The 56078-nt window shown below is 73.6% G+C and carries 51 protein-coding genes, 3 pseudogenes and 2 CRISPR repeat arrays (2 of these 56 only partly in view); of the genes and pseudogenes, 34 read left to right on the top strand and 20 right to left on the bottom strand.

Annotation, left to right across the window (positions count from 1 at the left end; translation table 11 throughout):
* Window positions 1–649, bottom strand: partial view of an amidohydrolase family protein gene (locus tag OU787_RS00545; protein ID WP_268658129.1) — the 5' portion only. The gene continues 251 nt to the left of window position 1, outside the view; only the first 649 of its 900 coding nucleotides appear in the window; its start codon is at window positions 647–649; its stop codon lies off the left edge, out of view.
* Window positions 650–807: 158 nt separating this feature from the next.
* Here OU787_RS00545 and OU787_RS00540 point away from each other — a divergent pair, with 158 nt between their 5' ends.
* The gene (locus OU787_RS00540) at window positions 808–1329 is read left to right on the top strand and encodes a hypothetical protein (protein ID WP_030461049.1); all 522 of its coding nucleotides are present in this window, start codon (window positions 808–810) and stop codon (window positions 1327–1329) included.
* A 21-nt stretch (window positions 1330–1350) separates the two neighbouring features.
* Here OU787_RS00540 and OU787_RS34715 read toward each other — a convergent pair.
* The 3 genes and pseudogenes from OU787_RS34715 to cas3 form a co-directional block, all read right to left on the bottom strand.
* Window positions 1351–1647 (bottom strand): annotated as a pseudogene (locus tag OU787_RS34715) (IS3 family transposase); the annotation flags it as partial.
* Window positions 1648–1825: 178 nt separating this feature from the next.
* Window positions 1826–2020 carry a hypothetical protein gene (locus OU787_RS00535; RefSeq protein WP_268658128.1) on the bottom strand — a complete coding sequence of 65 codons (195 nt, stop codon included), beginning with the start codon at window positions 2018–2020 and terminating at the stop codon, window positions 1826–1828.
* 55 nt (window positions 2021–2075) lie between these two features.
* Window positions 2076–4322, bottom strand: coding sequence for a CRISPR-associated helicase Cas3' (gene cas3, locus OU787_RS00530; protein WP_268661771.1), 2247 nt, complete (start codon window positions 4320–4322; stop codon window positions 2076–2078).
* A 188-nt stretch (window positions 4323–4510) separates the two neighbouring features.
* A CRISPR array of direct repeats spans window positions 4511–5696; the repeat unit is 37 nt; unit sequence GTGGCGGTCGCCCTCCGGGGCGGCCGAGGATCGAAAC.
* Window positions 5697–6088: 392 nt separating this feature from the next.
* On the opposite strand from cas3, the gene OU787_RS00525 reads away from it, so the two are divergent.
* Genes OU787_RS00525 through cas2 form a run of 7 tightly spaced genes read left to right on the top strand, consistent with a single transcriptional unit; the run spans window position 6089 to window position 11815 of the window.
* A complete protein-coding gene (locus tag OU787_RS00525) occupies window positions 6089–6292 on the top strand; it encodes a hypothetical protein (protein WP_268658127.1) in 204 nt (67 codons plus the stop codon).
* 31 nt (window positions 6293–6323) lie between these two features.
* Window positions 6324–7058, top strand: a complete 735-nt coding sequence (cas5c, locus tag OU787_RS00520; protein ID WP_268661770.1) for a type I-C CRISPR-associated protein Cas5c — start codon at window positions 6324–6326, stop codon at window positions 7056–7058.
* A gap of 4 nt (window positions 7059–7062) precedes the next feature.
* On the top strand, window positions 7063–8844 hold the full coding sequence (gene cas8c / locus OU787_RS00515; protein ID WP_268658126.1) for a type I-C CRISPR-associated protein Cas8c/Csd1: 1782 nt from the start codon (window positions 7063–7065) through the stop codon (window positions 8842–8844).
* Between the two features lie 52 nt (window positions 8845–8896).
* A complete protein-coding gene (cas7c, locus tag OU787_RS00510; protein ID WP_268658125.1) occupies window positions 8897–9823 on the top strand; it encodes a type I-C CRISPR-associated protein Cas7/Csd2 in 927 nt (308 codons plus the stop codon).
* Window positions 9820–10494: a CRISPR-associated protein Cas4 gene (cas4, locus tag OU787_RS00505; RefSeq protein WP_268658124.1), complete on the top strand. Its 675-nt coding sequence runs from the start codon at window positions 9820–9822 to the stop codon at window positions 10492–10494. Before cas7c ends, cas4 begins: the two co-directional genes overlap by 4 nt.
* A complete protein-coding gene (gene cas1c / locus OU787_RS00500) occupies window positions 10491–11525 on the top strand; it encodes a type I-C CRISPR-associated endonuclease Cas1c (protein ID WP_268658123.1) in 1035 nt (344 codons plus the stop codon). The genes cas4 and cas1c overlap by 4 nt, the downstream gene beginning before the upstream one ends.
* Entirely contained in the window at window positions 11525–11815 is a 291-nt protein-coding gene (gene cas2 / locus OU787_RS00495; RefSeq protein ID WP_268658122.1) for a CRISPR-associated endonuclease Cas2, read from the top strand. The genes cas1c and cas2 overlap by 1 nt, the downstream gene beginning before the upstream one ends.
* A 139-nt stretch (window positions 11816–11954) precedes the next feature.
* Window positions 11955–13763: direct repeats of the CRISPR family, unit length 37 nt; unit sequence GTGGCGGTCGTCCTTCGGGACGGCCGAGGATCGCAAC.
* A gap of 218 nt (window positions 13764–13981) precedes the next feature.
* On the opposite strand, the gene OU787_RS34710 is transcribed toward cas2, so the two are convergent.
* Complete coding sequence (locus OU787_RS34710) at window positions 13982–14305, bottom strand: hypothetical protein (RefSeq protein ID WP_442788392.1); 324 nt, start codon at window positions 14303–14305, stop codon at window positions 13982–13984.
* Window positions 14306–14507: 202 nt separating this feature from the next.
* Between OU787_RS34710 and OU787_RS00485 the strand changes: the two genes are divergently transcribed.
* The 6 genes from OU787_RS00485 to OU787_RS00460 all read left to right on the top strand — a co-directional run bounded on the left by OU787_RS00485 (window position 14508) and on the right by OU787_RS00460 (window position 23171).
* The gene (locus OU787_RS00485; protein WP_268658121.1) at window positions 14508–14810 is read left to right on the top strand and encodes a hypothetical protein; all 303 of its coding nucleotides are present in this window, start codon (window positions 14508–14510) and stop codon (window positions 14808–14810) included.
* Between the two features lie 241 nt (window positions 14811–15051).
* A complete protein-coding gene (locus OU787_RS00480; RefSeq protein WP_268661769.1) occupies window positions 15052–16659 on the top strand; it encodes an AMP-binding protein in 1608 nt (535 codons plus the stop codon).
* Window positions 16660–16896: 237 nt separating this feature from the next.
* Window positions 16897–18735 carry a hypothetical protein gene (locus tag OU787_RS00475; protein ID WP_268658120.1) on the top strand — a complete coding sequence of 613 codons (1839 nt, stop codon included), beginning with the start codon at window positions 16897–16899 and terminating at the stop codon, window positions 18733–18735.
* Between the two features lie 160 nt (window positions 18736–18895).
* On the top strand, window positions 18896–20782 hold the full coding sequence (locus OU787_RS00470; RefSeq protein ID WP_268658119.1) for a discoidin domain-containing protein: 1887 nt from the start codon (window positions 18896–18898) through the stop codon (window positions 20780–20782).
* 149 nt (window positions 20783–20931) lie between these two features.
* A complete protein-coding gene (locus tag OU787_RS00465) occupies window positions 20932–22164 on the top strand; it encodes a hypothetical protein (RefSeq protein ID WP_268658118.1) in 1233 nt (410 codons plus the stop codon).
* A 152-nt stretch (window positions 22165–22316) separates the two neighbouring features.
* The gene (locus OU787_RS00460) at window positions 22317–23171 is read left to right on the top strand and encodes a DMT family transporter (RefSeq protein WP_268658117.1); all 855 of its coding nucleotides are present in this window, start codon (window positions 22317–22319) and stop codon (window positions 23169–23171) included.
* 108 nt (window positions 23172–23279) lie between these two features.
* Here the strand turns inward: OU787_RS00460 and OU787_RS00455 are convergent, their stop codons facing one another.
* Window positions 23280–23930: a DedA family protein gene (locus tag OU787_RS00455; RefSeq protein ID WP_268658116.1), complete on the bottom strand. Its 651-nt coding sequence runs from the start codon at window positions 23928–23930 to the stop codon at window positions 23280–23282.
* 87 nt (window positions 23931–24017) lie between these two features.
* Here OU787_RS00455 and OU787_RS00450 point away from each other — a divergent pair, with 87 nt between their 5' ends.
* Window positions 24018–25358 (top strand): vWA domain-containing protein, encoded by a 1341-nt coding sequence (locus OU787_RS00450; RefSeq protein WP_268658115.1) that lies wholly within the window; start codon window positions 24018–24020, stop codon window positions 25356–25358.
* 165 nt (window positions 25359–25523) lie between these two features.
* Window positions 25524–27119 (top strand): M4 family metallopeptidase, encoded by a 1596-nt coding sequence (locus tag OU787_RS00445; RefSeq protein WP_268658114.1) that lies wholly within the window; start codon window positions 25524–25526, stop codon window positions 27117–27119.
* A 14-nt stretch (window positions 27120–27133) separates the two neighbouring features.
* Here the strand turns inward: OU787_RS00445 and OU787_RS00440 are convergent, their stop codons facing one another.
* A complete protein-coding gene (locus OU787_RS00440; protein WP_268658113.1) occupies window positions 27134–28153 on the bottom strand; it encodes a phosphotransferase family protein in 1020 nt (339 codons plus the stop codon).
* The gene (locus OU787_RS00435) at window positions 28150–28530 is read right to left on the bottom strand and encodes a MerR family transcriptional regulator (RefSeq protein ID WP_030461069.1); all 381 of its coding nucleotides are present in this window, start codon (window positions 28528–28530) and stop codon (window positions 28150–28152) included. The genes OU787_RS00440 and OU787_RS00435 overlap by 4 nt, the downstream gene beginning before the upstream one ends.
* Before the next feature lie 60 nt (window positions 28531–28590).
* Between OU787_RS00435 and OU787_RS00430 the strand changes: the two genes are divergently transcribed.
* Window positions 28591–29559, top strand: coding sequence for an imine reductase family protein (locus tag OU787_RS00430; RefSeq protein WP_268658112.1), 969 nt, complete (start codon window positions 28591–28593; stop codon window positions 29557–29559).
* On the opposite strand, the gene OU787_RS00425 is transcribed toward OU787_RS00430, so the two are convergent.
* Window positions 29549–30133: a TMEM165/GDT1 family protein gene (locus OU787_RS00425; RefSeq protein WP_030461071.1), complete on the bottom strand. Its 585-nt coding sequence runs from the start codon at window positions 30131–30133 to the stop codon at window positions 29549–29551. The genes OU787_RS00430 and OU787_RS00425 overlap by 11 nt on opposite strands.
* Window positions 30134–30702: 569 nt before the next feature.
* Here OU787_RS00425 and OU787_RS00420 point away from each other — a divergent pair.
* Genes OU787_RS00420 through OU787_RS00410 form a run of 3 tightly spaced genes read left to right on the top strand, consistent with a single transcriptional unit; the run spans window position 30703 to window position 32807 of the window.
* The gene (locus OU787_RS00420) at window positions 30703–31893 is read left to right on the top strand and encodes a cytochrome P450 (protein ID WP_030461072.1); all 1191 of its coding nucleotides are present in this window, start codon (window positions 30703–30705) and stop codon (window positions 31891–31893) included.
* Between the two features lie 26 nt (window positions 31894–31919).
* Window positions 31920–32126 carry a ferredoxin gene (locus OU787_RS00415; RefSeq protein ID WP_030461073.1) on the top strand — a complete coding sequence of 69 codons (207 nt, stop codon included), beginning with the start codon at window positions 31920–31922 and terminating at the stop codon, window positions 32124–32126.
* Between the two features lie 42 nt (window positions 32127–32168).
* Window positions 32169–32807: an AAA family ATPase gene (locus tag OU787_RS00410; RefSeq protein WP_051817102.1), complete on the top strand. Its 639-nt coding sequence runs from the start codon at window positions 32169–32171 to the stop codon at window positions 32805–32807.
* A gap of 7 nt (window positions 32808–32814) precedes the next feature.
* On the opposite strand, the gene OU787_RS00405 is transcribed toward OU787_RS00410, so the two are convergent.
* Both OU787_RS00405 and OU787_RS00400 read right to left on the bottom strand, forming a co-directional pair.
* Complete coding sequence (locus OU787_RS00405; protein ID WP_030461075.1) at window positions 32815–33444, bottom strand: MBL fold metallo-hydrolase; 630 nt, start codon at window positions 33442–33444, stop codon at window positions 32815–32817.
* On the bottom strand, window positions 33444–34529 hold the full coding sequence (locus OU787_RS00400) for an S-(hydroxymethyl)mycothiol dehydrogenase (protein WP_268658111.1): 1086 nt from the start codon (window positions 34527–34529) through the stop codon (window positions 33444–33446). Before OU787_RS00400 ends, OU787_RS00405 begins: the two co-directional genes overlap by 1 nt.
* Before the next feature lie 314 nt (window positions 34530–34843).
* Here OU787_RS00400 and OU787_RS00395 point away from each other — a divergent pair, with 314 nt between their 5' ends.
* Entirely contained in the window at window positions 34844–35248 is a 405-nt protein-coding gene (locus OU787_RS00395) for an SsgA family sporulation/cell division regulator (protein ID WP_051817103.1), read from the top strand.
* Window positions 35249–35290: 42 nt separating this feature from the next.
* Here the strand turns inward: OU787_RS00395 and OU787_RS00390 are convergent, their stop codons facing one another.
* Window positions 35291–35947, bottom strand: coding sequence for a fasciclin domain-containing protein (locus OU787_RS00390; RefSeq protein ID WP_268658110.1), 657 nt, complete (start codon window positions 35945–35947; stop codon window positions 35291–35293).
* Between the two features lie 414 nt (window positions 35948–36361).
* On the opposite strand from OU787_RS00390, the gene sigK reads away from it, so the two are divergent.
* The 3 genes and pseudogenes from sigK (at window position 36362) to OU787_RS00375 (ending at window position 38329) form a co-directional block, all read left to right on the top strand.
* Window positions 36362–36949, top strand: a complete 588-nt coding sequence (gene sigK / locus OU787_RS00385; RefSeq protein WP_051818208.1) for an ECF RNA polymerase sigma factor SigK — start codon at window positions 36362–36364, stop codon at window positions 36947–36949.
* Window positions 36946–37730, top strand: a pseudogene (locus OU787_RS00380) (anti-sigma factor domain-containing protein). The gene sigK and the pseudogene OU787_RS00380 overlap by 4 nt, the downstream one beginning before the upstream one ends.
* A gap of 143 nt (window positions 37731–37873) precedes the next feature.
* Window positions 37874–38329, top strand: a complete 456-nt coding sequence (locus tag OU787_RS00375) for a hypothetical protein (protein ID WP_030464463.1) — start codon at window positions 37874–37876, stop codon at window positions 38327–38329.
* A 472-nt stretch (window positions 38330–38801) separates the two neighbouring features.
* On the opposite strand, the gene OU787_RS00370 is transcribed toward OU787_RS00375, so the two are convergent.
* The 5 genes and pseudogenes from OU787_RS00370 to OU787_RS00350 all read right to left on the bottom strand — a co-directional run bounded on the left by OU787_RS00370 (window position 38802) and on the right by OU787_RS00350 (window position 43750).
* Window positions 38802–39551, bottom strand: a complete 750-nt coding sequence (locus OU787_RS00370) for a DUF1295 domain-containing protein (protein ID WP_268661768.1) — start codon at window positions 39549–39551, stop codon at window positions 38802–38804.
* 56 nt (window positions 39552–39607) lie between these two features.
* Window positions 39608–40908, bottom strand: a pseudogene (locus OU787_RS00365) (class I SAM-dependent methyltransferase).
* Window positions 40905–41660 carry a DUF1365 domain-containing protein gene (locus tag OU787_RS00360; RefSeq protein WP_268661767.1) on the bottom strand — a complete coding sequence of 252 codons (756 nt, stop codon included), beginning with the start codon at window positions 41658–41660 and terminating at the stop codon, window positions 40905–40907. Before OU787_RS00360 ends, OU787_RS00365 begins: the two are co-directional and overlap by 4 nt.
* A 101-nt stretch (window positions 41661–41761) precedes the next feature.
* A complete protein-coding gene (locus OU787_RS00355) occupies window positions 41762–43084 on the bottom strand; it encodes an NAD(P)/FAD-dependent oxidoreductase (protein WP_268658109.1) in 1323 nt (440 codons plus the stop codon).
* A 228-nt stretch (window positions 43085–43312) separates the two neighbouring features.
* The gene (locus tag OU787_RS00350; protein WP_268658108.1) at window positions 43313–43750 is read right to left on the bottom strand and encodes an SRPBCC family protein; all 438 of its coding nucleotides are present in this window, start codon (window positions 43748–43750) and stop codon (window positions 43313–43315) included.
* A 218-nt stretch (window positions 43751–43968) separates the two neighbouring features.
* Here OU787_RS00350 and OU787_RS00345 point away from each other — a divergent pair, with 218 nt between their 5' ends.
* The 4 genes from OU787_RS00345 (at window position 43969) to OU787_RS00330 (ending at window position 45681) form a co-directional block, all read left to right on the top strand.
* Window positions 43969–44514 carry a DUF4383 domain-containing protein gene (locus OU787_RS00345; RefSeq protein ID WP_268658107.1) on the top strand — a complete coding sequence of 182 codons (546 nt, stop codon included), beginning with the start codon at window positions 43969–43971 and terminating at the stop codon, window positions 44512–44514.
* A gap of 43 nt (window positions 44515–44557) precedes the next feature.
* Window positions 44558–44860: a DUF3040 domain-containing protein gene (locus tag OU787_RS00340; protein WP_268658106.1), complete on the top strand. Its 303-nt coding sequence runs from the start codon at window positions 44558–44560 to the stop codon at window positions 44858–44860.
* Between the two features lie 252 nt (window positions 44861–45112).
* Complete coding sequence (locus tag OU787_RS00335) at window positions 45113–45301, top strand: hypothetical protein (protein ID WP_268658105.1); 189 nt, start codon at window positions 45113–45115, stop codon at window positions 45299–45301.
* 98 nt (window positions 45302–45399) lie between these two features.
* Complete coding sequence (locus tag OU787_RS00330; protein WP_030464147.1) at window positions 45400–45681, top strand: hypothetical protein; 282 nt, start codon at window positions 45400–45402, stop codon at window positions 45679–45681.
* Window positions 45682–45708: 27 nt separating this feature from the next.
* Here OU787_RS00330 and OU787_RS00325 read toward each other — a convergent pair whose 3' ends face one another.
* Entirely contained in the window at window positions 45709–46806 is a 1098-nt protein-coding gene (locus OU787_RS00325) for a hypothetical protein (protein ID WP_268658104.1), read from the bottom strand.
* 271 nt (window positions 46807–47077) lie between these two features.
* On the opposite strand from OU787_RS00325, the gene OU787_RS00320 reads away from it, so the two are divergent.
* From OU787_RS00320 to pip, 3 genes are all read left to right on the top strand, one after another.
* Window positions 47078–47398, top strand: coding sequence for a hypothetical protein (locus tag OU787_RS00320; RefSeq protein WP_030464148.1), 321 nt, complete (start codon window positions 47078–47080; stop codon window positions 47396–47398).
* 139 nt (window positions 47399–47537) lie between these two features.
* On the top strand, window positions 47538–48215 hold the full coding sequence (locus tag OU787_RS00315) for a glyoxalase (RefSeq protein WP_268658103.1): 678 nt from the start codon (window positions 47538–47540) through the stop codon (window positions 48213–48215).
* Window positions 48216–48317: 102 nt separating this feature from the next.
* Window positions 48318–49289, top strand: coding sequence for a prolyl aminopeptidase (pip, locus tag OU787_RS00310; protein WP_268661766.1), 972 nt, complete (start codon window positions 48318–48320; stop codon window positions 49287–49289).
* A gap of 57 nt (window positions 49290–49346) precedes the next feature.
* On the opposite strand, the gene OU787_RS00305 is transcribed toward pip, so the two are convergent.
* Entirely contained in the window at window positions 49347–51098 is a 1752-nt protein-coding gene (locus OU787_RS00305; protein ID WP_268658102.1) for an ABC transporter family substrate-binding protein, read from the bottom strand.
* Between the two features lie 363 nt (window positions 51099–51461).
* Between OU787_RS00305 and OU787_RS00300 the strand changes: the two genes are divergently transcribed.
* Genes OU787_RS00300 through OU787_RS00290 form a run of 3 tightly spaced genes read left to right on the top strand, consistent with a single transcriptional unit; the run spans window position 51462 to window position 55526 of the window.
* On the top strand, window positions 51462–52433 hold the full coding sequence (locus OU787_RS00300; RefSeq protein WP_268658101.1) for an ABC transporter permease: 972 nt from the start codon (window positions 51462–51464) through the stop codon (window positions 52431–52433).
* A gap of 7 nt (window positions 52434–52440) precedes the next feature.
* Window positions 52441–53397: an ABC transporter permease gene (locus OU787_RS00295; RefSeq protein ID WP_268658100.1), complete on the top strand. Its 957-nt coding sequence runs from the start codon at window positions 52441–52443 to the stop codon at window positions 53395–53397.
* On the top strand, window positions 53394–55526 hold the full coding sequence (locus OU787_RS00290) for a dipeptide ABC transporter ATP-binding protein (RefSeq protein ID WP_268658099.1): 2133 nt from the start codon (window positions 53394–53396) through the stop codon (window positions 55524–55526). The genes OU787_RS00295 and OU787_RS00290 overlap by 4 nt, the downstream gene beginning before the upstream one ends.
* Window positions 55527–55577: 51 nt before the next feature.
* On the opposite strand, the gene OU787_RS00285 is transcribed toward OU787_RS00290, so the two are convergent.
* On the bottom strand, window positions 55578–56078 hold the final stretch of the coding sequence (locus OU787_RS00285) for a penicillin acylase family protein (protein WP_268658098.1). 2688 nt of this gene lie beyond the right edge of the window; only the last 501 of its 3189 coding nucleotides appear in the window; the start codon falls outside the window, past its right edge — the gene reads right to left on this strand; it ends in the stop codon at window positions 55578–55580.

The raw sequence follows: 56078 nt of genomic DNA, 5'->3' as shown, positions 1-56078 counted from the left end.
CGGCCAGGTCGAGGAACTCGCGGTACTCGGGCATGCCCAAGTGGGCGATCACCAGCGGCAGTTGCGGGTGCCGGGCCAGGGCGCGGGCGATCGGCTCCGGCCCGGTGTGCTTGCCGGGGGCGGGACCGGAGCCGCAGTGGATCACCACGGGCGTCCCGGCTTCCGCCAGCAGCCCCCACACCTCGTCCAACCGGTCGTCCGCCGGGTCGTAGCCGCCGACCTGCACGTGCGCCTTGAACACCCGCGCCCCGGCGTCCAGCGCCTCCCGGACGTATGCCCCGGCCCCGTCCTCCGGGAACAGCGTCGCGGTGTGCAGGCAGTCGGGCGTGCGGGCCGCGAACTCCGCCGCCCAGCCGTTCAGCCAGCGCGCCATGCCCGGCTTGTGCGGGTACAGCATTGCGGTGAACGCCCGCACTCCGAACTCCCGCAGCAGCGCGGTCCGTTCGGCCTCGCCGTGCCGGTAGGTGATCGGCCAGCCGCGCTCGCCGATCAGCGGCCCGTTGGCGTCGAAGTACTCCCAGACCTTCCGCAGCACCCGCTCCGGCATGAAGTGCGTATGAATGTCCACCAGCCCCGGCACCCCCAACCCGCCCCAGAACCGGCGCACCTCCGCCGCCTCCGCCGACCCTGCCTCCCGCACGGACTCCATCCCGACTCCTCCCGCGGCCGAACCCGCCAACGGGACGATCATGCCGCACCCCCGCAACCCGCCCGCACCCCCGTACGCCGCCCGCGCACCTCCGTCGAACGGGCCCGGGGAAGGTAATCCGCTCGCCGCCACCGCCTCCGGCTGGCAGGGTCGGAGCCATGGGAGACATGGGGATCAAGGGGTTCGACCGGGCACCGCTGGCCGGGCTCGACGCGGTGCGGGACGCGCACGGGGCACTGCTGGCGGGGCTGGCGGGCCGCCGGCTGACCGGGTCGGCGGTGGTGCGCTTCGCCGAGGACGGGGAGTGGTTCGCGGACTGCCCGGTGGTGCTGGAGTTCGACGGACGGCAGGTCGAACTGTGCCACTGGAAGCTGGACGAGCTCTCGATCGGCTGGGACACGATCGACACCACGGCGCCCATCGAGGGCTGGGAGTGGAACGACCACACCCCCCGCTGGTCGCGCCACGACGAACTACTCGACGACCTGACCGGCCGCGAACTGCACGAGACCGCCCTGCTGGAGTGGCGGCCCGCCGACCGCGCGGACCTGGCGGCCGGCACGGTGGCGGTCGAGTTCCTCTTCACCGGCGGCACCCGGCTGCGGATCGTCAACGCACTCGACGAGAACCGGATCGAACGCGGCCCGGCCCACCCCTACTACCGCCGCCACCGCCTCTGACTACCCGATTCGGTAGAGATCTCAGGTTGCGGTGGTGACCTGCGGTTTTGTTGCCGTGAGTTGGCAGGCGTTCTCGTATTCGACGGGCGGGACGCGGCCTGTCCCACCGGGGAGTCGGCGGTGGTTGTACCGGCCGACCTGATCGGGTGCCCGTTCGGGGGACGGGTCGGGGACGGTGGTGACGACGCGCTTGCCGCGGACGGCTCCGGTAGTGCCGAACTCGCGCGTCAGCCGCTCGACGGTGCACCGGGCCGCCACGTGGCCCAGGCGGTTCGGCTCGCGCCAGATCTTGCGGGCGCCGCAGACCCGGAAGTTGTCCTCGTAGACCTTGTGTCGATCAGTTCTCTCGGTTCTGCGTCACGGCGCCAACGGGCAGACTCGGCACGGTTGTTGAAAGCGTAGTAGGCGGAGGGGGCAACGCTGCAGCCGTGCTCGGTCAGCACGCGGCAGATCGGCTCAACGCCGCCGAAGCGGCCCCGGTGCCCGTCGACGAACGCTACGGGCGCAGGCGCGGCCGGTCGGGCTCGGCCGCGAGGAAACCCGCCGCAGCCTTGAGGATCTCGTTCGCCTGCTTCAGCTCGGCGGTCTCCTTCTTCAGCGCCTCGATCTGCGCGGACTCCTCCGTCGTCGTCCCCGGGCGCTGCCCGGGGTCGACCTGCTCGCGTCGGACTCGGGGCGGTTCACCAGGCATCACGAACGCTCGTGGTCTCGTAATGCGCAGGTCTACCGCCTCGATCTGTCGCTTCCTAGAGGATGAACGCGGTTGGGTCTTCCGGCTGTTCGGGGTCGAGGCCGCGGTGGGGGTGGTAGGCCCCGTTCCAGAGGAGGAGGTTGCCGATGAGGGGTTCGGCGAGGCCTGCGGTGAGGGCTGCGGTGGCTTCGTGGCGGGGGAGTTGGGCGATGTGGGGTTGGAGGCGGCGCAGGGGTTCGGGGCCGCAGGGGTAGGGGGATTTGAGGGCGGCGATGTCGGCTTCGACGGCGGGGCGGTCGGCTTCGTCGCGGATGACGACGACGGGCTGATGGTGGGTGTCGTCGATCATGCGGAAGGCGTCGTGGACGGCGGGGAAATCGAGTCGGGTGCGCAGGGTGTCGATGTGGGCGCCCATGGCGGCGGGGCCGCTGCCCTGGAGGGTGTAGCGCAGCGGGTAGTACCGGTTGAGGGCGTCCAGGTCGTCGGGGTCGGCAAGGTCGGGGCCGAAGTGGGCGGCGGTGGCTTCGAGGGCGGCTTTGTAGACGTTGTCGCGGGGCTGCCCGGCGTCGTCGATGTGGAAAACAACGACGGTGCCTCTGTCCTGGTGGCCTTCGCGGTTACAGCGTCCGGCTGCCTGCTGGAGGGATTCGGCCGGCGCCCAGGCGCGGAAGACCTGGGGGAAGTCGAGGTCGACGCCCGCCTCGATCAGCTGGGTGGACACGACGTGGACCCCTTCGTCGTTCTCCAACAGCGCGCGGACGCGCCCGATGGTGGCGGCGCGGTGCTCGGCGGTCATCCTCGTGGACAGGTGCAGCACCGGGCCTTCGCCGACCCGTTCCTCCAGGAGGCGGTGCAGGTGGGCGGCGTCCTTCGTGGTGTTCACCACCGTCAGGGTCTGCCCTCCGCTGCGCCGGCCGATCTCGTCGGCCATCGACTCCCAGGTGACGCCCGCCTCGGTGCGCCAGTCGTAGCTGACGCGTCGCAACTCCTCGAACAACCCGGCCGCTTCGTGGACGAGTTGGCGGCGCGGAAGGCCGCCGAGCTGGGCGAGATGCCAGAAGTCCGGCTGGGTGGCGGAGGCGAGGACGACGGTGGTGCCGAAGTGCTCGACCAGGTGGCGCAGGCCGCTGAGGATCGGCACCAGGAGCCGGTCGGGCAGCGCCTGCACCTCGTCCAGGACCACCACCGCACCCGCCAGCCGGTGGACCTTGCGCATCGCGGCGGGCCGGTTCGAGAACAGCGACTCGAAGAGCTGGACGGTGGTGGTGACCACGAACGGCGCGTCCCAGTTCTCCGCGGCGGTCCGCGCCCAGGCCGCGTCGGCGCCGTCGAGGTCGACGGAGCTGTGGTGCTCCAGGACGGTCCGCGGCAGACCCGGGTCCTCGGGGTCGAGCATCTCGCGGTAGGTGCGGGCGTTCTGCTGGGTGATGCTCGTGTAGGGGACGGCCACCACCACCCGCCGGTGCCCGTGCGCGGCGGCGTGGTGCAGGGCGAAGCCGGCGGAGCTGAACGTCTTCCCGGCGCCGGTGGGCGCGGGCAGCACGTACATGCCGGGCGCGCTGGTCGCCGCGCCCACCACCTCCTCGTACACCCGTTCGCGGATGCCGTCGATCTTCGAGGGACGGCGCCGGGAGAGGGCCTTGCACCTACGCTCCTCGAACACCGCGGCCAACTGCGCCATGTCGGCGTCCGCCCGTACCTGCACGGGCGTGTCGGTGAAGTGGGCGCCGGTGTCGAGGAAGTCGGCGTCCACCACACAGCTGAACAGCATCCGCACCAGCAGGTCACGAGCGAGAGCCCCGTCCGGGCCCTTCAACGCGGACACCCAGGCAGGCAGGGGGACGCGCCCAGACGGAACGATCTCGGGGACGTCGGCCGCAGTGCGGGTGATCGCCTCCTCGATCAGCTTCTGGTCCGGATGAGTACCGGACTTGACGGCCTGGACGAGGTCCTTCACCTTCTGGTGGGTAGGCAGTCCGCCATGGTGCCCCTGCACGACGGCGCCGAACGGAACCCCGGCGTGCGAGGCGGCCAGCCACGCACCGGCCTCCTTGTGGGGGACACCGACCCCGCGCTTGTGCCGCTCCGCCCCGTCCAGACCGTGCTGCCAGGCGCAGGAGCCCTTCCCGACGTCGTGGACCAGCGCCAGGTACTCGGCCAACTCGCCTGCCCCGAACACCGATCCGAACCGGCGGGCCAGAGCAGCGGATCCCCGGAGATGATCCTCCAGAGTGTGGCGGGCACCTGATACGTTTCGGCTGTGGGCCCAGAGCGGCACCACCGCGCTGCTTGAACCCTCCATAGCGACTGCTGTGTTCACAGCCGGACCGTAGCGCCGCGGGCTGACATCTGGGGCCGGCGGTTCGGAACCCCAAGCATGCAGCCGACATGCGGATCGCACCGAAGCAGAATGCCCGAACTCTGCGGATTTATCCGCCCGCATGTCGTACAGGAACGCAGTCCATCAGCGGAAACCGCTGGTTGGCTGGTGTGGCGGTCGCCCTCCGGGGCGGCCGAGGATCGAAACTTGAACAAGGCTTCTCCCGTTGGTGGTTGGCGATCCGGGTGGCGGTCGCCCTCCGGGGCGGCCGATGGTGGTTGGCGATCCGGGTGGCGGTCGCCCTCCGGGGCGGCCGAGGATCGAAACCCTCGCGGTCAACGTCTTGGAATGCAAGCATCATCAGGTGGCGGTCGCCCTCCGGGGCGGCCGAGGATCGAAACGGGATCATGTGTTGCGGCACCGAATCACCGGCGCTCTGGTGGCGGTCGCCCTCCGGGGCGGCCGAGGATCGAAACTTCGCGGAGAGCGCGCGCATGGTGCTCCGGGCCTAGTGGCGGTCGCCCTCCGGGGCGGCCGAGGATCGAAACCCGCTCCGCCGGGAGGACTACCGATGAACACGCACCCGGTGGCGGTCGCCCTCCGGGGCGGCCGAGGATCGAAACTCCAGGGTCCTCGCGCGGCGCGCGTAGTCGCCGGCCACGTGGCGGTCGCCCTCCGGGGCGGCCGAGGATCGAAACTCGACACCTAGAAGTCACCTTGTCCGAAACCACCACGTGGCGGTCGCCCTCCGGGGCGGCCGAGGATCGAAACTTCGCCAGCGCGGTGCCGTTGCGGTCGGTGCGGACGTGGCGGTCGCCCTCCGGGGCGGCCGAGGATCGAAACAGCAGGAGCAGCAGCGGGAGCAGGCCGACCTCGCCCTGGTGGCGGTCGCCCTCCGGGGCGGCCGAGGATCGAAACTCATCGCCCAGGTCGGTGAGGTGCAGGCTCTGCACGGTGGCGGTCGCCCTCCGGGGCGGCCGAGGATCGAAACCTCTACGCCGGGGGGCTGTGGGCCATCCCCGGCACCTGTGGCGGTCGCCCTCCGAGGCGGCCGAGGATCGAAACTTCTTCGGCGTCATCATTTTTCCTCGTGCTGGCAGAAGTGGCGGTCGCCCTCCGGGGCGGCCGAGGATCGAAACCCGTTGAACGAGGTGGAGCCGGACCAGTTGGCGCCGGTGGCGGTCGCCCTCCGGGGCGGCCGAGGATCGAAACCTCGGTGAGCGTGCCGGCCTGGCCCTGTGTTTGGTGGCGGTCGCCCTCCGGGGCGGCCGAGGATCGAAACGGGTTGTCCTGCAGCACCTGGCGCAGCTGCGCCACGCGTGGCGGTCGCCCTCCGGGGCGGCCGAGGATCGAAACTGCTGGGCCGTCGTGGTCTCCTCGAACGGGATGCCGAGTGGCGGTCGCTCTCCGGGGGTGGCCGAGGATCGAAACGCCGACACCGCGATCAGCGCCTGCGGCTCGTCCAGGTGGCGGTCGCCCTCCGGAGCGGCCGAGGATCGAAACATCTCGACCGGCGACTCCGATCAGCGCATCGCCGTCGTGGCGGTCACTCTCCGATGCGACCGAGGATCGCAACGACAAGAAGGTATCGGGGGCGTGGCTGGTGGATCTCTCGTGGCGGTCGCCCCTCGGGGTGGCCGAGAGTCCTAGCTCCGATGCCGAGGTTCAGGCACCGCAGGAGGCCCGATGGTGAGCAGTCAGATGATCTCCGTCGATAAATAAACTATCCGATCAATATCGATCAAGAAATGACTGAAGTGAGTCGGATTATTGTTTTGATCTGTCTCGTTCCTTCTTTTCTTGTTCTTCCTTCGTTGCTGTTGCTTGCAATTGATCGAAACCTTTCGGCGGTCGAGCTGCCAGGTGATTCTGCAGCTTGTCCTGGTGTCGGTGGCCGGGTTTATGGTCTCTGCGATGTATGCAGCCGGGTCGGCTTCATGTCCATTGCGTGAAAGGGTAGTTGTGGTGACTGGAAGGGTTGAGATGGCGGGGGAGCGGGATGCTCTGGCCCGCCGCCGGGGGAACGGGGGGTGGGTGTTCCCGGATCTGGTGGCGGAGGTGTGGGGGCCTCTTGCGTGTTTCACCAGGCCGGAGTTGAAGGCGGAGCGGGTGAGTTATCCGGTGATGACACCCTCGGCCGCGGTGGGGGTGCTGGAGGCGATCTATTGGAAGCCGGAGTTCCGTTACGTGGTGCGGGCGATCGAGGTGCTGCGGCCTATTCGGTGGATGCAGGTGCGCCGCAACGAGGTGAAGTCGGTCGTCACGGCGAAGAAGGTGCAGGAGCTCCAGTCGACCCCGGGGGCCCGGTACGACGTGGAGGAGGACCGGGATCAGCGGAACACGATGGCGCTGGCGGACGTGGCCTACCGGATCCGGGCACAGATCGTTCTGGCCCGGCACGCGAACGCGCCGGAGGAGAAGTACCGGGAGCAGTTGCGGCGCCGGGTCGATCGGGGGGCGTGCTTCTCGCAGCCGTTCCTGGGGTGCCGGGAGTTCAGCGCGTCGTTCGGGCCCGCGACGGACGCGCCCGCGTTGGCGGGGCGGACGGAGGAGTTGGGGGTGATGCTGCACTCGATCGTCTACACCCCCAAGGGCGAGCGCTACCGGTGGTTCCGGGCACGGCTGGTGGACGGGGTGATGGAGGTGCCCGAGGAGCCGTTGTCCGCGGACGCGGTGGCGATGCCGTCGGCGCCGTGGCGTGCTGGCAGCGAGGGGTGAGGGGGTGCTGCTGCAGCGGTTGACCGAGCAGGCCGGACGGCTGGAGGGCCTGCCGCCGGAGTTCTACAGGTACCGGCAGATCGACTGGGTGTTGATGGTCACGACGGGCGGCGCGGCCCCGGAGCTGGTGGACCGCAGGCCACCGGCGAAGTCCAGGGCCGAGGCGGTCGTCGAGGCGGTGCCCTACGTGCAGCGCTCGGGGACGAAGGTGCCGCCGTTCCTGGTGGTGGACACGGCGGAGTTCGTCCTGGGGCGTGCGCGCGGCGCCACCGACGAGGAGGGGCCGGCGGAGAAGGACGTCGCGGAGGCGGCCCGCCGGCGGGGCGAGTACCTGGCGCTGTTGCGCCGCTGGGTGGCCGAGGCGTCCGACGAACCGTCGGCCGCCCTGGTGCTCGACGTGCTGACCCAGGGCGTCCCGGCGGACAAGAGGTGGGAGGAACTGGAGGCCCGACACACCGTCGCGGTGCTCGTGGACGGCCGGTGGCTGCACGAACGCGCTTCGGTGCGGGAGTTGTGGGCCCGTGTGGTGCGCGAGCGCAAAGGCGCCGGCGGCGGGCAGCAGGAGCTGTGCCTGGTCTGCGGGGAGCCGGGCGACCTGCTGTCGACGATCCCCGAGCCGATCAAGAAGGGCGCGATCCCTTCGGTCGGCGGTAGCAACGAGGCCCAGCTGATCAGCGTCAACTCGCCCGCGCAGGGGCGCGGCGCAGCCACCAAGCTGGTCAACACCCCGGTGTGCGACCGCTGCGGAGGCCGCGCGATGGCCGCCCTCAACAACATGCTCGCCTCCGACAGCCACCGCCGCTCCCTGGGCGACGGCGTCCTGCTGTGGTGGACCCGCGAACCACTGGGCGAGGCGCTCTTCGAACTCGTCGACGACAACGACCCGGACCCGCAGGCCATTGCCCACCTCATCGACAGCCTCCACCACAGACCCGACCCGGCCACCGCAGACCGCATCGAACCCAACGACTTCTACGCCCTCACCCTGGGCCTGAACAACGCCCGCACCGTGGTGCGCGAATGGCTCGACATCCCCGTCCAGACGGTCAAGGCCAACCTCGGCGCCTGGTTCGAGGACCACGGCGTCTTCGACGGCTGGCGCGGCACCACCCGCTACCTTCCCCTGTGGCTGCTCGCCCTCGCCACCGGCCGCCACAACGGCACCCAGTACGCCAAAGGCACCGCACCGCGCGGCATCGAACGCGAACTCCTGCGCACCGCACTGCACCGCACCCCGCCCCCGGCGCACCTGCTGCCGCACCTGCTCCAGCGCATCCGCGCCGACCACCGCATCGACGCCCCGCGCACCGCCCTGTTGCGCCTCGCCCTCAACCGCTCCCACGATCGAACGGACCGCCCGATGCCCAGGCTCGACCCCGACAGCACCGATCCCGCCTACCTGTGCGGGCGGGCGTTCGCCGTCCTCGAGGCGATCCAGACGGCTGCGCTGCCGGACGTGAAGGCCACCATCGGCGACAAGTACTTCGGCACCGCGATGACCGCCCCGGCCGCCGTCCTGGCCAACCTCCGCCACGGAGCCAACGCCCACCTCAAGCGCCTGCGCCGCGACAAGAAGGGTGCCCACTACGTCCTGAACGAGCGGCTGGCCCAGGTCTTCGGAGCTTTCACCGACGACCTCCCCACCCACCTGTCGCCCCGCGAGCAGGCCCGCTTCGTCATCGGCTACGAGCAGCAGCGCGCCGCCGACTTCGTCGCCAGGGCCGCGGCGAAAGCCGAGAAGGCCGCCAAGTCCGCCGCGAACAGCCCCGACGAGCCTGCCTCCTGACTCTGCGCCACCACCGTCCGCACCGCACCCCCTATTGGAGAACGAGACCCTCATGACCGTCGAAGCCCACCTCGACCCCACCCGCAAGCAGGACTTCGTGTTCTTCGTCGAGGCCGTCGACAGCAACCCCAACGGTGACCCTGACGCGGGCGGAAGCCCCCGCACCGACCCGGTCTCCGGGCAGGGCCTGATCACCGACGTCGCCATCAAGCGCAAGATCCGCAACACCGTCGCCATGCTCAACCAGCACCAGCCCAAGCCCGGTTACGACATCTACGTCGAAGCGGGCGTCGCCCTCAACAGCCAGCACGAACGCGCCTACACCGCCCTCGGTCCCAAGACCCAGCAGGCCGACGCCCGCACCTGGATGTGCCAGACCTTCTACGACATCCGCATGTTCGGTGCCGTCATGAGCACCGGTAAGAAGCCCGCCGGACGCGTCCAAGGCCCGATGCAGCTCACCTTCTCCCGCTCCATCGACCCGATCACCCCCCTGGAGATCGGTATCACCCGCGTCACCCCCACCAAGCAGGAAGACGTCGACGCCTTCAACAACCCCACCGAGGACAAGAAGGGCAAGGAGACCGAGATGGGCACCAAGCACATCGTCCCCTACGCCCTCTACCGCGGCAGCGGCCACTTCAGCGCCCCCCTCGCCGCCCGCACCGGCGTCACCAGCGACGACCTCGCCATGTTCTGGCGCGCCTTCCAGCTCATGTTCGAACACGACCGCGCCGCCGCCCGCGGCAGCCTCGCCCTGCGCGGCCTCTACGTCTTCACCCACGACGATGCCTTCGGCCGCCTGCCCGCCCACACCCTCTTCGACCGCATCCGCATCAAGCAGCTCCACGACGCCACCGCCCGCAACATCACCGACTACGGCCCCGTCGACATCGACGACACCGGACTCGCCGAAGCCGGCGTCACCTTGAAGTGCCTCGTCGACCCCAACGAAGCCTTCCCCCGCCCCCTCGGATGAGCACCCCCGCACGCCCGCCAGGGGAGAGCGGCCAACCCCAACTCCAGGTCGCCCTCTCCTGGCTGGAGCACTACACCTACTGCCCCCGCCAATGCGCTCTCATCGTCCTCGAAGACGCCTTCACCGACGACGCCGCCACCACCCGCGGGACCCTCCTCCACCAACGCGTCGACACGCCGGGCAACAAGGGTCGCGGCACCGTCCGCACCCTGCACGCCCTCCCCGTCTGGCACGACGACCTGGGCCTCACCGGTACCTGCGACACCGTCGAACTCCACGACAACGGCACCATCCTGCCCGTCGAACACAAATCAGGCCGCTATCACCCGCACGGCCCCGCCGACGTCCAAGCCGCCGCCCAAGCCATCTGCCTGCAACAGATGTTCCAACGCCCCGTCCCCCAAGCCGCCGTCTACTCCGCCGCCGACCGACGCCGCCACACCGTCACCATCATCCCCGAACTCCACCAACGCGTCCTCACCACCACCCGAGCGGTCCGCGAACTCCTCACCACCCGTCAACTCCCGCCGCCCCCACCCGACAACCGGCCCTGCCGACGCTGCTCCATGGCCGGCACCTGCATTCCCAGCGTCCTCACCCGCACCCGCCACTACCAGCACGCCCTCAACGACCTCTACACCCTCCCCGACGAAGAACCCACACGCCCATGACCCTCGAGCTCCTCAACACCCTCTACGTCCAAACCCAAGGCACCGACCTCCGCCTCGACCAGGACACCCTTCGCATCCACCTCCCCGACACCCCCGGTCGCAAAACCCTCCCCCTGCGCCGCCTCGACGCCATCGTCGTCTACGGCCACATCAACCCCTCCACCGAACTCCTCACCCGCTGCGCCCAGGACGCCCGTCCCGTCACCTGGATGACCCGGGGCGGCCGCTTCCAAGCCCGCCTCGAAGGCCCCGTCCGCGGCAACGTCCTCCTGCGCCACGAACAGCACCGAGCCCACACCGACCCCGCGCAACGACTCGGCATCGCCCGCAGCACCGTCGCGGGCAAGATTCGCAACAGCCGCTGGGTCCTGCTCCGAGCCGCCCGCGACAGCAAAACCGATGCTCAGACCCGCATCCGCGAAGCGGCCGCCAAACTCGCCGAAGGACTCGCCGACACCCAGAACGCGGACTCACTGGACACCCTGATGGGCATCGAAGGCAACGCCGCCCGCCACTACTTCGCCGGACTCCGCGACATCCACCGCCCCACCGACGAGATTCCCGCCTTCACCCACCGCAACCGGCGCCCGCCCACCGACCCCGTCAACGCCACCCTCTCCTTCACCTACGGACTCCTGCGCAACCTCGTCCACGGCGCCATAGAACAAGTCGGCCTCGACCCCTACATCGGCTTCCTCCACGGCCTGCGCCCCGCCAAACCGGCCCTCGCCCTCGACCTGATGGAAGAGTTCCGCCCCGTCCTGGCCGACCGCTTCGCCCTCACCCTCCTCAACCGCCGCGAACTGAGGGCCCACCACTTCGAAACCCTCGCCGGAGGAGCCGTCAACCTCACCGAAGACGGCCGCAAAACCCTCCTCGCCGCATGGCAGGAATGGAAGACCCAGCCCTGGGAACACCCGACCGCCGGCCGCACGATCCCCGCCGCACTCCTGCCCGTCATGCAGTGCCGCATCCTCGCCCGCCACATTCGAGGAGACCTCCCCGGCTACCTCCCCTGGATGGCCAGCTGATGGACCTCCTGCTCACCTACGACGTCGATACCACCACCCCTGAAGGCCGCCGCCGACTCCGGAAAGTCGCCAAACTCTGCGAAGGCCACGGCCTACGAGTCCAGAAGTCCGTTTTCGAGATCGTCGCCACCGACATCGACCTCCTCCACCTCCTGGACGACATCGGCAAGACGATCGACACGGACACCGACAGCATCCGGATCTACCGGCTCCCCCACAACGGCTTCAACGACGTACGGACACTGGGCACCGCCCGGATCCAACCCCACCGCGAGGACTTGGTCCTGTGACAGCCATGGGTTCGGAACCCCAAGCACACACGCAACACGCAGATCGCACCGAATCGTAATGCCTGAATTGAGCGGAATCGACCAGTGAACAAGACCTGGATTGCCCTCGCCCACGAAGGGTTCCCCCTGGTCGTCCGCCGTGGCGGTCGTCCTTCGGGACGGCCGAGGATCGCAACTGCGTTGTCGTCACGAACGGCCCAACGAGCACGGCGTGGTGGCGGTCGTCCTTCGGGACGGCCGAGGATCGCAACCGCCTGTACGACTTGGCGGAGTCGCTGCCCACCGCCGTGGCGGTCGTCCTTCGGGACGGCCGAGGATCGCAACTTTCATGCCCGAACTTACCGCAGAACAGCGGAAATTCGTGGCGGTCGTCCTTCGGGACGGCCGAGGATCGCAACCACCACGGGTCGTCCTTGGGCGGTTCGCCCTTGGCGGCGTGGCGGTCGTCCTTCGGGACGGCCGAGGATCGCAACGACATCCCCCTCGCCACCGCCACCGCCGGCCTCACCGTGGCGGTCGTCCTTCGGGACGGCCGAGGATCGCAACCCGTAGCCCCAGACGCCATGGAACGAGCTGGGCTCGCTGGTGGCGGTCGTCCTTCGGGACGGCCGAGGATCGCAACAGCGCGAGGTCGCAGGCGTGTTCGGCGCGGATGGAGGTGGCGGTCGTCCTTCGGGACGGCCGAGGATCGCAACCAGAGCATCTCCGTCGTCGACACGATCACCGCCGCCGGTGGCGGTCGTCCTTCGGGACGGCCGAGGATCGCAACTCATCGAGGAGCAGCGCTTCGAACCGGGCGGGCAGGGGTGGCGGTCGTCCTTCGGGACGGCCGAGGATCGAAACACCAGACCGTCGCTGAGGGCGTCGCCCATGGTCAGGTGGCGGTCGTCCTTCGGGACGGCCGAGGATCGCAACTCCAGGAGGCGGGTCAGCACGGTCAGCGCGTCGGAGCGTGGCGGTCGTCCTTCGGGACGGCCGAGGATCGCAACACCCTCATCCGCGGCGTCGCCCCCGACACCGCCCGCGTGGCGGTCGTCCTTCGGGACGGCCGAGGATCGCAACCGGCACACCCACGCCTTGGCCCGCGCCGCCGCCCGCCGTGGCGGTCGTCCTTCGGGACGGCCGAGGATCGCAACGAGTTGACCGTCACAGGGCTGCTCCAGGAGGACGGCGGTGGCGGTCGTCCTTCGGGACGGCCGAGGATCGCAACAACGCCACTCGGCCGGCGGCGGCAACGGCGAGCAGCAGTGGCGGTCGTCCTTCGGGACGGCCGAGGATCGCAACTCCTGCCCCTCGATCTGGACGTCCCCGGCCGTCGGGGCGTGGCGGTCGTCCTTCGGGACGGCCGAGGATCGCAACCCAGCCGGTGCGGGTGAGCAGGGTGTCGATGTCGATGTGGCGGTCGTCCTTCGGGACGGCCGAGGATCGCAACCTGAACAAGCGTCAGCCGTAGACTGACGGCACGACGGGTGGCGGTCGTCCTTCGGGACGGCCGAGGATCGCAACGCCGTCGGCCTCGCCCACCTGGCGCAGCCCGGCCCGTGTGGCGGTCGTCCTTCGGGACGGCCGAGGATCGCAACCTGTTGATGACGAGCGGCTGGCCGTTGCCGTCCGTGGTGGCGGTCGTCCTTCGGGACGGCCGAGGATCGCAACCGCAAGTCCAGCCACAGCAACGGGGACGGAAACTGCGTGGCGGTCGTCCTTCGGGACGGCCGAGGATCGCAACGCGTCGATCTCCGACCAGTTGTCCAGCAGTTCCTGCGGTGGCGGTCGTCCTTCGGGACGGTCGAGGATCGCAACTACGACACGCTCGTCGGCCGGACGATCACCGACGAGGTGGCGGTCGTCCTTCGAGACGGCCGAGGATCGCAACACCATGAACTCCCGCGTGGACATGCGGGAGATCTGGGTGTGGCGGTTGTCCTTCGGGACGGCCGAGGGCTGCAACCGGGGACGGGCTGTCGGCCTGGTTTTATTGCGCGAGTCGAAGCTGACGTCCCGTTGTATCAGGTCAGCATGAGTTTGAGTGCGGCCTGCTCCACACACCCGTACCTGGGAATCCAAGTCTCTTGAGCCACAGCAGCGCTAGCCGCGCAACGAGGTCGGTTGACCCACGCGGGCGGTCGAACCGATCTTTCGGAGAATATGACCTGGACAGCTCTTTGTTCAGGTCATGGTGGTGGACGGTAGTCGGTGGCGTGGCCAGGGGTGTCTGGGCGCGAGGTCTGCCGCCCTGGATCCCTTCACTCGTCCTATGTGTTCAGGTACGCTCTCGTCACCGGATGGGCGGACGTAGAAGCCGAGGTTCTCCGGCAGCTCCACCGCGTCCACCCAGTCGGGCAGCGGCGGCAGCGCCGTCCCCTGCCCCAGCAGCACCGTCCGCACCCCGTGCTGCGCCCCGTCCTGGGCGGCCACCGAGGCGAGCAGCGCGGCGAGTTCGGCGGGCCGGTCGCCCATGGTCAGTACCACCACGCCGAGTGTCGGTTCCATGCGGTCGTGTCCCTTCGCGCGCCTGCCGGTCCGGCCCACCGTAGCGGTTGCCCAGCGCACAGGGGCGGTCACCCGTCGAGGGGCCGCTGCCGGTGCGCGGTCCCGGGACCGGTGGCCGCCCCGCATTGCGGCCCGTCCGGCCCGCGGAGACGCTGGACGCAGCGGGCGGCACGCCCGTCCGCGTGAGCCGAGGAGGCCACCGGTGAAGTTCATCCAGATCATCGAGTACCGGACCGGGCGGATCGACGCGTTCAACGAGCTGCTGGACGAATGGGTCGCCAAGAACGAGGGCCACCGCCTCGCGGTGCGCGCCCTGCAGACCAGGGACCGCGACGGCACCGACACCTACCTGAACATCGTGGAGTTCCCCTCGTACGAGGTGGCGATGGAGAACTCGCAGCGCCCCGATACCGCCGAGTTCGCGGCCCGCGCCGCCGAGTTGTGCGACGGCCCGCCCACCTTCCGCAACCTGGACGTGATCGGCGACCGCACCCTGCTCGACTGAGCCCGCCGAACTCCCGAACCCCCGCTCGACGCTCGACCGGATCCCGCGAGCAGGGCTGGCCAACCGGGCCCCCGGCCGCACAGCATGGGTACCCGTCGGTACCGTCCGGTCCCAGGAGGCCACCTTGTCGCACGAGCCGCACGCCCCGCACGCCCCGCACGCGCCGCAGCCGCACGCCCCGCACGAGTCCGCCGCCCCCCTCCCGCCGCTCAGCTACTCCTCCGGCCCGGCCGCCGCCCCGCTGCTCGGCGACACCATCGGCGCGAACCTCGACCGCGCGGTGCGGGCCTTCCCGGAGCGGGAGGTGCTGGTCGAGTGCGCCACCGGCCGGCGCTGGACGTACGCCGAGTTCGCGGCCGACGTGGACGCGGTGGCGCTCGGGCTGCGCGCGCGGGGCGTCGGCACGGGCGACCGGGTGGGCATCTGGGCGCCCAACCGGGCCGAGTGGACGCTCACCCAGTACGCCACCGCCCGGCTCGGCGCGATCCTGGTGACGATCAACCCGGCGTACCGCGCGCACGAGTTGGCGTACGTGCTGGACCAGGCGGGCGTGCGGCTGCTGGTGGCGGCCGAGCGGTTCAGGACCTCCGACTACGCGGCGATGATCGCCGAGGTGCGTCCACGCTGCCCGGAGCTGGCGGACGTGGTGCTGCTGGACGGCCCGGACTGGCCGGAGCTGCTGGCCGCCGGGCGGGCCCGCGAGCGGGACGGCGGCCGGGAGGAACTCGCGGCGATCGAGCGGGAGTTGAGCGCGGACGACCCGATCAACATCCAGTACACCTCGGGCACCACCGGCTTCCCGAAGGGCGCGACGCTCTCGCACCACAACATCCTGAACAACGGCTACTTCGTCGGCGAGCTGTGCAACTACACCGAGCAGGACCGGATCTGCCTCCCGGTGCCGTTCTACCACTGCTTCGGGATGGTGATGGGCAACCTCGCCGCCACCTCGCACGGCGCCTGCACGGTGATCCCGGCCCCGGCCTTCGACGCGGCCACCACGCTGGCCGCGGTGGCCGCCGAGCGGTGCACCTCGCTGTACGGGGTGCCGACCATGTTCATCGCCGAGCTCGCCGACCCGGGCTTCGACGGGTACGACCTGTCCAGCCTGCGCACCGGCATCATGGCGGGCGCCCCGTGCCCGGCCGAGGTGATGAAGGGCGTGCGGGAGCGGATGGGCATGGCGGAGGTGTCGATCTGCTACGGCATGACGGAGACCTCCCCGGTCTCCACCCAGACCCGGGCCGACGACCCGGTCGAGCGCCGGGTCTCCACCGTCGGCCGGGTCGGGCCGCACCTGGAGGTCAAGGTGGTCGACCCGGAGACCGGCCGCACCCTCCCGCGCGGCGAGCCCGGCGAACTGTGCACCCGCGGCTACTCGGTGATGCTCGGCTACTGGGCGGAGCCGGCCAGGACCGCCGAGGTGGTCGACGCCGCCCGCTGGATGCACACCGGCGACCTGGCGGTGATGGACGAGGAGGGGTACCTGTCGATCACCGGCCGGATCAAGGACATGGTGATCCGCGGCGGCGAGAACGTGTACCCGCGCGAGATCGAGGAGTTCCTGTACACCCACCCGGACGTGCTCGACGTCCAGGTGATCGGGGTGCCCGACACCAGGTACGGCGAGGAGCTGATGGCCTGGGTGCGGATGCGCGAGGGCGCGCCGCCGCTCACGGCCGAGGCGGTGCGCGCATTCTGCACCGGACGGCTGGCCCACTTCAAGATCCCGCGCTACGTGCACGTGGTCGAGGAGTTCCCGATGACGGTCACCGGCAAGGTCCGCAAGGTCGAGATGCGCGAGCTGGCGGTGGCCGTCCTGGCGGGGGAGGGCGCCGCCGCCCGCTGACGCGCGTCGACCCGCGCCGACCAGCGGGTTCCCGGAGGCCGGATCCCGCCAGGGGTCCGGCCTCCGCGCGCGCCGTCCGGCACGGAAGCTGTCGCAGGTCTTGACGCCCACTTTTCTCATACGTTAAATCTCGGCGTGAAGTAAGCGGACGTGGTCTGTGGCTGACGCCGAGTCAGTGCGCCGCCCGGGCCCGCCGCCGTCCCCCTCCCGGATCCCACCAGACGGGTGTGCACCCCCATGAACCGAGCTCCCCGGTCCCGCAGATACGGCCTCGCGGCAGCCGCCGCGACCGCCCTCGTCGCGGCCCTCGTCGCCCCCACCACCCAGGCCGCCGCGGCCCCCGTGCCGCCCGGCGGCGGCAGCCTCGGCGAGAACGTGATCGTCCTCGACCCGAGCATGCCCAAGGCTCAGGTCCAGGACCGCCTGAACGCCCTCGCCCGGGCCCAGGCCGGCAACGAGTTCGGCCCCCAGCGCTACGCGATCCTGTTCAAGCCCGGCACCTACGGCACCACCGCCGACCCGCTGGTCTTCCCGGTCGGCTTCTACGAGAGCGTGGCCGGCCTCGGCCGCAACCCCGGCGACGTGGTGATCAACGGCTCCGTCAACGTGTACAACCAGTGCGTCGGCGGCGACCAGGCGCAGTGCTACGCCACCACCAACTTCTGGCGCTCGCTCAGCAACCTGACCGTCAACGTCGCGGGCCAGAGCGGCTGTTACGGCAACACCGACTTCTGGGCGGTCTCCCAGGCCGCGCCGCTGCGCCGGGTCCAGCTGAACGGCAACGTGACGCTGATGGACTACTGCACCGGCTCGCCCGCCTGGGCCAGCGGCGGCTTCATCGCCGACTCCAAGTTCACCGGCGCCACCGTGGTCAACGGCTCCCAGCAGCAGTTCTTCACCCGCAACAGCAACCTGGACGGCTGGAGCAACGGCGTCTGGAACCAGGTGTTCTGCGGCACCGAGGGTGCCCCCGCCCAGTCCTTCTCCACCGAGCAGGGCGCCTCTCCCTACACCACCCTCGACACCTGCCCGGTCACCCGCGAAGCCTCCTACCCGTACCTGGACGAGGCCGGAAAGTACCGGGTGTTCGTGCCCGCCGCCCAGCGCGACTCCCGCGGCACCACCTGGGAGAACGGCGGAACCCCGGGCCGCTCGCTCTCCCTGGACGACTTCTTCGTGGTCCGCCCCGGCGCCGACGTCAAGCAGATCAACGCCGCCCTCAAGGCCGGCCGCAACCTGCTGCTCACCCCCGGCGTGTACGAGCTGCCCGAGGCGATCAAGGTCACCCGCCCCGGCACCCAGGTGATCGGCCTCGGCTTCGCCACCCTCGTCCCGACCGACGGCAACGCCGCGATCAAGGTCGACGACGTGGACGGCGTCAACGTCTCCGGCCTGATCGTCGACGCCGGGGAGAAGAAGTCGAAGGTGCTGGTGCAGGTCGGCAACCGGGGGAGCAACGACTCGCACCGCAGCGACCCGATCGCGCTGTCCGACGTGTTCTTCCGGGTCGGCGGCGCGCTGAACGGCGCGGCCGACACCGCGCTGGAGGTCAACAGCGACGACACCCTGATCGACGACGCCTGGATCTGGCGCGCCGACCACGGTACCGGCGGCGGCAGCTGGACCAGCGCCCGCAGCGACACCGGACTGGTCGTCAACGGCGACCGGGTCACCGCCACCGGCCTCGCCGTCGAGCACTTCCAGAAGATCGAGGTGCAGTGGAACGGCGAGCACGGCCAGGTGGTGTTCTTCCAGAACGAGAACCCCTACGACGTGCCCAACCAGGCCGCGTGGATGGCGAACAAGCAGCAGAAGGGCTACCCGGCGTTCGCCGTCGGCCCGAAGGTGAAGACCTTCGAGGGCTGGGGCATGGGCAGCTACTCCTACTTCAACCAGGGCGTCGACATCCGCAACGCGATGGCCTTCCAGGCCCCCGTCACCCCCGGCGTCAAGTTCCACGACCTGCTGACCGTCTTCCTCAACGGCTCCGGCGGCATCGACTCGGTGATCAACGGCACCGGCCGCACCGTCGACCCCTCCTTCGGCGGCCCCAGCAACGTCGTCTCCTACCCGTGACGACCGCCCGCTGACCGACCGAACCCCCCGACCCGGCCCGCCGCGCACTCCGGCCCGAGCGCGCGGCGGGCCGCACCGCGTACCGGCCCCCGAGCCGAACTCCGGGGCCCGTAACGGCAGTTCACTCCCCCCACATCCCCCACCCGTAGCGGAGTCCCCCATGACCGAGCTCAGCCGCCGCAACGCCCTGCTCCTGGCCGCCCTCACGGCCGGCGCCACCGGCCTCACCCTGGCCGGCCCCGCCACCGCCGCCCGGGCCGCCGCCCCCACAGGCCTCGCCTGGGACGCCGACTGGGCGGCCGCCGCGTACGCCGCCGACCCGGCCGCCGCCACCGCCTCCGGCACCGAGGGCGGCCCGTTCGGCCCCGGCGCGGCCTTCGACAACGACGCCGGCACCCGGTTCTCCAGCAACTTCGCCGACGACGCCTGGATCCGGATCGACCTCGGCAGCGTCATCCGGATCACCCAGGTCGTCCTGGTCTGGGAGGCCGCCTACGGCCTCCAGTACGTCGTCGAGGTCTCCCGCGACGGCGCCGCCTGGCAGTCGCTCTACACCGAGAACGCCGGCACCGGCGGCACCACCACCATCCACACCCACCCGCAGCCCGCCCTCGGCCGCCACGTCCGCATGCGCGGCCTGCGGCGCGCCACCCCGTACGGGTACTCGCTGTACGCCTTCCAGGTCTACGGCGGCGCCCCCGCCCCCGCGTCCACCGGCACCGCGAACCTGGCGCTCAACCACCCCGGCTACAGCAACTACTACCAGGACGCCGGCCACACCCCGCTGCACGCCTTCGACGGCGGCGTCCCCGCCGGACTGAGTGGCGACACCACGCGCTGGGCCAGCGACTGGAACGACCACCGCTGGATCTCCGTCGACCTCGGCGCGACCGCCCGGATCACCGCCGTCGACCTGCACTGGGAGTCCGCCTACGCGGTCGACTACCAGCTCCAGGTCTCCGACGACAACCAGAACTGGCGCACCGTCCACCAGCCCACCGCCGCCGAGGTCGCCGCCCGCGACGCGGACATCGGCACCCCCGGCAGCTCGGCCGGCCTGCACGACGCCGTCACCCTGGCCGCCCCCGCCACCGGCCGCTACGTCCGGATGCTCGGCCTGCGCCGCCGCCGGTTCTACAGCCCCGCCCCCTACACCGCCCAATTCGGCTACTCGCTCTACGAGTTCCAGGTCTGGGGCACCGGCGGCAGCGCCGCCGCCGAGTACCCGGCGGCGCCCGTCGAGAGCACCGGCGCCTACCGCACCGTCTTCTTCGACGACTTCGCGGGCACCGGCCTCGACCGCGGCAAGTGGCGGGTGGTGGTCACCGGCTCCACCATGGGCTCGGTCAACGGCGAGTCGCAGGCGTACGTCGACGACGCCAGCACGTTGAAGGTCTCCGACAGCCAACTGCTCATCACCCCGCGCTACCTGCCCGGCGGTTACACCGCCCCCGGCGGCGGCAGCTACAAGTTCACCTCCGCCCGGATCGACACCAGCACCGCCGTCAGGTTCACCTACGGCCGGGTCAGCGCCCGGATCAAGATGCCCGCCGGGCTCGGCCTGTGGCCCGCGTTCTGGCTGCTCGGCGCCGACGTCGACGACCCCGACGTGTCCTGGCCCGACTGCGGCGAGACCGACATCATGGAGAACATCGGCTACCCGGACTGGACCAGCAGCGCCCTGCACGGCCCCGGCTACTCCGCGGACGGCAACATCGGCGCGCTCCAGCACTTCCCGGCCGGGCAGGACGTCACCGGCTGGCACGTGTACGCCGTCGAGTGGACGCCCACCGCGATGCGCTTCAGCGTCGACGGCACCCAGACCCTGGAGGTCCTCCGGCAGAAGACCCTGGCCACCCGCGGCGCCTGGGCGTTCGACCACGACCAGTACGTGATCCTCAACTTCGCCCTCGGCGGCGCCTACCCGGCCGGCTGGAACAAGGTCACCACCCCGTTCTGGGGCCTGCCGCAGTCCACCGTCGACCAGATCGCCCCCGGCGCGGCCACCCTCGCGGTGGACTGGGTCCGGGTCGAACAGCGGGCCTGACGGGCCGTCCGACCGAATGACGGCATTCTCAGGAAACATTCAGGAATGCCGTCATTCGGCCCAATAACCGGATCGACGGTCTGACGGATGGTCATCTGGGAGCGCCTTCGCAGGAAGGCGACCCGAACCCCGTCAGAGGAGCACCAGTCTTGTCCCGTCCCGCTCGTCCCACCCGGCGCACCCTGGCCGTCAGCGCCGCGTTCGTCGCCGCCAGCGCCCTCGCGGTCCCCGCCGCGTACTCCACCGACAGCCGGCCCGCCACCCACACCCGGGCCACCGCGGCCCACACCATCAACGAGAACCGGCTGCCCTTCACCACCCGCTTCCAGGGCGACTTCCACGGCGGCATCACCCACATCAGCAACACCCTGATGACCTGTGACGAGACCAAGCCCCCGGTCGACTCGGCCCAGCCTCCCTGCGAGCAGGCCCGCAACGGCGACGGGTCGCGCCCGATCAACAACAACTACCAGATGAAGTACATCAACATCGACGGCCCCGGCCACACCGGCCCGCTCGGCGACACCATCTACTCCTCCAGCTCCGCCGACCTGCAGCTCCCCGAGGGCGCCACCGTCAAGTACGCCCGCCTCTACTGGGGCGGCACCCGCGGCATCGGCGACACCGTCCTGCCCGAGAGCCAGATCGACGAGATCTACCTGAAGTTCCCCGGCGACGGCCAGTACACCAACGTCGCCAACCAGCAGCCCTCCATCGGCTACATCACCACCGACGACGAGAGCAGCTACCAGGCGTCCGCCGACATCACCGAGCAGGTCCGCAACCACGGCTCCGGCACCTACGAGGCCGCCGACATGGACTCCGTCGTCAAGCCGCACAGCTGGGGCGGCTGGACCATCGTGGTCGCCTACGAGCGCGACTGCGAACCCCTGCGCCACCTGCACATCTGGGACGGCTTCCAGCCCGAACTGCCCAACAGCCCCGCCCTCACCGGCGTCCTGAGCGGCATCCGGACCCCCGCCAGCGGCCCCGTCACCGGCCACCTCGGCTGGGTCGTCTACGACGGCGACCACAAGTGGACCGGCGACACCATGGACATGAAGTCCACCAACGGCCCGCTCACCCGCTTCAGCGACGCCCTGCACCCGGCGAACGACGCCTTCACCTCCAACCTCGACAACGCCGACCCGGCCCAGCGCTTCCCCCGCAACCCGGCCTACCCGAACTCCTTCGGCTACGACGCCAACCGCTGGGACGTCTCCCCGTACCTGCGCAACGGTGACACCGACATCTCCGTCACCGTCAACACCGAGGGCGACGGCTACAACCTCGGCGTCTTCTACGCGGACGTCGACATCGACCCCGCCACCCTCCGCAGCATGAAGACCCAGCCCCGCTCCTCCTGGACCGGACAGCAGTAACGATCCGCCCAGTCCGCCCGGGCCCGCCGCAGCCACCTCCCCGGCCGCGGCGCGCCCGCGGCCGTCCGGCACCGGCCGCGGGTCCGCAACCCCGGTTCGGCCGTCCGGGGGAAGCGGGGGTTCGCGGCCCGGGGCGGGGGAACCGATGGCGGGTGGACGTGCTCGCGGTGGTGTGCGCGGTGCTCGGAGCTGCCTCCAACGCGGCCGGGACCGCCTTTCAACGGAAAGCCGCCTCGCAGGTGGCGCGGGGCGGGGGACTGCGGTTCCTGGCCGTACTGGCCCGGGACCCGGCCTGGCTGGCGGGCATCCTGGGCGTGATGGGCGCCGCGCTGTTCCAGGCCCTGGCCCTGGTACTCGGACCGCTCGCCCTGGTGCAGCCCGTGTTCGTGCTGGAACTGCCGTTCGCCCTGCTGATCGCCGCACCCCTGCTGCACCGCCGGATCCCCGCCGCCGGCTGGGCGGGCGTCGCGGCGGTGGTCGGCGGCCTCGCCCTGTTCCTCGCCTGCGCCGCCCCCACCGGGGCCGACGACCAGGCCCCGATGAGCCGCTGGACCCCCGTCCTGGCCGGCTGCCTCGGCACGATGGCGCTGTGCGTCGCCGCCGCCCGCGGCCGCGGACCGGTGTTCCGCGCCGGAGCCCTGGGCACCGCCGCCGCGATCGGCAACGCCCTGACCGCCGCCCTGCTCAAGTCCGCCACCGGCACCTTCTCCGACCACGGCCCGGCCGCCTTCCTCACCACCTGGCAGACCTACGGCTTCGCCCTCACCGGCATCGCCGCCGTCCTCCTGCTGGAGAACGCCCTCCAGGCCGGCCCGCTGGTCGCCTCCCAACCCGCTCTGACCATCGGCGACGCCGCCGTCAGCCTGCTGCTCGGCATCGTCCTGTTCGACGAGACGATCCGCACCGGCCCCCTGCTCGTCCCCGAACTCCTCGCCGTCGCCCTGGTCGCCACCGGCGTGATCACCCTGGTCCGCGCCGTCCCGAACATCCGCGAGACCCCGCACTGACACCCGGCACTGACGGCCCGTCGGAACCGGCCGGCCGGTGCGTCCGTCCGTCCCCCACGACGGGTGACGGGCGGTCAGGAGAGCGCGCGGGGGTCCCCTCCGGCGGGGTCAGTCGTCCCCGTGCCCTTGCTCGTCCTCCTGCTCGTGCTCCTGGGCGTGCTCCCGGCGGTGGCTGCGGACGTAGTGCACCAGCACCGCCACCACGGCGAGGCCCGCCACGACCAGGGCGGCGGTGCGGCCGACGGTGCCCTCCACCCGGCTGTAGGCCGCGCCCGCGAAGTAGCCGAGCAGAACAAAGCCGACGCCCCACAGCAGGCCGCCGATGGCGTTGAAGAGCAGGAACCGGCGGTAGGGCATCCGGGACACCCCCGCCAGGGCGGGCATCAGGGCGCGGAAGAAGGCCACGAACCGGCCCAGCAGCACGGCCGCCGGGCCCCGGCGGCGGATCAGCTCCCGGGCCCGGCCGATCCGGTCCGCGTGGCGGCGCAGCGACTTGGTCTCCAGCACCCGCGGGCCCAGCCGTCGCCCCACCTCGTAGCCGACCGAGTCGCCGAGCACCGCCGCGGCCACCACCGTCACCAGCATCCAGCCCAGCGAGACGCTGCCCTGGTGGGCCAGCACGCCGCCGAGCACCGCCGCGGTCTCGCCGGGCAGCACGAAACCGAAGAACAGCGCGTCCTCGGCGAACACCAGCGCCGCCACCACCGCGTACACCACCGGCCCGGACAGGCCGCCCAGCCAGTCGGTCACCGACTTCATCAGGACCACCTCGCTCCCGTCCCACCGTAACGTGCGGACACCGGCCGGGGTGGGGACCCGCGCCGCCGCAGCGGGCAGACTGGGGAGGTGACCGAGACTCCGCTCGCCAAGGGCGCCAACCTGCCGATCGACGCCGCCGCCGTCCGGGCCGCACTCTCCTGGCGGGCCGGGCCGGGCGTCCCGGCGGTGGGCACCGCCGCGCTGCTGCTCGGCCCGGACGACGGGCCCCGGCTGGTCCGCACGCACGCCCCCGGCGTCCTGGTGCGGCCGGACGGGATCGACGTCGACCTGGCCGCGCTGGCCCCAGCCGTCCAGCGGGTGCTGCTGCTGGCCGTCACCGACGAGGCCGGCCTCGGCGCCGTCCCCGGCCTGTCGCTGCTGCTCGGCGACGCCCGCACCGGGGCCGGCCTGGCCCGCTTCGACCCCGAGCCGGGCGCGGAGCGCGCCCTGGTCTGCGGCGAGCTGTACCGGCGCGACGGCCGCTGGAAGTTCCGCGCCGTCGGCCAGGGCTGGACGGACGGCCTGGCGGGCCTCGCCGTCGCGCACGGGTTCACCCTCCCCGAGCCCGAGCCGGAGCCGGAGCCGGAGCCCGAGACGCCTCCGGTGCAGGCGCATGTGCCGGTGCCGTTGCCCCTGCCCGGGCCGGAGCTGACGGTCGGTCAAGGGGAGGAGGAGGAACGCGCGCTGCCCGTCGACATGCGCAAGCGGCTGAGCCTGCGCAAGCAGCAGGTCGCGGTCAGCCTGCGCAAGCACGGCGCGCAGGGCCTCGTCGCGCGGGTGGTGCTGGTGCTGGACGCCTCCGGTTCGATGGCCGGGCTCTACCACCGGGGCGTGGTGGCGGACGTGGTGGAGCGGATGGCCGCCGTCGCCGCGCAGCTGGACGAGGACCGGACCATGCAGGCGTGGACCTTCGCGACCTGGCCGGCCCGGCTGCCCGACCTGCGGCTGTCCGAGCTGCCGGAGTGGCTGGGCCGGCACGTCCGGGTCGGCGAGATCTCGCTGTTCGGCCGCCGCAAGGTCCGCCCGCCGCTGCCCGACGGGCGGGTCGACATGAAGGCGGTCGGCGTCAACAACGACGAGCAGAAGGTCATCGCGGAGGTCCGCGCCCACGTGCGGGAGAACCCGACGGCGGAGCCGACCCTGGTGCTGTTCTTCTCCGACGGCGGGGTCTACCGCAACAGCGAGATCGAGCAGCAGTTGCGCGCGGCCGTCGAGGAGCCGGTGTTCTGGCAGTTCGTCGGGCTGGGCCACGGCGACTACGGGGTCCTGGAGCGGTTCGACACGCTGCCCGGCCGCCGGGTCGACAACGTCGGGTTCTTCGCGGTCGACGACATCAGCACCCTCCCGGACCCGGAGCTCTACGACCGGCTGCTGTCCGAGTTCCCGCAGTGGGTGGCGGCGGCCCGCCGGGCGGGCATCCTGCGCTGACGCCCGGTCACGGAGCGGCTCCGGGACGGCTCCTGGAACGGGTCCTGGAACGGCCCCGGGACGCTACGAAAGGGTCACGGTCCGTTCTGTTTACTAGAAGTGTTTGTCTGTTCACCATCAGGCTCTCGGTCGGCCATCCTCCAGCTACCCCGACCGGAGTCCCGCGTGAGCCCCTCCTCCGCGCACCGCCACGTCCTCGGCACGGCCGCCCTCGCGGCCACCGCCGCCCTCCTCCTCACCGCCGTCACCACCGGCACCGCCGACGCCGCCCCCGGCGGCCGGGACGCGGCCGTCGCCCGCGCCCGGGCCAACGTCACCCAGCACGCCGCCCTGTTCGGCTACGGGCCCGGCCAGGACCTCGTCCTCAAGGACGTGGTGCTCGACCCGGACGGCACCCAGCACGTCCGCTTCGACCGCAGCTTCCAAGGGCTGCCCGTGGTCGGCGGCGACCTGGTGGTGCACCAGGACGTGCGCGGGCGGCTCACCGACTCCTCCCGGGCCAAGGGCCACGATCCGAAGGTGCCCACCACCCGCCCGGCCGTGCCCGCCCAGCGCAGCGCCGCCGAGGCGCTCCAGCAGGCCCCCGGCATCGCGGCGGCCACCTCCGCGCCCGAACTCGTGGTCTGGGCCGCCGACGGCACCGCCCGCCTCGCCTGGCGCACCACCGTCACCGGCACCGGCAAGCAGGGCCAGCCCACCGGCCGGGTGGTGGTCACCGACGCCACCACCGGCGCCGCCATCGACAGCTACGACGCCGAGCACTCCGCGACCGGCACCGGCCACTCCGAGTACACCGGCGACGTCACGCTCTCCACCACCCAGCAGGCGGACGGCAGTTACGCGCTGATCGACCCCGTCCGCGGCCACACCACCAAGGACGCCCACAACCTCTCCGCGAGCAGCGTCAAGGCCACCTCCGGGACGCTCTACACCGACGCCGACGACGTGTGGGGCGACGGCCGGAAGTTCTCCACCGACCGGGCCACCGCCGCCGTCGACGCCCACGCCAACACCGCCTGGACGTACGACTACTACAAGAACACCTTCGGCCGCAACGGCATCAAGAACGACGGCAAGGGCGCCACCGTCTTCGTCCACGTCGGCACGAACTGGGACAACGCCCAGTGGTCCGACGCCTGCTTCTGCATGATGACCGGCGACGGCAACGGCAGCACCGACCCCGAGCAGGTCGACCTCGACACCATGGGCCACGAGATGACCCACGGCGTCACCAGCGCCACCGCCAACCTCCGCTACAGCGGCGAGTCCGGCGGCCTCAACGAGTCCACCAGCGACATCTTCGGCACCATGGTCGAGTGGTACGCCAACAACGCGGTCGACAAGGGCGACTACCTGTTCAGCGACCAGTCCACCCCGCCCTGGCTGCGCCGCTTCGACCAGCCCTCGCTGGACGGCTCCTCGGCGGACTGCTGGAGCAAGAAGGTCGCCCGCCTCGACGTCCACTACTCCTCGGGCGTCGGCAACCACTGGTTCTACCTGGCCAGCGAGGGCAGCGGCGCCAAGACCGTCAACGGCGTCGCCTACAACTCGCCGACCTGCGACGGCTCGACCGTCACCGGCATCGGCAACCAGAAGGTCGCCGCGATCTGGTACCGCGCGCTGACCGTCTACATGACCTCCACCACCGACTACAAGGGCGCCCGCGCCGCCTCCCTCAGCGCCGCCCGCGACCTGTACGGCGCGAACTCCGCCGAGTACGCGGCGGTGGGCGCCGCCTGGAGCGCGGTCTCCGTCGCCTGACGCACCGCCAGGCGTCAGGCCCGGTACGCGAGGGCCTGGCGCAGGTGGTGGTCGGCGACGTCCAGCATCCACTGGCGGTCGGGGAAGTCGCCGGCGGCGATCCGCAGCGGGCCGCCGACCAGGTCCAGGTGCATGGCGTACCGGTAGAAGGCGAGGCGGCGCGGGTCGAGGCCGGGGTCGCGCAGCGCCTCGTAGTGCCCGCGGTGCGCGTCGAAGCGCATCCGCAGCCAGCAGTGCTCCACCTCGGGGTCCGCGTACAGCAGGCCCTCGACGTCGATCAGCACGGGCTCGCCGTCCGGCCCGACCAGGACGTGCTCGGGGCCCAGTTCGCCGTGCACCACGCCGAGTCCGGCGCGCGGCTCGACCCCGGCGTACAGGGCGTGCAGCCGGTCGGTCAGGGCGGACTCGGCCGCGGCGGCCCGCGGGTCGTGCGCGACCGCGGTCGAGAGGTTGACCAACGCCCGTTCCAGGTAGCCCCGTTCGCAGCTGTCGCCGGTCGGCGCGCCGCCGCCGTCGAGCCACGCCACCCGCCCGAACGCGGGCGCGCGGTGGGCGTGCATCAGCCGCAGGGCCCCGGCGAGCCGCCCGAGGGTGCGCCGCCCGGCGGCCGGGTCGCGCTCCAGCAGGTCCTGCAGCGTTCCGCCGCGGACGTCCTCGGCGACGGCGACGTCCGCCGGGTACAGCCCGCGGCCGCGGTCGGTGAACAGCAGGCGCGGCGCGCGGGCGCCGACGGCCGCCAGCCGCCGGGTGGCGCCTTCGAGCAGGTCGAGCCCGGAGGCGTGCGAGAACGGGTTCGCCGGGTCGTCGTGGCCGTCCGGGAGCAGGCCGTCCCAGTAGTCCTCGTCGGCGCTCCACAGGTAGACGACCGCGCTGGTGGCGTCGTCCAGCACGACCCGGTAGACGCCCTTCTTGCTGCCGCCGCGCAGCCGTTCGACGGCGGCGATCCGGCGGGCGGCGCCGAAGACCTCCCGCACGACGGGGGCCAGCGAGCGGGCGTCGGCGAACGCGCGGCCCCGGGCCGGTCCGGCGCTCACGCGGCCGACCGGCCTTCCCCGGCGGGCGCGAGGGGGAGGCCGACCAGGGAGTCGAGGACGGTGCGGGCGGCGAGCAGGTCGTCGATCGCCGCGGTGAGGCGGCGGCGTTCGGCGGCCAGGCCGGACAGCAGCTCCGGGCAGGAGCCGGTGAGGACCACGGTGTCGTCGGCCAGGCAGGGCAGGATCTCGGCGACGAGGGCGCTGTTCAGGCCGGCGGAGAGCAGCACCCGGATGCGGCGCACGGTGGGCACCGAGCGCTCCCCGTAGTCCCGGTAGCCGTTGGGGAGCCGCTCCGGCACCAGCAGGCCCTGTTCCTCGTAGTAGCGCAGCGCGCGGCGGCTGGCGCCGGTGCGCTCGGACAGTTCCCCGATTCGCATGCGGCGTAGTCCAGCAGCGACTTGACCTTCACGTCAACGTGAGGGCCTAGCGTCCCGGCCATGACGCGGAACACGAGGGACGACGGGAAGGGCGGTACGGCGGTGGCCGTGCTGGGGCTGGGGCCGATGGGGCGGGCGCTGGCCGCCGCGTTCGGGGCGGCCGGGCACCGGGTGACGGTGTGGAACCGCACGCCCGGCAAGGCCGCGGGGCTGCCGGTGGAGGTGGCGGGCAGCGTCGCCGGGGCGGTGGCGGCGGGGACGGTGGTGGTCGCCTGCCTGGCGCACCGGGAGGCGCTGGAGCAGGTGCTGGCGCAGGCGCCGGACGGCTGGGAGGGCCGGACGCTGGTGAACCTGACCAGCGGCCCGCCGGACGGGGCCCGCCGGCTGGCCGGGTGGGCGGCCCGGCGCGGGGCGGCGTACCTGGACGGGGCGGTCCTCACCCCGACCCGGACGATCGGGACGCCCGGTGCGACGGTGCTGGTCAGCGGCCCGGCGGAGGTGTTCGGGGCGGTGCGCGGCACGCTGGCCGCGACCGGCGGCGCGGTGCTCCACCTCGGGGCGGAGGTCGGGCTGGCGGGTGCTCACGAGACGGCGCTGCTGGACCTGTTCGCCACCTCGGTGCACGGGCTGGCGCACGCCTTCGCGCTGGCCGCCGCCGAGGGCATCGACCCGGGCCGGTTCGCGCCGCTGGCCGCCGGGATCGGCGACCTGCTGGCCGTCCTGGCCGCCGACTTCGCCGAGCAGCTGGCCGCCGGGAGCTTCCCCGGCACCCGCTCCACCCTCGCCGCCGCCCGCTCCGGCCTCACCCACGCCCTGGACGCCTCCGCCCGGCACGGCCTGGACACCGGCGTGCTGGCCGCGGCCCGCTCCGGCCTGGACCGGGCACTGGCGGCCGGCCACGGCGCGGAGGGCCTGGCCCGGCTGGCCGCGGTGCTGGCCGAGCCCGTCGCCCGGCCGGCGGACGAGGGGCCCGGGGCCGAGCGGGACGCGGCCGGCCGGGCGCAGGGGACGGGTGCGGTCAGCCGGTGAGGGCCTCGACCAGGGTCCAGGTGGCCAGGACGGCCATGCACAGGCCGCCGACGCGCTGCACGGTGCGCAGCGGAACCCGCTTGGCGATGAAGCGGCCGACCAGCAGGGCGAGGGCGGAGACGGACATCAGGGCGGCGGCGGAGCCGATCGCGGTGGGCAGCCAGCCGTTGGTGGCGGCGAGGTTGGCGGTGGTGATCTGGGTCAGGTCGCCCCACTCGCCGATGAAGACGGTGGTGAACGCCGTGGCCCAGACCGGCCAGAAACCGGTGACGGTCCGCGCGCCGCCCTCCTCGCCGTCCTCGTCGCCGCCCGAGCGCAGCAGCACGAACGCGCCGAAGCCGAACAGCGCGGCGGAGACCAGCTTGACGGCCAGGCCGGGCAGCAGGCCCAGCAGGCTGCCCGCGCCGACGGCGATCGCCACGTGCACGACGAACGCGGCCGAGGTGCCGAACCAGACGTACAGCGGGCGCATGCGGGTGCCCATGGCCAGGGAGGCGAACATCGTCTTGTCGGGGAGTTCGGCCAGGAAGATCAGCCCGAAGGCGGTGAGCATCGCCAGGGGGTCGAAGGACATCGCGGTGCTTTCTGCAGGGGCCGGGCCGCGGGCTCGAACGGCACCGGGCGGGCGACGGGCGAACCTCTCGGCCCGGCACGACGAGACCTGCCGCACGGTGGTGCGGCAGGGGCGTGCACGGGGCCGAAGGTCTCGTCCGTCGCGGCAGTGGCCTGCTGCGACCCACGGGCCGGGACGGGCGTGCCGTCCAGTGTGTCGACCGGTGGTGTTTCGGGACTACTCCCCTTCGCGGTGCCGAGTGTAAGGGATCGGCAAAGCCGAGGTAAAGCCCGGTCGGGGGCGGGGAGGTGGCCCGTTCTCGACCGCCCGGGCGGGCCGGCCGCCGCCCCGCCGGGCACGGACCCGCCTGGTGGGTGCCGGGCCCGGCCGCCCGCGGTGGCGGTCGGGGCACGCCGGAATCCGGACAGAATCCGCTCCGGCGGCCGGGCGTCCTTTCCGTGGACACGGAACGCGAGTTAGCGTGACCGTGAGTTAGTTGCCCGAGGCACTCAATTGTCGGGCCGCCCTGCCGCACCCCGCCCCCGCCCGGGCCCGGACGGCAGCGCCCGGCCCCGGGAAGGGACCCCAGCATGGCCACTGCCGCCACCACCTCCCACCCCGCACCGCGCGGCGCCTGCCCGTTCGCGCCGCCGCCCGCCTACCAGCAGGCCCAGCAGGACGAGCCCGTCACCCGGGTCGCCCTCTGGGACGACAGCCCCTGCTGGCTGATCACCCGCTACCAGGACGCCCGCGCCGTCCTCGCCGACCCCCGCTTCAGCGCCGACGCCACCCGCCCCGGCTTCCCCTTCCTCACCGCCGCCGCCCGCCAACTCAGCGTCGGCAAGACCTCGTTCATCCGGATGGACGACCCCGAGCACGCCCACCTGCGCCGGATGCTCACCGGCGACTTCACCCTCCGCAAGACCGCCGCGCTGCGCCCCGCCGTCCAGCAGGCCGCCGACGAGCTGTTCGACCGGATGACCACCGGCCGCACCGCCGCCGACCTGGTCGCCGAGTTCGCCCTCCCGCTGCCCTCCCTGGTGATCTGCCTGCTGCTCGGCGTCCCCTACCAGGACCACGAGTTCTTCCAGCGCTGCAGCCGCACCCTGCTGCACCGCGCCAGCACCGTGGCGGAGGTGGCCGCCGCCCAGGACAGCCTGACCACCTACCTCGACACCCTCACCGAGAGCAAGCGCACCGACCCCGACGACGGCATCCTCAGCCGCCTGGTCGCCCGCGGCGAACTCCCCACCGAGGAGATCGGCGCCATGGGCCGCCTGCTGCTCATCGCCGGCCACGAGACCACCGCCAACATGACCGCCCTCTCCGTCCTCGCCCTGCTGCGCCACCCCGACCAGCTCGCCCACCTGCGCGCCCACCCCGACTCCACGCCCGCCGCCGTCGAGGAACTGCTGCGCTGGCTCAGCATCGTGCAGACCGGCGTCGTCCGGGTCGCCGTCGAGGACGCCGAGGTCGGCGGCGTGCTGATCCGGGCCGGCGAGGGCGTCATCTGCCAGATCAACACCGCCAACCGCGACGACGAGCGCTACCCCGACGGCGACGCCCTCGACCTCACCCGCGACACCCGCCGCCACCTCGCCTTCGGCTTCGGCGTCCACCAGTGCCTCGGCCAGCCGCTGGCCCGGCTCGAACTCGAGATCGCCCTCGACACCCTGCTGCGCCGCCTGCCCGACCTGCACCTGGCCGTGCCCTTCGAGGAGATCCGCTTCCGCCACGAGATGACCGTCTACGGCGTCGAGTCCCTCCCGGTCGCCTGGTGACCGCCCACCCCCCGAAAGGAACCGCCATGCTCGTCCACGTCGAGCCGGACCGGTGCTGCGGCTCCGGGCAGTGCGTCCTCGCCGCCCCCGAGGTGTTCGACCAGAACGACGAGGACGGCACCGTCGTCCTGCTCCAGGCCAGCCCGCCCGCCGACCTGGTCCGCGAGGTCGCCGACGCCGTCGCCGCCTGCCCCGGAGGGGCGATCCGGCTGGAGGAGGGAGTGCCCCGGTAGGCTGCCGGGCGGACGAGCGGGAACGACCGGGGGAGCGGGCACGTGCAGGTCACCGGGTACGCCCCGGACGCGGTCGCCGACCTGCGCGGCCGCCCCGGCGGGCCGCTGGAGCTCCGCTACGGGCCGGACGCGGTCGTGGTGGTCGGCGGCGTCCCCGGCAGCGGCAAGTCCACCCTGCTGCGCCGCTGGGACGCCCCCGCCGCCCTGATCGACCCGCGCACCACCCGGCTCGCCTGCCAGGCCCGGATGCCCGCCGCCCTGCCCTACCCGCTCTACCGCCCCGCCGTCCGCCTGCTGCACCTGCTGCGCACCCGCGCCGCGTTCCGCCGCCCCGGGCCGCTGCTGGTGCACGACTGCGGCAGCCGCTGGTGGATGCGCCGGGCCCTGGCGCACTGGGCCCGGCGGGCCGGACGCGAACTGCACGTGGTGCTGCTCGCCGTCCGCCCCGCCGAGGCCCTGGCCGGGCAGCACGCCCGGGCCCGCACCGCCGCCCCGCGCACCTTCCGGCTGCACGTGCGGCGCACCGCCCGGCTGCTGGCCGCGCTCGAACGGGACGGGCGGGCGGCGTTCCCCGGCGCCCGGTCGGTGCTGCTGGCCGACGCGGCCTCCCGCGAACGGCTGGCCGGCATCCGGTTCGGCGCCGCGGAACCGGCCGGGGCCGGGGCCGAGGACGCGGGCTGACGGCCGGTCAGTGGCCGCGGGCGATCCACTCCGCCAGGTGCGGGGCCTCCGCGCCGACGGTCGTCGAGTCGCCGTGGCCGGTGCGCACCACCGTCTCCGGCGGCAGGGTCAGCAGCCGCTCGCGGATCGAGGCGACGATGGTCGGGAAGTCCGAGAACGACCGGCCGGTGGCGCCCGGGCCGCCCGCGAACAGGGTGTCGCCGGTGAAGACGGTGCCCAGCCCGGGGGCGTACAGGCTGACCGCGCCCGGGCTGTGGCCCGGGGTGTGCAGCACCGTCAGCACCGTGCCCGCGACCGCGATCTCCTGACCGTCCGCCAACGGGCCGTCCGGCGCCCGGTCCGGGTGGGTCTGCCGCCACAGCACCTCGTCCGCCGGGTGCAGCAGCACCGGCGCGCCGGTCAGGTCCGACAGCTCGGGCGCCGCGTCCACGTGGTCGTTGTGGGCGTGGGTGGAGACCACCGCCAGCAGCCGCCGGCCGCCCAGCGCCTCCTTGATCGCCGCCGCGTCGTGCGCCGCGTCGATCACCACCGCCTCGGTGTCGTCGCCGACGATCCACACGTTGTTGTCGACCTGCCAGGTGCCGCCGTCCAGGCTGAACTCGCCCGAGGTGACCAGCTGTTCGATCCGGGCCGCCATCAGAACACCACCACCGAGCGCAGCACCTCGCCGCGCTGCATCCGGGCGAACGCCTCCTCCACACCGTCCAGCGGAATCGTCTCGCTGACGAACGCGTCCAGGTCGAGGCGGCCCTGCAGGTACAGGTCGATCAGCATCGGGAAGTCCCGCTCCGGCAGGCAGTCCCCGTACCAGGACGACTTCAGCGCGCCGCCGCGCCCGAACACGTCCAGCAGCGGCAGCTCCAGCGTCATCTCCGGCGTCGGCACGCCGACCAGCACCACGGTGCCCGCCAGGTCGCGGGCGTAGAACGCCTGCCGGTACGTCTCCGGGCGGCCCACCGCCTCGATCACCACGTCCGCGCCGTGGCCGCCGGTCAGGCCGCGGATCGCCTCCACCGGGTCCACCGCACGGGAGTTGACGGTGTGGGTGGCGCCCAGGCGCTGCGCGGTGGCGAGCTTGCGGTCGTCCACGTCCACCGCGATGATCGTGCCCGCGCCGGCCAGCCGGGAGCCGACCACCGCCGCGTTGCCCACGCCGCCGCAGCCGATCACCGCGACGCTGTCGCCCCGGCCCACCTGCCCGGTGTTGATCGCCGCGCCCAGGCCCGCCATCACGCCGCAGCCCAGCAGGCCGGCCGCCGCCGGGGACGCCGCCGGGTCGACCTTGGTGCACTGGCCGGCCGCGACCAGCGTCTTCTCCGCGAACGCGCCGATGCCCAGCGCCGGGGACAGCTCGGTGCCGTCCTCCAGCGTCATCTTCTGCTTCGCGTTGTGGGTGGCGAAGCAGTACCACGGCCGGCCGCGCTTGCAGGCCCGGCAACGTCCGCACACCGCACGCCAGTTGAGGACGACGAAGTCACCCGGCGCGAGGTCCTCGACGCCCTCGCCGACCGACTCCACCACGCCCGCCGCCTCGTGCCCCAGCAGGAACGGGAACTCGTCGTTGATCCCGCCCTCCCGGTAGTGCAGGTCCGTGTGGCACACCCCGCACGCCTGCACCCGCACCACCGCCTCACCCGGCCCCGGATCCGGCACCACGACGGGAACCACCTCCACCGGTGCACCCTTCGCCCGCGCGATCACACCCCGGACAACCTGAGCCATGTCCCGTACCCGTCCTCTGCTCGGCACTCGATCCACGGCGGCACCCGGCCTCGGGCCCGCCCAGCAGCGAACTTACGCCGTTCCGGGACGGAAGTCGCCCGTCCATGCCCGCCCCCGGTTCCCGCACCGGCGTCGAGGAACCCGTTCGAACCCGTCCCGCCGCCACCGGGTTCGGCCGTTCGTGTGGTGGGTGGAGGACATCGGTGAAGGTTCTGCGTCGATCGGCGGATCGCCGGGCCGGGCGGGTAGTCGGGGTCCTGCCGTCAGCTTTCGGCACCGCCCACCGCCGTCACCCGGAAGGAAGGCCGCCCCGCATGGCCGTCGCCACCTGCTGGTCCACCGCCGTCACGCTCCCGCACAGCCCGCACCCCGACCTGGCGGTGGAGGCCGGGCTGCACTTCGACTCCTCGCTCCCGTACGCGGTCCGGCTGGTGTTCCCGCCGGTCGGCCGGGTCGGCGCCGTGGAATGGGTGTTCGGCCGCGACCTGCTCAACGAGGGCCGCCTCGCCCCCGCCGGACACGGCGACGTCACCGTCCGCCCCGGCGCCGACGGCGAGGTGCTGGTCACCCTGCACGGCGGCACCGGGGCGGCGGTGGTCAACATCCCGGCCGAGATCGTCACCGGCTTCCTGCTCGAGTGCTACACGCTCGTCCCGGCCGGCCGCGAACACGAGCACCTGGACCTCGACGGCCTGATCGCCCGGCTGGGGACGGCCTGACCCGACGGGGTGCCAGGCCGCCGGGCGATCAGGCGCCGGCTGTCAGGAGGTGGGCATCAGGACGGTGTCGACGATGTAGACGGTGGCGTTGGCGGTCTGGACGTTGCCGCACAGGACCTTGGAGTTGGTGTTGACGGTGAAGTCGGGCTGGGTGCCGGTGACGGTGAGGTCGCTGCCTTCGAGGGTCTTGTGGGTGCCGGCGAGGGCGGTGGGGGCGAGGCGTTCGGGGGTGACGTGGTAGGTGAGGACCTTGGTGAGCTTGGCCTTGTCGGCGAGCAGGGCGTCCAGGTCGGCCTTGGGGATCTTGGCGAAGGCGTCGTTGGTGGGGGCGAAGACGGTGATGTTCTGGGCGGAGTTGAGGGTGTCGACCAGGCCGGCCTGCTTGACGGCGGTGACCAGGGTGGACAGCAGGGGGTTGTTGGAGGCGGCGGTGGCGACCGGGTCCTTGGCCATGCCGGTGAAGGATCCGGCGCCGTCCTTGGGGACGGCGGCGCAGGCCGCGCCGAACGGGGCGTCGGCCATCGCCGCCGAGGCGGTGGGGCTCGACATCGCGGCGGAGCTCGCGGCGGTCGCGCCGGTGGTGGCGGAGGACGAACTCGTACCGCCACCGCTGCTGCTGCACGCGCCCAGGGTCAGGGCCAGCGCACCGGCGGCGAGCAGTGCGGTGAAGGTGCGGCGGTTGCGGGTGGATGCGGACATGGCGGAGCTCTCCTCTGTGATGGGTGAAGGCGAAGCGGGTGTTCGGCAAAGTCGGTGACGGTCCGTCAGGCGACGGCGGCGTGCACCTCGATGCGGTCGGTGCCGGGTCGGCGCCGCGGCGGGTGGTGCTGGTCGGTCACACCCGGCATTCGGCGGGCGGTGGGACGCGGATTGGTGGCAGTTTCGGTGGCAGTTCCGGAACGGGCGGGGGAGGCGGCGGAGACGGCGCCGGGGGCGGGGCGCGCGGGTGCGGCGAAGTGGTCGGGGTCGGGGGCAATCCGGGACGGCGAGTGCGACGAAGAGGGGTGGAGTCGTGTTGTCGAATCGGTGCGGTCGGGGGTTCCGGCCGCCGTGGGAGGGTTCCGTGCGGGTGGTGCAGTGGCAGGGCAGGAGCGTTGTCGGTGGGGTGGCGGGGTGAACCACGTGGTGTCGTTGGCCCCGCCGCGGCGGCCCGGGCCGGATCTGCGGGAGTTGCTGGCGCGGGTGGTGCGGGGTGACCAGGATGCGTTCGAGGCGCTCTACGACGCCGTCTCCGGGCCGGTGTTCGGGCTGGTGCGGCGGGTGGTGCGGGACGCCGCGCAGTCCGAGGAGGTCGCGCAGGAGGTGCTGCTGGAGGTGTGGCGCACCGCGGCCCGGTACCGGGCGGACCGGGGCGAGGTGCTGCCCTGGGTGCTGACCATCGCCCACCGGCGGGCCGTCGACCGGGTCCGCTCCGCCCAGGCCGCCGCCGACCGGGACCGGCGGGTCGCGGCCGCCTCGCACGGCGGCACCCCCTACGACGAGGTCGCCGAACAGGTCGAGGGACGCCTGGAGCGTGAACAGGTGCGGCGCTGCCTGCGCACCCTGACCGAACTCCAGCGGGAGTCGCTGACCCTGGCCTACTACCGCGGCTACAGCTACCCGGAGGTGGCCCAGGTGCTCGGCGCCCCGCTCGGCACCGTCAAGACCCGGATGCGGGACGCGCTGATCCGGATGCGCGACTGCCTGGGGGTGGGCGCGTGAACGCCTTCCGCCCGCACACCGCCGACCGGCGCGCCCCCGACCCGCACACCCTGACCGGGGCGTACGCCGCGCACGCGCTGGACGCCGAGGAGAACGATGCCTTCGAACGCCACCTCGAGCACTGCCCGTCCTGCGCGCAGGAGACCGCGGAGTTCGCCGCCGCCCTGGCCCGGCTCGGGGCGGCCGAGACGGCGGCCCCGCCGCCGGCGCTGAAGGACCGGGTGCTGGCCGCGCTGCCGGGCGTCCGGCAGGAGGCCCCGCGGGTCGACGGCCCCGTCCCGCCGCGCACCCGCCCGGCCCGGCTGCGGCGCCGGTTCGCCCGCCGGGCACCGGGGTTGGCGCTCGCCGCCTGCCTCGCGCTGGCCCTCGGCGCGGGCGCCCTCGCCGTCCAGCAGCACCGGGAGGCCGAACGGGCCCGCGACCGGGTTGCCGCGCTCGCCCGCCAGCAGGAGTCCGTCACCGCGCTGCTCACCGCGCCGGACGCCCGCACCGCGACCGCCGCCACCGGCGGGGGCACCGCCACCGTCGTCTGGTCCGCCACCCGCGACCGGGCGGCCTGCTCGCCGCCGGCCTCCCCGCCCCGGGCCCCGGCCGCACCTACCAGCTCTGGTACGACGACGCGGGCACCATGCGTCCCGCCGGGCTGCTCCCCGCGGGCACCGGCACCCTGCTGCTCAGCGGCCCGCTGGACGGCGCGGCTGGCGTCGGCGTCACCCTCGAACCGGCCGGCGGCTCCCCGCACCCGACCGGCGCCCCGGTGCTGCTGCTGCCGTTCGCCTGAGCGGCCCGGCCCATCCGGCCCACCCGGCCCGGTCGACCGGACATCGGCCGGGCCGGGTGTGTCGGGTAGGGCGGGGGTGCTCCCGCGGGTAGGTTCCCGGGAGGGGCCACGGGGCGGGCCCCCACGGGGGAGGGGAGAACGCGATGGCGAACGAGGTGCCGTTCCGCGGCGCGGACCGGGAACGCCTGGCCGAACTGGCGTTGCGCGGCGCGGCCGGACTGCCGCCGGTCGAGGCGGGGGTGCGGCTGGCCTTCCAGGTCGAGGAGGTCGGCGACTGGCTGGTCGGCAACGGCTTCGTGCCGCTCGCCGAAGGGCCGGACGGCCCGTCCGCGACGGTCGACTTCCGGCGCGCGATGGACCGCCTCGGCCGCCCCCGGCAGGCCGGCCGGGCCGCCGCCCGGGACGTCCTCGGCGACCGGGCCAAAGCCGTCCTCACCGTCGCCGCCGGCCTGGCCGGGGTCCGCACCGGGCCGCTGCGCCACGCGATCGAAGGACTGACCCACCGGGAGGCCCGGCTGGTGGCCGAGGCGGTCATGCACGCGGCCGGCTTCCCGGACGCCTCCGCCGACCCCTACGGCCGGGCCGAGACGTCCGGCTGAGCCGGGGCAGCCGGCCGAGTGGGGGTGGGCAACGGCCCGGTGGGGTGGGGGAGGTGAGCGGGTCTCAGTCGTGTCGTCGGGGCGGGGAGCCCGTGCCGCCGCCGTCCGGCTGCGCCGAGGCGTCCGGCAGTGTCGGGGCGGTTGGCTGCGCCGAGATGTCTGATCGTGCGGGGGTGGGCAGCGGCCCGGCGTGGTGGCGGAGGTGAGCGGGTCTCAGTCGTGCGGTCGGGGCGGGGGGCCGTGCCGCCGTCGTCCGGCTGCGCCGAGGTGCCCGCTCGGGCGGGGGTGGGCGACGGCCCGGCGGGGTGGCGGAGGCGAGCGGGTCTCAGTCGTGCCGTCGGGGCGGGGAACCCGTGCCGCCGCCGTCCGGCTGCGCCGAGGCGTCCGGCAGTGTCGGGGCGGTTGGCTGCGCCGAGATGTCTGATCGTGCGGGGGTGGGCAACGGCCCGGCGCGGTGGGGGAGGTGAGCGTCTCAGTCGCGCCGCCGGCGGGGCGGGAGCGGTAGGAACGCGCTGGTGCGGGCCGTGTACGCGGCCCAGCCGGGGCGGTCGGAGCCGGACAGGTGGCGTTCCAGCATCGGCTTCCCGCTGCCGAAGGCCAGCAGCCAGGTCATCAGCAGCGGGCTGCCGACGAACGCCCAGCCGATCGGCGCGTCCGCGGCCAGCAGGAACAGGCCCCACCAGACGCAGGCGTCGCCGAAGTAGTTGGGGTGCCGGGTGTACCGCCACAGGCCGCGGTCCATCACCTGGCCACGGTGCGCCGGATCGGCCTTGAACCGGGCCAGTTGGGCGTCGCCGACCGCCTCGAAGAACAGGCCGACCGCCCACAGCGCCGTCCCCGCCCAGGCGGTGGGGCCGAGCGGACCGGGCAGGTACTGGGCGGCCAGCACGGGCAGCGAGACGAACCAGACCAGGGCGGCCTGCAGCAGGTAGACGATCCGCAGCGCGTACCGGGTGCGGGCCGGCCCGGCGGGGGCCCTGGCGAGCATCCGGGCGTAGCGCGGGTCCTCGGGCAGGCCGCGGGCCCGCCACCACAGGTGCGCGGACAGCCGCAGCCCCCAGAGCGCCACCAGGACGGTGGCCAGCGCCCGCCGCCCGCCGTCGCCGTACCCGGCGGAGAGCCCGCAGCCGGTCAGCGCGACGGCGGTGAACGCCAGGCCCCAGGCCGCGTCCACGCCCCGGTGGCGGCCGGTGCGCACCCCGACGGCGAACGCGCCCAGCATGACCAGCAGGGCCGCGCCCGCGGCGCAGGCCGCGCCGAGGCCGAACGCGGCGGCGTTCACCGCAGGCCGTCCCGGACCGGCGGGGACCCGGCGCCCGCCGCGGCCCCGTCCCGGCTCAGCAGCACCTGGTGGACGTTCAGGTAGCCGGAGCGGAACCCGGCCTCCGAGTACGCCAGGTACAGCTCCCACATCCGGCGGAACACCTCGTCGAAGCCCAGCGCCGCGACCTGCTCCGCCCGCCCGGTGAACCGCTCCCGCCACAGCCGCAGCGTCTCGGCGTAGTGCGGCCCGTACGCGTCCGCGGCGTCCACCCGCAGCCGGGTGTGCGCGGCGGCGGTGTCGGAGATGGCCCGCAGCGAGGGGATCTGGCCGCCCGGGAAGACGTACTTGAGGATCCAGGTGTACGTGTCGCTGCTGGCCAGCATCCGGGCGTGCGGCATGGTGATGGCCTGCAGGGCGACCCGGCCGCCGGGGGCGAGCAGCCGGTCCAGGGCGGTGAAGTAGGCGGGCCAGAACGGGCGTCCGACGGCCTCGATCATCTCGACGCTGACGATCGCGTCGAACGCGCCCCGGGCCTGCCGGTAGTCGCACAGCCGGACCTCGACCCGGTCGGACTGCCCGGCGGCGGCGATCCGGCGGCGGGCCAGCGCGAGCTGCTCGGCGGACAGGGTGAGGGTGACCACCTCGGCGCCGCGGGCGGCGGCGCGCAGGGCGAGTTCGCCCCAGCCGGTGCCGATCTCCAGCAGCCGGGTGCCGGGGCCGACCCGGGCCAGGTCCAGCAGCCGGTCGATCTTGCGGTGCTGGGCCGGGACCAGGTCGGGCCAGCGGGTGGCGGGGGAGGGTCGGAGAACACCGCCGAGGAGTACGACATGGTCGGGTCGAGGAACAGCGCGAACAGCTCGTTCGACAGGTCGTAGTGCCGGTGGATGTTGCGCGGGGCGTTGGCGGCCGTGGACAGCTCCGCCGCCGGAGGCCGCCGCACGTACAGCCGGCGCAGCCACCCGGTGCCGGGCGGGACCAGGGTCTCGGGGCGGGCGGCCAGCGCGGTCAGCAGGCGCACCAGGTCCGGGCTGTCCCAGTCGCCCGCCTGGTAGGACTCGCCGAAGCCGATCAGGCCGCCCGTCCCGACCCGGTGCAGGAACGCCTCCGGGCGGTGCAGCCGCAGCACCGGCGCCTGCGCGGGGGACGGCAACAGCGGCCGCCCGCCCGGGAGTTCGACCCGCAGGCCGCGGCCGGCCGCCACCCGGCGCAGCAGCCGCCCGGCCACCGCGGCCCGCAGCGGGGCGTGCGGCACCCGGGCGACGTCCGGCCAGCGCGACGGGTCGACGGCGGGCGGGAACGGGACGGTGACGGTCATCGGCGGACGGCCTCTCCGGAACGGGAACGGGAACGGGGGTGGGGGCGGGGACGGGAGTCGGGACGGGGGTGGGCGGGCAGGCCGCGCAGCCACAGGCGGACGCCCTGGGCGCGGATCCGCAGGCTCACGGCGTAGGTGGCGAACGGGTGCCGGGCCGCCGCGCGCAGCAGCGCGGCCGGGCCCGCCGGGCGGCCGGTGCCGGACACCGTGGCGGTGAACGCCCGCCCGCCGGGCAGCTCCAGCGCCACCGTCAGGCGCAGCCGCTCGCCGTCCGGCTCCGGCAGCAGCAGGCGGTAGCGGCCGTCGAGCGGCAGGAACGGCGAGACGTGGAAGTCCTTGGCGGCCTCCGCGTGCCCGGCGGCGTCCGGGCGCAGCAGGTAGCGGTGGCGCTGGCCGTAGGTGTTGTGCACCTCGGCGACGGTGCACAGCGGCGCGCCCGCCGCGTCCCGGCACCAGTACACCGTCAGCGGGTTGAACACGTGCCCCAGCGAACGGGCCTGGGTCAGCATCAGCACCCGCCCGGCCGGGTCCGGGCGCAGGCCGTGCGCGGCCAGGTCGCGGGCCAGGTCCGCCCGGACGTCGGCAGTGCCGGGGTGCAGGGCGTGGTCGCGGGGCAGGAAGCGGGCCAGCGGGCGCAGCGGCCACGGCAGCCGGGGCAGGCGGTCGAGGTCGACCAGCCACAGGTAGCCGCGGTGGCGGAACACCCGGCGGGGCTCGGCCCGCACGTGCGTGGTGCGGGTCTCGTACAGCACGGCGCCCCACGGGCCGGGGAGCGCGGCGGTTGCGGTTGCGGTTGCGGTGTCGGCCTGGCCGGGCGGGGCCGGGTCCGGCGGGTGCGCGGGGTCGTTCAGGCTCACGGGGCGACCGCCGTGAGCAGGTGGCGGGCGGCGGCGAGGCCGGAGCGGCAGCCGTCCTCGTGGAAGCCCCAGCCGTGGTAGGCCCCGGCGAACGCGGTGCGGGCGGTGGTCAGTTCGGGCAGCCGGCGCTGGGCGGCGACCGTGCGGGCGGTGTACACGGGGTGCTCGTACACGGTGCGGGTGACCACCTGCCGCTCGGGCAGCGGGCTGCGGTCGTCCTCGTTCAGGGTGACCAGGTAGTCCTCCGCGCCGCCCAGCCGCAGCAGCCGGTTCAGGTGGTAGCTGACCCGGACCCGGTCGGAGGGCGCGTCGCAGTCCGGCATCCGGTAGTTCCACGAGGCGCGGGCCCAGGCCGCCCGGGGCAGCACCGAGGCGTCCCGGTGCAGCACCGTCGGGTTGCGGGAGTACTCGAACGCGCCCAGCACCTCCCGCTCGGCGCCGGTCGGGTCGGCCAGCAGCCGCAGTGCCTGGTCGGCGTGGACGGCCACCACCACGGCGTCCGCCCGGGTCCACCGCCCGTCCTCGGTGGCCACCGTGACGCCGTCCGGGTGGCGCCGCACCGCGCGCACCGGCGCGGAGCGGTGCACGGTGCCGGAGTGCGCGGCCAGGTGGCTCGCGATCCGCTCCACGTACGCGGCCGAGCCGCCGACCACGGTGCGCCAGGTCGGCGAGCCGGTGACGCTCAGCAGGCCGTGGTTGGCCAGGAACGCGAACAGGTAGCGGGCCGGGTAGTCCCCGGCCAGGTCGGGCGCGCAGGACCACACCGCGGAGACCAGCGGGGTCATGAAGTGCTGGGTGAAGTACGGGGAGAAGTCGTGCCGGGCCAGGAACGCGCGCAGGCTCTCCGACCCGCCCTCGGCCCCGTGCTCGGCCCCGCCCGCGGTTTCGTCCGCGGTCTCGTCCTCCGGGGTGGCCAGCAGGCGGCGGGCCAGGCGGTGGAAGCGCGGCACCTCGCCGAGCATCCGCAGGTACCGGCCCCGGGCCAGGTTGCCCGGGGTGGCCAGCAGCCCCGACAGGCCGCGGGCGCCCGCGTACTCCAGGCCGCAGCCCTCGCAGTGCACCGACATGCTCATGTCGCTGTCCTGCGTCCGCACGCCCAACTCGCCGAACAGGCCGACCAGTTCCGGGTACGTCCGGGTGTTGTGCACCAGGAAGCCGGTGTCCAGCGCCAGCTCCCGCCCGTCCGCCGCGGTGACCCGCTGGGTGTGCGCGTGCCCGCCCAACCGGCCGTCCGCCTCGAACAGCTCCACCGCCACGCCCGCCCGGGCCAGCGCGTACGCCGCGCTCAACCCCGCCACTCCCGCCCCCACCACGGCCACCCGCCGCCCCGGCTTCGGCCCCGGCCGACGCGACGGCGGGACGGACCCCCCGGTGGAAACGGCGCCGAGTGTCGTCACGTCGATTCTCCCCACTGCTCCCGCACTCCCGGCCGCCCGCGGCGGCCCTGTACCCGTCATTCGGAGGCCCCCGCCGCGCGGATTGCTCCGAACGGGAAGGCGCCGTCCCCGGCCGGGCCCGCCGGGTGCCCGGCCGTCGTCGTCGGGCGCTCAGTCGCCGTCCAGCACCTCGGGCAGCCGCCGCCGCGCCGCGTCCGCCAAGCGCTCGAACTCCCGGCGCAGGAAGGGCTCCGCGAGTCGCGCCAGCCCGTGGAAGCGCAGCCGGGCCCGGTAGTGGACCACCGCCCCCGCCCCGCCCGGCCCCGGCCGGACGGTGATCTCGTCGACGGCCGTGACCGTCCGGTTGCGCCCGACGAACAGCACCTGGTCCGGCCCGTGGTCCACCAGCTCGTACACCAGCTCGGTGCGCCGCCCGCGGAACACCGAGACGTTCCGCCACCGCGCCCCCGGCCCCGGGGCGCCGGTGCCGATCCGGACGCACTCCGCGGTTCCCGGGTCCCACTCGGCGGCGTGCGCGAAGTCCGCCAGGTAGTCCAGCACCTCGCCCGCCGCCCGGCGGACCGGGATCTCCCGCACCACCTCGATCACCGCTGCCTCCTCGGCCGTAGGGACGTCCGGGGGATTCGGAGCCGGTCCCGGTACGGATGGGTGGTGGCGTCAGCGGGTGGAGGTACGGGGCGGGGGCGGGCGGGGTGAAACGCTGCACCAGCGCTGCGGGTGGGCATCATCGGCCCGGCGGCGGGACGTTCGTGGGGGGAGGGGTACACGCGGTGGGCGCGGCCCGCCGCACCGAGAGGAGAACCGCCATGCACCCCCACGACGAACCGGTCGCCGACCGCCGCCTGTCCCGGATCCACCGCTTCGGCGCGGGCCTGTGCGCACTCCTGCTGCTGGCCTTCGGCGCACTCGGCCTGGCCGACGGCCTGCCCTTCTTCGGGACGCACGGCGAACACGTCGCCGGACTGTCCAGCAACGGACTGCTCAGCGTCGTCTCGATCGGCACCGCCGCCGTCCTGCTCACCGCCGCGCTGCTCGGCGGACGCGCCGCCTCCACCGTCACCATCGTGGTCGGCACGCTGTTCGTGCTGAGCGGCTTCGTCAACCTCGCCCTGCTGGAGACCTCGGCCAACCTGCTCGCCTTCCGTCTCCCGAACGTCCTGTTCAGCTTCGCCATGGGCCTGCTGATCGCCACCTTCGGGATGTACGGCCGGATCAGCGGCGGCCTCCCGCACGACAACCCGTACTGGCGCCGCCGCCACCCGGAGGCCGTCGCCACCGCCACTGCCGTCCCGGCCGTCCCGGCGGTCGGCCCCGCCGCCCGGCGGGCCGCGCTGCCCGGCGACCGGGGCTGACACCCGCACCCCTCCCTCCCCTCGCCGAGAGGCGGCAGACCCGATGGACACCCGACTGACCCCGCGGGAGCAGCTCCTGCTCGCGGAGATCGAGCACCACCTGCGCCGGAGCGATCCCCGGCTGGACCGGCGGCTGGACCGCCCGCCCGGCCCCGCCGCCCGCCTGGCCCACCGCCCGGGCCCGCTCGTCGCGGCCGTCGCCCTGCTCGCCACCGTGACGGCCGCCGGCGCCCTGTGGGCGGGCGCCGGGGGTTCCCACCCCCTGCCGGCCGTCCTGCTCGCCGCGGCGGCCGCCCTGCTGTGCGTCCTCGCGCTGCGCCGGCTCGCCCGCCTGCGGCTCGGCTGACGGGCCCGCCGCCCGCTGTCCCCGGAGCCCGCCCAGGGCTCCAGGGCTGTCCCGGGGGCGGCGTTGCACCCTGTGGTGGAACCGGGCGGGCGGGCCGTGTCCCCTGCGGGGGCGGGCAGTTGGACCGGGCGTGACAGAGCCCGCGCATACCAGCCCGCTGCCCGTGGTCCGCCTCCAGTGGGGGCTGTTGCAGCCCCTGCTGGCGGTCCTCTCGGAGGCCCGCGTCCCGCTCCGGCCGGGCGACTGGAGCAGTTGCAGCACGCCGCCACGATCGGCCCCGAGTTCGCCCACGCGCTGGCCCGGTGGATCCGCGACGCGCACACCGCCGCCGCGGCCCCCGTCCGGCGGCCGGCGGACGTCCGCGCCCTGGCCCCGCGCCCCGAACGCCCCGCCCTCGGCGGGCCCGGCCCCGCCGCCGTCGCGGACCGGCACGCCTCCTGACCGCCCGCCGCCGCCCGTACGGCCACCGGGGCGGACCACTCGAACGTCGCGGCCCGCGTAACCGTCGCGGGCCGTGGCCCGTTGAACGGAGCATGCCCGTGATCAACGAACCGCGCCGCCCGCAGGGCGGGCACCCGGTGGCGACGCCCCCGCGCGTCCCCGAACCGGCGGATCCCCACCCCCGGCCCGTCGGCCCCCCGTCGAGCGGACACCAGGCCGCCGCCCAACTGCTCGGCCTGCGCGAGGTGGTCCTCCCCGCCGCCGTGGTCGCCGCCGCGGACCTGCTGCTCGGCGACGCCCTCGGCAGCGACGACCCCGTCACCCGCGAAGCCGCCGCCGCCACCCGCGGCCGCCTGCGCGCCGCCCTCGGCCTGGGGTAGCACCCGACCTGACCGTCTGACGGGTGGTCAGGAGACGTGCGAGAGCCCGGGCGGGGGGTCTCCCGGCCCGACTCCGGCACATTCGCCGGTGCCCGCGGAGTTCGCCGCGCCGTACGCGGCCGCGAGGTCGGCGTTGAGGCGGTCGATCGCGCCGTTCGCCGTGGCGACGGCCTGGGCGTCCTGCTGCTGCGCCGTGGCGAGCGCGACGTCGGCCCCGGGGGTCGCCGGTAGCCCGGCGGACCGCAGGGCGGCCTCCGCGTCCCGGACGGCCCGAGCGTCGGACCTGGCCGAGTCGAGGGCGTCCTGTTCCTGCTTCACGTCGTACGCTGCCGAGGTGGTCACGTCGTAGCCGACGTTCATCTGCGCGTCGTACGCGACCGTGACCTGGACGTTGTAGCAGTTCTCGCCGTTGCCTCCGGCGATGTCGCGGCGCTCCTGCTGCAGGTCGGCGTCGGCCTTGGCGAGGTCGTCCCGGACCGCCTTCGCGTTCGTGAACGCCTTGTTGTCCGCCTGCAGGACGCTGAGCGCCCGCTGTGCGGCGGTCTGCAGGTTCGCCTGCGAAACCTGCTGCTGCTCCCGGGTGTTGGCGGCGTCCACGGTCTGCCGCAGTTGGGAGAGCGCGGTGTTGTAGTCGGCGGCGCCGGCCCGGCGGTAGCCGACGGACCGGATGCTGCCGTCCGGCTGGACCACGTTGAGCGTGATGCCGTCGGCGGCGAGGACGCCCTGATCGGTGTGGTCGGCGATGTCGAGCGTGATCGCGCTGCCGTCGATCCGGCCGCTGAGCGGGCCGGTCCGGGTCCGCACCTTCTCGGTGGGCGGTGCGCCGTCCGCCACGGCCTCCAGCACGGTCCCGCTGAGGCCGCCGCGGCCGTCCGCCTGCCACTGGAGGTAGGTGACCCGGCCGGGGTCGGTGGTCAGGAAGCCCACGGTGCCCGGCACCGGGACCGGGGCGCCGGCGGCAGCGCTCGCGGGCGCGCCGGACGCCGCGCTGTCGCTCGCGGGTGTCCCGGACGCGGCACCGCCCGGCGCGGCCGCCCCGGGCCCGGCGGGGGACGGGCTCCCGCAGGCGGCCAGGGCGGCGGCCGCAGCCGCCAGGAGAAGGGCTGACGTGGACGGGCGGGGCATGCGAGGTTCCTCCTGGCGGGCGCTGCGCGGACCGGATCCCGGTGGGGGCACCGGCGTGCCCCCACCGCTCCACCGATCGGCCGCCGCGGGTCCCCGCGCCGGGTCGGTACAGCTGCCCGCAGTGGCGGAACGATATCCAGCACGACGGCTCGCCGTCACTCCATCCAGTCAGGGCGGGGAGACGGGTGGCTGGGGTGGGTGGGGAAGCGGGTGACCGGGGTGGGCGGGAAAACGGGTGGCCGGGGCGGGGGCGGGGGCGGAGCATGGGGCCATGGCCAGACGTCTGATGTTCGTGCAGTTGAAGACCGGTCACGGCACCGACCGCGGGCCCTCGTGGATCGGGTGGGTGGACTTCTCGAAGACCTGGAGCACGGCGTACTTCCGGGGGCGGACGCTGCGCCGGGCCAAGGGGCTGTCCGCGGCGAACTTCCAGGACGCCGAGACCGGGGAGGAGTTCTGGCTCTCCGCGCCGAAACGGGACCGCACCGACACCCGCTACGGCCCGGCCGGCACCGAGGTCGAGCCGGAGGCCGCCGAGGTCTACCGGGCCTTCCTGGCGGGCGCCGCGCTGCCGGGGCGGGAGAACGGCTGAACGGGGGCGCCGGGCAGCCGTGCTGACGGGGCGTCGGTGCGGGCACGGGGCCGGGGCGGTGGTGCGGGTGCGCGCGCCGGGCCGCACCGGTCAGGAATCGAGAAGCCCCGGGCGGGCGGCGGGGCCTAGCGTCGGGGGTATGACAGACATCGAGAGCATCACCCTGGACGTGGCCGACCCCGCGGCGGCCGCCCGTTTCCACGCCGACGCGTTCGACCTCGGCGAGGACCGGCTGAAGGTGCGGGCCGCGGCCGAGCCGTCCGAGGGGTTCCGCGGGTTCACGCTGGCCCTGACGGTGCCGCGGCCCGCGGACGTGGACAGCTTCGTGGCGTCGGCGGTGGCCGCCGGGGCCGCGGTGCTCAAGCCCGCGGCGAAGTCGCTGTGGGGGTACGGCGCGGTGGTGCAGGCCCCGGACGGGGCGATCTGGAAGCTGGCGACCTCGGCGAAGAAGGACACCGGCCCGGCCACCCGGCGGATCGAGGAGTTCGTGCTGCTGATCGGGGTGGCGGACTTCGCGGCGACCAAGCGGTACTACGTGGATCGCGGGTTCGCGGTGGCGAAGGGCTTCGGGCGGGTGTACGCCGAGTTCGCGGCCGGGACGGGCGCGGTCAAGCTGGCCCTGTACCGCCGCCGGGCGCTGGCCAAGGACCTCGGGGTGGCCCCGGAGGGCGGCGGCTCGCACCGGTTGACCGTCAACGGCGGCGGCCCGGAGGCGTTCACCGACCCGGACGGTTTCCGCTGGGCGCCGGCCGGTGCGCGGGAGGCCGAAGGGCGGGAAACCGACGCGCGGGAGGCCGAGGGGCGGGCCGCGGCCTGAGTCGGAATCCGGCCCCGGGCTGCGGAGGGCGGTCGGGTGACGGTTATTCAGTTGCCTTCTGCGGGGGAGCGGTTAGGGTGGCCCGTCATGTCTGCGACCTCCATGGACGACCTCCTGCACCCGCCGACGACTCCCTACGACAGCGGGTTCCTGGACACCGGGGACGGGAACCGCATCTACTACGAGCAGCTCGGCGATCCCGGGGGCAAGCCCGCGCTGTACGTGCACGGCGGGCCCGGCGCGGGGGCGCCGCGGCGGGCCACCCGGGCGTGGGACCCGGCGCGCTACCGGGTGATCCGCTACGACCAGCGCAACTGCGGGCGCAGCACGCCGCACGCCAGTGACCCGGCGGCGGACATGGCGCTGAACACCACGCAGCACCTGGTCGACGACATGGAGCGGCTGCGCGAGCACCTGGGCATCGAGCGCTGGCTGCTGGACGGCGCGTCCTGGGGCTCGACGCTGATCCTGGCGTACGCGCAGCAGCACCCGGAGCGGGTGAGCGAGATCGTCATCCAGGCGGTGACCACCACCCGCCGGGCCGAGACCGACTGGCTCTACCACCGGGTGGGCGCCTTCAAGCCCGAGGCGTGGGACCGCTTCCGGGCCGCCGTCCCCGAGCACGACTGGGACGGCGACGTGTACGCCCTGCTGGCCGCCTACGCGCGGCGGATGGAGCACCCCGACCGGGCGGTGCGGGCGGCGGCCGCCGACGCGTGGCTGGCCTGGGAGGACGCGGTGATCTCGGACGAGCCGAACGGCGTCCCCGGCATGTACAGCGACCGGGAGGTGGACGACCGGATCGCGTTCGTCCGGATCTGCGCGCACTTCTTCAGCCGCGGCGCCTGGCTGGCGGAGGACCAACTGCTGCGCGGGGCGCACAGGTTGGCGGGCATCCCGGGCGTGCTGGTGCACGGCCGGTACGACATGGGCAGCCCGGTGCAGACCGCCTGGGAGCTGGCGAAGGCGTGGCCGGACGCCCGGCTGCACATCTTCGACGACTCCGGGCACATCGGGGGCGAGGCGATGCGGCGGACGGTGTTCGAGGCGCTGGAGGAGTTCAAGCTCCGCTGAGCCGGTGCCGCCCGGGTGCGTGCACGACGCGGGCCCGGGCGGCACCGGCCCGGGCGGTCACTTCTGCCAGCCGACCGAGGTGATCACGGTGCTGGCGAGGCTGCCGGCCCCGTAGTTGGCCAGGCCCTTGCGGACGGCGACGATGCTGGGGCGCTGGTAGAGCTCCAGGGTGTGCCCGAGCTCCCAGATCTTCGCGTCGGCCTGGTTGTACAGCTCGGCGGCCTGCGCCGGGTCGAGGGTGGCGGCGGCCTTGCGCAGCAGGGTGTCGATCTCGGGGGTGCTCAGCTTCGAGTAGTTGCCGAACACGTTGTCGCCCTGCGGGGCGCGGTAGATCGCCACCGTCTGGGAGAGCGGGAAGGAGTCGGTGTTGCGCCAGCTGGCCAGGTCGAACTTGCCCTGGTTGATGTACTTGGTGAAGTACTCCTTGCTGGACACCTTGTCGATGGTCAGCTTGACGCCGACCTGCTGGAGCATGTTCTGCGCGGCGGAGGCCAGGTCGGTCTGCGCCTGGTTGGAGCCGTCGCTCAGCACGTAGTGCAGCTCCAGCGGCTGCCCGTCCTTGCTGCGGGTGCCGCCGGCGTCCTTCCAACCCGCCTCGTCCAGCCACTTCTTCGCGGTGGCCGGGTCGTAGGAGGCCCAGTCGGCGGAGTTGTTCCGGTACCCGTTCTGGTTGGTCATGAACAGGTGGTTGTCCAGCGGCTTGAACTCCACCGGGACGCCCTTGTTGGCGATCTTGATCAGCGAGGCGCGGTCCAGCGCCCGGCCGAGCGCCTGGCGGACCTTCTGGTCGGCGAGCGGGCCGTTGCCGCCGAAGGAGATGTGCACCTCGTCCCAGGGGGTGCCGGTGCGGATCGCCGCGTCGGGGGCGTCCTTGAGCTGGCCGTAGGAGGCCGCGCTGCCCGCCGAGGCCAGGTCGACCTCGTTGTTCAGGAACGCCTGGGTGATCGCGGCGGGGTCCAGCACCCGGTAGGTGATCCGGTCCAGCTTGGGCTTGGGGCCCCACCAGCGCGGGTTGGGGGTGAGGGTGATGGTCTGCGCGGTCTTGTCGGCGTTCGAGACCACGAACGGGCCGCCGAAGACCGGGGTCTTCTCCACCCAGCCCTCGTTGAAGTCCTGCGGGGCGGAGAGCCCGGAGGCGGGCAGCAGCGGGTTGAACAGGTTCTGCCAGTCGGCGTACGGCTCGGCGAAGGTGACCTTGACCTCGCTCGCGTCCGCGCCCTGCTCGACGGCGGATATCTGCTCGTAGCCGGAGGGGTCGGCGATGTTGTACGCCGGGTCCTTGCCGTTGGACGCCTTCCAGACCGCCGCGAAGTCGCGGTAGCCGATCGGGGTGCCGTCCGACCAGGCCGCCTTCGGGTTGAGCTTGTACGTCACCACCTGCGGCGAGGTGGAGGTGACCTCGGCGGAGGCCAGGTAGGCGGGGTCGGGGTGGTAGACGCCCTTGGCGTCGACCCGGAAGAGCTTGGCCTCCACGTAGCCCATGATCTCCACCGCGTCCCCGTACCTGCCGTCGACCTGGTACGGGTTCCACTGGGTGATCCACTGCTGGAGCGGGAGGCGCAGTTCGCCGCCGTCCTTGAGGTTCTCCGGCGGCTGCGGGTTGTTGTCCTCGGCGTCCACGGTGGGCGCCACGGTCTTGGCCACGTCGCCGCCGGAGCCGCCGGAGGAGCTGCAGGCGGTCGCGGCGAGCAGGACGGCGAGGGTCGCCGCGGCGGTGCGGCCGAGCCGGCGGGCGGCGCGGCCCCGGCCGGGGGCGGCGGCCGGGCCGGGGACGGTGGCCCGGGCGGACGTGGCGGACGGTGTGCGCATCGGCGGAGTCCTCGGATTTCGAAGAGTCGGGGGCCGCCAGGTGTGGCGGCGCTTGATGGTGGGCAGCCAAGTCGGTGCCGACGCGCCGAACGTAACAGCCCGTCAGCCACCCCACCAGGGGTGCGTGCGCAGAACTGATCGAAACGAAACGCGGCGCAACACCACCGCAACACCCCGTCCGCACCCGTCTGATCAGCTGTGACCAGCGGGTTCACCGGACCGGACGGACCCGCCGACGCGGCGGGCTCTGGACGGGCCGCCCGGAGTGGCGTACAACTGCTGCGCGAAAGTGCGTCAAACCCCGTACGAGCGAAGGCAAATGACCATGTTCCCCAGGTGTGCGAACCACACCGGAGGCACGCCGTGACGCGATACCTCGCGGGGCGGCTCGGCTACTACGCCGCCCTGCTCACCGCAGCGGTGTTCCTGTCGTACGCCCTCACCGCCACCGCCCTCGGCCCCCGCGCCTACTTCGAGGCCAAGCAGCCGCGCCCCGCCGCGGCCGCCGTCGACCGCCAGCTCACCGCGCTCAACCTCAACGACCGCACCCCCGTGGTCGAACGCTTCGGCACCTGGGCGAACGGACTGCTGCACGGCGACCTCGGCCGCACCATCCACGGCACCGACGTCAACGACGAGTTCGGCCGCCGGATCTGGGTCTCGCTGCGGCTGCTGCTGGTCGGCAGCCTGCTCGGCATGCTGCTCGGCGTCGCCGCCGGGGCGTGGAGCGCGGTGCGCCAGTACCGGCTCTCCGACCGGCTGCTCACCGTGCTCTCCTTCGTGCTGCTCTCCACCCCGGTCTTCCTGCTCGCCCTGCTGCTCAAGAACGGCGCGATCGCCGCCAAGGACGCCGCCGGGCACGAGGTGGTCCCGTTCACCGGCTACGAGACGCCCAACCTGGCCGGCGGACTCGGCACCCACCTCGCCGACTGGGCGCTGCACCTGCTGCTGCCCACCCTCTCGCTCGCCCTCGGCGGCCTGGCCACCTACAGCCGCTACCAGCGCGCCACCATGCTCGACGTGCTCGGCGCCGACTACCTGCGCACCGCCGAGGCCAAGGGGCTCACCCGCGGCCGGGCCCTGCTCAAGCACGGCCTGCGCACCGCGATCATCCCGATGACCACCATGTTCGCCTACGCCTTCCTCGGCCTGTTCACCGGCGCCGCCTTCACCGAGACCATCTTCGGCTGGCACGGCATGGGGGAGTGGTTCATCCAGGCCGTCAACGAACAGGACGTCAACTCGGTGGTCGCGGTCAACCTGTTCGCCGCCGTGGTCGTCCTCGCCGCCGGCTTCCTCGCCGACGCCCTGCACGCCGCGCTCGACCCCGGGTGAGGACCGCATGACCGCCGAACTCACCGCACTCACCGCGCAGTCGGCCGGCGAAGCGCCCGCACCGCGCGGACGGCTGCGGCTGGCCGCCGCCCGGCTGGCCGGCTCGCGCGGCGCCGTGGCCGGGCTGGTCGTACTGGTGCTGCTGTTCCTGCTGGCCTTCGCCGGGCCCTACCTGACGCCCTGGGACTACGCCGCGCCCGACTACGCCAGCCTGCGCCAACCCCCCTCCGCCGCCCACTGGTTCGGCACCAACGGGCTCGGCCAGGACGTGTTCGCGCAGACCGTCCGGGGCCTGCAGAAGTCGCTGGTGATCGGCCTGCTGGTGGCGGTCCTCTCCACCGGGCTGGCCTCGCTGGTCGGGGCCTGCGCCGGGTACTTCGGCGGCTGGACCGACCGGGTGCTGACCTTCCTGGTCGACCTGCTGCTGATCTTCCCGGCCTTCCTGGTGATCGCCGTCCTCTCGCCCCGGCTGCGCGGCAGCGGCTGGATCGCCTTCGTGCTGCTGCTCGCCGTCTTCAACTGGATGATCACCGCCCGGGTGGTCCGCTCGATGACCCGCTCGCTGCGCGAGCGCGAATTCGTCGCCGCCGCCCGCTACATGGGCGTCGGACCGTTCCGGATCATCTGGCGGCACGTGCTGCCGAACGTCTCCTCCTTCCTGATCATCGACGCCACCGTCACCGTCGGCGGCGCCGTGATGAGCGAGGCCGCGCTCTCCTACTTCGGCTTCGGCGTCCGCCCGCCCGACGTCTCGCTCGGCACCCTGCTGGCCGCCGGCGCGAGCGACGCCCCGGTCTTCCCCTGGCTGTTCTACTTCGCCGCCGGACTGCTGGTGCTGTTCGTGCTCGCCGTCAACCTGGTCGGCGACGGCCTGCGCGACGCCCTCGACCCGACGGCCGCCGCCGGACGCCACCGCACCCGGCGCCGTCGTTCCACCACCCCCGCCCGCCGGAGCACCCCGTGACCACCCCGCCGACCGCCCTGCCGACCACTCAGCCGTCCGCCCCGCTGCTCGCCGTCCGCGACCTCACCGTCGACTTCGGCGGCCACCCGGCCGTCCGCGGCGTCGACCTCGAACTGCACCGGGGCGAGACGCTCGGACTGGTCGGCGAGTCCGGCTCCGGCAAGTCCGTCACCGCGCTCGCCGTGCTCGGCCTGCTGCCCGCCACCGCCCGCACCGGCGGCTCGGTCCGCCTCGACGGCCGCGAACTGCTCGGCCTGCCCGCCCGGCAGCTCGCCGCCGTCCGCGGCCGCCGGATCGCCATGGTCTTCCAGGACCCGCTCTCCGCGTTCACCCCCGTCCACCGGATCGGCGACCAACTCGCCGAAGCCGTCCGGGTCCACCAGGACCTCGGCCGGGCCGCCGCCCGCAAGCGCGCCACCGATCTGCTCGACCTGGTCGGCATCCCCGACCCGGCCCGCGCCCTGGACGCCTTCCCGCACGAGTTCTCCGGCGGCATGCGGCAACGCGCCATGATCGCCATGGCGGTGGCCAACGACCCCGACGTGCTGCTCGCCGACGAGCCCACCACCGCCCTCGACGTCACCATCCAGGCCCAGGTCCTCGAAGTGCTGCGCACCGCCCAGCGCGAGACCGGCGCCGCCCTCGTCCTGGTCAGCCACGACCTCGGGGTGATCGCCGGCAGCGCCGACCGGGTCGCCGTCATGTACGCCGGACGGATCGTCGAGACCGCCCCCGTCGACGACCTGTTCGCCACCCCCCGGCACCCCTACACGCTCGGCCTGATCGGCGCCGTCCCCCGCCTCGACGGCCCCGGCCGCGCCCTGGTCCCGATCCCCGGCGCCCCGCCCGCCACCGGCGAACCCCCCACCCCGGGCTGCGCGTTCGCCGCCCGCTGCCCGCTCGTCGAGGACCGCTGCCACCAGGACGAACCCCCGCTGACCGCCCTCGCCGGGCCCGCGCCGTCCGGGCCCCCGGCGGCCGTACCCGCCGACGGCGCCGCACCGCCCGGCCCCGCCGCGCACCTCGCCGCCTGCGTGCGCGCCGCGCACCTCGCCGCCGTCCGGCCCGCCCCCGCCGAGGTGTACCCCGTCCCGGAGCTGCCCGCCGCCGCCGTGCGCCCGCGCGCCGAACGCCCGGACGTGCTCACCGTCCGCGGCCTCACCCGCAGCTTCCCGCAGCGCCGCGGCGGCCTGCTGCGCCGCCGCGCCGGCGAGGTGCACGCCGTCGACGGGGTGGACCTCGACATCCGGCAGGGCGAGACGCTCGGGCTGGTCGGCGAGTCCGGCTCCGGCAAGTCCACCACCCTGTACGAGATCCTGCGGCTGGCGGCCCCGCAGGGCGGCCGGATCGAACTGCTCGGCCAGGACACCGCCGCCCTCGACCGGGCCGCCGCCCGGCGGCTGCGCTCCCGGGTGCAGATCGTCTTCCAGGACCCGGCGGCCTCGCTCGACCCCCGGATGCCGATCGGCGACGTGCTCGCCGAACCGCTGCTCGCCCAGCGCACCCCCGCCGCCGAGGCCCGCCGCCGGGTGCCCGAACTGCTGCGCCAGGTCGGCCTCGACCCCGCGCACGCCGACCGCTACCCGCACGAGTTCTCCGGCGGCCAGCGCCAGCGGATCTCCATCGCCCGCGCCCTCGCCGTCCGCCCCGACCTGCTGGCCCTGGACGAGCCGGTCTCCGCCCTCGACGTCTCCGTCCAGGCGGGCGTGCTCAACCTGCTCCAACGGCTGAAGGCCGAACTCGGCCTCGCCTACCTGTTCGTCTCGCACGACCTGTCCGTGGTGCGCCACCTGGCCGACCGGGTCGCCGTCATGTACCTCGGCCGCACCGTCGAGACCGGCGCCGCCGACCGGGTCTTCACCCACCCCCGCCACCCCTACACCCGGGCCCTGCTCGCCGCCGTCCCCCGCCCCGAACCCGTCGCCGAACGCACCCGCCCCCGCCACCTGCTGGCCGGCGACCCGCCCTCGCCCACCACCCGCCACCCCGGCTGCCCCTTCCGCGCCCGCTGCCCCGTCCAGCCCACCCTCACCCCCGCCCAACGCGACCGCTGCGCCACCGAGCCACCCCCCGCCCTGCCCGCGGCCCCGGGCGTCGACCACACCGCGGCCTGCCACTACCCGGACTGAGACCGGGCCCCGGACGCGGTCGGCGTCCGGGGCCCGGGGCCCGACGGGTCGTCACTTCCCGTACACGGAGACCTCGTCGATCGAGTAGCGGTTGTCGGTGCCGCGGGCCAGCATCACCACCCGGACGTGGCGGGCGTCGACCGGGGTGAAGGAGCGGTTCTCCAGGCCGCCGCGGTCGGTGGTGGTGGAGTAGACGGTGCGCCAGGCGGCGCCGTCGGTGGAGACGTCGATCCGGTAGGCGGTGGCGTACTGGTCGGACCAGTCCAGGACCACCCGGCCGACCTTGCGGACGCTGCCCAGGTCGACGTCCAGCCAGGCGGTGGCGACCGTCTTGGAGGCCCAGCGGGTGCCGGTGTCGCCGTCGACGGCCTGCTTGGGCGGGTAGGCGACGACCACCGCGTCCTGGTAGTCGGAGGCGGTGGCGGTCGCGCCGCGGGCCAGGTCGGTCAGGTCGTCGGTGCGGCGGGCCGGGAACTCCACCACCTGCTGGTAGGTGGGCCGGTTCTGCCAGGCGATCCGCGGGACGGTGATGCCGCCCATCGCCCGGTGCAC

The sequence above is a fragment of the Kitasatospora sp. YST-16 genome, assembly GCF_026802215.1.
GTDB classification, from domain to species: Bacteria; Actinomycetota; Actinomycetes; order Streptomycetales; family Streptomycetaceae; genus Kitasatospora; species Kitasatospora cineracea.
This window is presented reverse-complemented; position numbering and strand designations above follow the sequence as displayed.

What these genes read in the sequence shown, in the direction of transcription:
- OU787_RS00540 (WP_030461049.1), top strand. Translation starts at nt 808, where the DNA reads ATGGGAGACATGGGGATCAAGGGGTTCGACCGGGCACCGCTGGCCGGG.
- OU787_RS00535 (WP_268658128.1), bottom strand. Translation starts at nt 2,020, where the DNA reads ATGCCTGGTGAACCGCCCCGAGTCCGACGCGAGCAGGTCGACCCCGGG.
- cas3 (WP_268661771.1), bottom strand. Translation starts at nt 4,322, where the DNA reads ATGGAGGGTTCAAGCAGCGCGGTGGTGCCGCTCTGGGCCCACAGCCGA.
- OU787_RS00525 (WP_268658127.1), top strand. Translation starts at nt 6,089, where the DNA reads ATGACTGAAGTGAGTCGGATTATTGTTTTGATCTGTCTCGTTCCTTCT.
- cas5c (WP_268661770.1), top strand. Translation starts at nt 6,324, where the DNA reads ATGGCGGGGGAGCGGGATGCTCTGGCCCGCCGCCGGGGGAACGGGGGG.
- cas7c (WP_268658125.1), top strand. Translation starts at nt 8,897, where the DNA reads ATGACCGTCGAAGCCCACCTCGACCCCACCCGCAAGCAGGACTTCGTG.
- cas4 (WP_268658124.1), top strand. Translation starts at nt 9,820, where the DNA reads ATGAGCACCCCCGCACGCCCGCCAGGGGAGAGCGGCCAACCCCAACTC.
- cas1c (WP_268658123.1), top strand. Translation starts at nt 10,491, where the DNA reads ATGACCCTCGAGCTCCTCAACACCCTCTACGTCCAAACCCAAGGCACC.
- cas2 (WP_268658122.1), top strand. Translation starts at nt 11,525, where the DNA reads ATGGACCTCCTGCTCACCTACGACGTCGATACCACCACCCCTGAAGGC.
- OU787_RS34710 (WP_442788392.1), bottom strand. Translation starts at nt 14,305, where the DNA reads ATGGAACCGACACTCGGCGTGGTGGTACTGACCATGGGCGACCGGCCC.
- OU787_RS00475 (WP_268658120.1), top strand. Translation starts at nt 16,897, where the DNA reads ATGAACCGAGCTCCCCGGTCCCGCAGATACGGCCTCGCGGCAGCCGCC.
- OU787_RS00470 (WP_268658119.1), top strand. Translation starts at nt 18,896, where the DNA reads ATGACCGAGCTCAGCCGCCGCAACGCCCTGCTCCTGGCCGCCCTCACG.
- OU787_RS00455 (WP_268658116.1), bottom strand. Translation starts at nt 23,930, where the DNA reads ATGAAGTCGGTGACCGACTGGCTGGGCGGCCTGTCCGGGCCGGTGGTG.
- OU787_RS00435 (WP_030461069.1), bottom strand. Translation starts at nt 28,530, where the DNA reads ATGCGAATCGGGGAACTGTCCGAGCGCACCGGCGCCAGCCGCCGCGCG.
- OU787_RS00430 (WP_268658112.1), top strand. Translation starts at nt 28,591, where the DNA reads ATGACGCGGAACACGAGGGACGACGGGAAGGGCGGTACGGCGGTGGCC.
- OU787_RS00425 (WP_030461071.1), bottom strand. Translation starts at nt 30,133, where the DNA reads ATGTCCTTCGACCCCCTGGCGATGCTCACCGCCTTCGGGCTGATCTTC.
- OU787_RS00420 (WP_030461072.1), top strand. Translation starts at nt 30,703, where the DNA reads ATGGCCACTGCCGCCACCACCTCCCACCCCGCACCGCGCGGCGCCTGC.
- OU787_RS00415 (WP_030461073.1), top strand. Translation starts at nt 31,920, where the DNA reads ATGCTCGTCCACGTCGAGCCGGACCGGTGCTGCGGCTCCGGGCAGTGC.
- OU787_RS00405 (WP_030461075.1), bottom strand. Translation starts at nt 33,444, where the DNA reads ATGGCGGCCCGGATCGAACAGCTGGTCACCTCGGGCGAGTTCAGCCTG.
- OU787_RS00400 (WP_268658111.1), bottom strand. Translation starts at nt 34,529, where the DNA reads ATGGCTCAGGTTGTCCGGGGTGTGATCGCGCGGGCGAAGGGTGCACCG.
- OU787_RS00395 (WP_051817103.1), top strand. Translation starts at nt 34,844, where the DNA reads ATGGCCGTCGCCACCTGCTGGTCCACCGCCGTCACGCTCCCGCACAGC.
- OU787_RS00390 (WP_268658110.1), bottom strand. Translation starts at nt 35,947, where the DNA reads ATGTCCGCATCCACCCGCAACCGCCGCACCTTCACCGCACTGCTCGCC.
- OU787_RS00375 (WP_030464463.1), top strand. Translation starts at nt 37,874, where the DNA reads ATGGCGAACGAGGTGCCGTTCCGCGGCGCGGACCGGGAACGCCTGGCC.
- OU787_RS00370 (WP_268661768.1), bottom strand. Translation starts at nt 39,551, where the DNA reads ATGCTGGGCGCGTTCGCCGTCGGGGTGCGCACCGGCCGCCACCGGGGC.
- OU787_RS00345 (WP_268658107.1), top strand. Translation starts at nt 43,969, where the DNA reads ATGCACCCCCACGACGAACCGGTCGCCGACCGCCGCCTGTCCCGGATC.
- OU787_RS00340 (WP_268658106.1), top strand. Translation starts at nt 44,558, where the DNA reads ATGGACACCCGACTGACCCCGCGGGAGCAGCTCCTGCTCGCGGAGATC.
- OU787_RS00325 (WP_268658104.1), bottom strand. Translation starts at nt 46,806, where the DNA reads ATGCCCCGCCCGTCCACGTCAGCCCTTCTCCTGGCGGCTGCGGCCGCC.
- OU787_RS00320 (WP_030464148.1), top strand. Translation starts at nt 47,078, where the DNA reads ATGGCCAGACGTCTGATGTTCGTGCAGTTGAAGACCGGTCACGGCACC.
- OU787_RS00315 (WP_268658103.1), top strand. Translation starts at nt 47,538, where the DNA reads ATGACAGACATCGAGAGCATCACCCTGGACGTGGCCGACCCCGCGGCG.
- pip (WP_268661766.1), top strand. Translation starts at nt 48,318, where the DNA reads ATGGACGACCTCCTGCACCCGCCGACGACTCCCTACGACAGCGGGTTC.
- OU787_RS00305 (WP_268658102.1), bottom strand. Translation starts at nt 51,098, where the DNA reads ATGCGCACACCGTCCGCCACGTCCGCCCGGGCCACCGTCCCCGGCCCG.
- OU787_RS00295 (WP_268658100.1), top strand. Translation starts at nt 52,441, where the DNA reads ATGACCGCCGAACTCACCGCACTCACCGCGCAGTCGGCCGGCGAAGCG.